The sequence below is a fragment of the Neisseria sp. P0004.S004 genome (assembly GCF_051963335.1).
GTDB lineage: Bacteria > Pseudomonadota > Gammaproteobacteria > Burkholderiales > Neisseriaceae > Neisseria.
Genome location: NZ_JBQCUK010000010.1, coordinates 1 through 57,381 on the forward strand (window position 1 = coordinate 1; position 57,381 = coordinate 57,381).

Consider the following 57,381-nt stretch of genomic DNA (forward strand, 5'->3'; position numbering starts at 1 on the left):
AACCAACTGTGTTATACTGTCTGCTTCGTTTTCTTCACCGCATCAGCAGCGAAGAACCGAACTATACGCCTTCCAACAAAACCAGTCAACACCCAATTTCAAAAAAATTGCAGAATTTCTGCAACTGTCTGTATTTAAATAATTTTAAATTTATCAAATTTTATATATTCACTAGGTGTACAGAATCTTCAAAGATAATAGCCCTACAACTTTGCTCTTATTTGCTACATTCAGATGCTATCTCTCTTTATATTGCTGGCGCTTTGGTCCTATCTACTCTTACAATCTACACTTTCTTCAATAAAACAATCATAAATTTAAAATTGTCCTATTATGAGCAACCAACAAATCCAACAAAAATTTGAACAGGCATATCACTCTTTTATCGAAGAGGAAAATTACGAGGAAGCGCTTAAACGTGCGGAGATTCTTTGCCTTCTCAATCCACAATCTGTCGAATTTCATCACAAAGTTGCTTATGTCTATCTAAAGCAATTGAATTGGGAAAAAGCCATTGAGGCCGAAATGAAAACATTGGAGCTGGATTGCGCCTATATCCCTGCTTTGGATTTACTTGCACATGCATACGGCGGTTTGGAAAATTGGGAAAGAACCGGATTTTATGGCCATCAGGCTTTGGTCTTGAAAGATAAAGCCATACCTGACCTTCAGCATGAAATTATTCCTGCATCGGCGCCAAAAGATGGAAAACGGATTATCTCGTTTTCTTTATTTGGTAATAGTTCCAAATATATTGAACCTGCCGTCTTAAATACCCAGCTTGCTCCTGTTCTTTTCCCTGGCTGGACATGCCGTTTCTATGTTGATGATTCTGTTCCGGCCGAAGCCCTCCAACGGTTTAAGGCCAATGGTGCGGAGGTTATCCATATTGATCCCCAACTGCGCAACTGGCCCGGAACGATGTGGCGTTTTCTTGCGATAAATGATCCTGAAGCTGAATATGTGATATTTCGCGATGCTGATTCTATTATTTGTTATCGAGATGCAGCTTCTGTTTCGGAATGGATAAAAAGTGGCGCCCTATTCCACACCATACGCGATTCGGGCTCGCATACTGCTTTAATTCTTGCAGGCATGTGGGGGGCTAAGGCCGGTGCCGTCCCTAATATGCGGGAAAGAATTCAAAACTTTATTGATAGCGGCTATTCTTCAAGGCATTTCGCGGATCAGGATTTCTTAGAAAAAGAATTGTGGGCCTATATACGCCAAAATCTCTTTGCACATGACCGACTGTTCAACTTCCGTAATCCGCATGACATCCCCGGAGAATTCAACCCAGATTATCAAATTGCTTTCTGCGAAGGTGCAACCAGCTTCAATGCGACAACCGATTATGAAGATAACAGCTTGGCGAGATGGACTTTATATTCGCGTGTATCCCCTTTAGTCAATCGGGATTACTCGCTTAATATTGTTCCTGAATTTAAGGTATGCAGTTACGTAACTGAAGTAAAAAACGGAATTGTCTCAGCTTCCTTACCCAGAAGATACGGTAATGCCATTAAAGCAGGATTGGCAAAAATCAATATCGAGAGAATTTGATTTCAAACAATAGCTTAACTAAACATCCAATATCATGAGCAAACACATTCTCCTCGGCATTACCGGCGGTATTGCGGCGTATAAATCGTGTGAACTGGTCAGACTGCTGAAAAAGCAAGGACATTCTGTTTCAGTGGTGATGACGAATTCTGCGACGGAATTTGTCTCTCCGCTGACTTTCCAAGCATTAAGCGGCAATCCCGTGTTATCGGATACCTATTCAGGCGCTTCCAATAATGGCATGGCGCACATCAATCTGACGCGCGAAGCCGACGCATTTCTTATTGCGCCTGCAACTACCAATACGATTGCCAAAATTGCCAACGGATTGGCCGACAACCTGCTGACTACTTTGGCCGCAGCCAGAAAATGTCCTTTGGCCGTTGCGCCTGCAATGAATGTCGAAATGTGGAACAACCCTGCCAACCTGCGCAATATTGCACAACTGGCTTCAGACGGCATTACCGTGTTTTACCCAAACAGTGGCGAACAGGCTTGCGGAGAAACAGGCACAGGCAGAATGGTTGAAGCAGTCGATCTGGCAGATTTGCTAGAAGATTTATGGACACCCAAGCTACTGAGCGGCAAAAAAGTTCTGATTACAGCCGGCGCAACGTTTGAAGCCATCGATCCTGTCCGCGGTATTACCAATATTTCCAGCGGACAAATGGGTATGGCTTTAGCGCGTGTGTGCCGTGCTGCCGGAGCGGAAGTCACACTGATTTACGGTCAAATTCAGACGGCCTTGCCAGCAGGCTTGGCTCATTCTGAACAGGCTGTCAGCGCAGAAGCCATGTATCAGGCAGTCCACCGCCACATCCATGCGCAAGATGTCTTTATTTCCGTTGCAGCCGTTGCAGACTATAAAGTCAAAAACAGCAGCAACGAGAAACTGAAGAAAAACGGCAATCAGCCTCCGGTTATCGAGCTGACAGAAAATCCGGATATTCTCGCATCCGTAGCCGCCCTGCCTTCCCCACCATTCTGCGTCGGCTTTGCAGCGGAAAGCCATCAGGTTTTGGAATTTGCACGGGCAAAACGTTTGCGCAAAAACGTACCGATGCTGGTGGCCAACCAAGTTTCCGTTTCCATGGGTAAGCCAACCAATCAAATCACCATTATTGATGACCTTGCTGAAACCTCCTTTCCGGAAATATCCAAACGCCAAGCCGCAGATGAAATCGTCAAACGCTTGGCTGAATTGTTGTCTTAATCAAACAGAAGGCCGTCTGAAAATTTTTCAGACGGCCTTTGTTCAAACACACATTACAGTCCCAATTCGCGCAGGAAACGAATATCGTCTGCCCAACCGGATTTCACTTTCACCCAAATCTTCAAGAAGACTTTGGTATCAAACAATTTCTCCATATCAAGGCGTGCTTCAGTAGAAATTTTCTTCAATTTCTCCCCACCCTTGCCAATCAAAATCGCCTTTTGGCTGTCTTTATCAACCAACACCGCGATATAAATGCGGAACAGTCCGCTTTCCTCTTCCTCAAACTGCTCCACTTCAACATTCATCGCATACGGCAGCTCTTCGCCCAAATAGCGGAACAATTTTTCGCGCACAATTTCCATCGCCAGGAATCGGCTTGATTTGTCCGTCACCATATCTTCCGGATACATCGGGATACTTTCCGGCAGATACGGCTTGAGCAGCTCCAGCAGATTGGCAATACGCAGACCATGTTTCGCGCTGACTGCCTCGCTGGCGGCAAACTCAAACTCTTGGCGCACTTCATTGATAAACGCCTCAAGTGCAAATTTGTCTTTGGCTTTATCTTTATCGATTTTATTGACCACCAATACCACGGGCGTATGCTTAGGCAACTGTTTCAACACCACGCGGTCGGCATCGGTAAAGCGCATGGCTTCCACCACAAAAACCACCACGTCCACGCCGCTCAATGCTTCGGTGACGTTTTGATTAAGACGGTCATTCAAAGCATTGCGGTGATTGGTTTGGAAACCCGGGGTATCGACAAACACAAATTGCGCCGTGTCGTCGGTGTAAATACCGGTTACACGGTTGCGCGTGGTTTGTGCTTTTTTACTGGTAATACTGATTTTCTGACCGATTAAATGGTTCATCAGCGTGGATTTGCCGACATTCGGACGCCCCACGATGGCCACAAAGCCGCAACGATAATCTGTCGGGTGTTGCGACTCGTTTTGCAAAAAGGTTTCGATATCCATTTATATATGACTTTCTTGATTGTTTCAGACGGCCTTTGCATTTTCTCAAAGGCCGTCTGAAATATTATTTTTTAGATTTTTTCAAAGGAAACTTCTGTTCCAACCATTCTAGGGCTTCACATGCCGCTTTTTGCTCGGCTACTTTCCGACTGCTGCCGCGTGCATTGCAGATGAAACCAAGTTCGCCCAAATCGCAGGAAATCACAAACATCGCATCGGCCGTCTGCTCCGCCTGCTCTTCAATTCGATATTTTGGCAGGGCAAAGCGGCGTGCCTGCAAGGCTTCCTGCAAAGCGGTTTTACTGTCTTTTTTGCCGATATTCAAATCCGCGCGTTTTACGCGTTCCGCAAACAAATGGCGAACTACTTTTTCCGCCGCAGAAAAATCAGCGTCAAAGCTGACCGCCGCAAACATCGCCTCCATCGCATCGGCCAAAATCGAAGGCCGTCTGAAACCGCCGCTCTTCAACTCGCCGGCACCCAAATACAAACCGTCGCCAACATTCATTTCCAACGCGATTTCAGCCAATACGCCTTCATTTACCAAAGCCGCGCGCATCCGCGACAACTCGCCTTCCGACAATTTCGGAAACGCGTCAAACAACATCCGCGCCACGGAATAGTTCAAAATCGAATCGCCGACAAATTCAAAACGCTCATTGTGTTTGGCATTGTAGCTGCGGTGGGTCAAAGCCTGCTGAAGCAGCTCCATATTGCGGAACTCATAGCCCAGACGCTTTTGAATCGCTCGATGCGCCTGCTGTTTGAACAAATCAGGTTTCATTCCATACTTTCAAAAAACAGCCCGAAAATACGCCTCATCCGCAGTGAAACAAAATAAAAAGGCTACACCGGCAACTTTTTTATTTTGGCTCATTGTTTCTTGCGTCCCTCAAGCCGATAAACAATCAAAAGCCGTCATGTTCAAACCTGACGGCACTTGCCGACATTGTACCATCAAACCGCCCCTGCACACATCCGTGCGGAAAAGCGGCGAATCGTGTAAAATCATGCCAAATCATCTCTTTGTCAACTCCATGAACAAATTTGCCCAAGCATTGGCCGCAGCGCTCGACCGCTGCATTGTTACCAACACCGTCGCCGAACAAGGCGAACCCGTCGGCTTCCTCTACCGCGAAGCCCCCGTATTTGAAAATGACAGCGGCTGGCGTATTTTCAGCGGCGACGAAACCGACGAATACACCGACAATCCCGACAACTTCAGTATTGTCAGCCTCTCCGCCATTACTGCAGACAATCCCGACATCGCGCCTCTGCTGACTCAGGCAGAAGGCAGCGCGTGGGAACTGAACGAAGACGGCGAGTTCCAAGCCGTTGCCGATTGGCAGCCGCAAGAATAATCCATCCCCATTTCGTTTCAGACGGCCTTCTTTATAACAAGGCCGTCTGAGACCGAGCCGAATCCCTATTTCACCAATATTGAAGGAATCATCATGAACATTATCGAACCTCGCCTCGACGGTACCAACTTGCGCATCGGCATCGTTCAGGCCCGCTTCACCAACGAAATCGGCAGCGAAATGGTCAAAGTTTGTTGCCGCACCTTAAAAGAATTGGGCGTAGCCGAAGACAACATCACGCTTGCCACCGTCCCCGGCGCGCTTGAAGTGCCTATCGCGCTGATGAACCTCGCTTCATCCGAACAATTCGATGCCCTGATCGCCATCGGCGTTGTGATTCGTGGCGAAACCTACCACTTTGAATTGGTATCTAATGAGTCCGGCGCAGGTGTCAGCCGCGTTGCCCTTGACTACAACATCCCGATTGCCAACGCCATCCTGACAACTGAAAACGACGAACAAGCCGTTGCCCGCATCGAAGAAAAAGCCTCCGATGCCGCCAAAGTTGCCGTAGAATGTGCCAACTTGGTCAATCATCTTTTGTCAGAACAATACGAAGACGACGAAGAATAAACTTCTCCCCGTATTGAATACAGCATATTTTCAGACGGCCTCCCAATCATGACATTGAGGCCGTCTGAATCATTCAATATTCAGCCGACAACCCTCGGCACCCTCTTCACAAGGAATACCCATGAAAAGCCCACGCCGCCGCGCACGCGAGCTTGCCGTACAAGCCATTTATCAAGCAGGCATCAACAAAACTGCCGCTCCCGAAATCGCCAAAAACATCCGCGAACTGTCTCAAGCATCCAATATGGATGAAGAGCTGTTCAACAAACTGTTTTTCGGCGCACAAACCCATGCCGAAGAATACATGGAAAAAATCAGCCCCCTGCTTGACCGCGACGAGAAAGACCTCAGTCCTATCGAACGCGCCGTTTTGCTGGTTGCCTGCCATGAGCTGAGCACCATGCCTGAAACCCCCTATCCTGTCATCATCAACGAAGCCATCGAAGTTACCAAAACTTTCGGCGGCACCGACGGCCATAAATTCGTCAACGGCATCCTCGACCAACTGGCTTCCCGCATCCGCCCTGACGAACCGCGCCGCAAAGGCTAAGATTGACTTCACATTGGGTCAGGATTACCAATCTTTGCCCTGTATAAGCTAATGTGCTTATACAGCCAAACCATCCAAAAGGCCGTCTGAAATTCAGACGGCCTTTTATATTTCGATTTATTCCGATTTTGGTATTTCATAACCGGGGCAGTTTTGTTTATCGCTGTTTGCCCAGATGATACCGCTGTCGTTGTAATAAACGGTACAAGTTTCATCGGCATTGGTTTCTTTATTGGGCACAGCCTTCAAAATATAACCTGAATCGGAAGGATTAGGCATAGAAGCCGTACCTTCGGAAAAACTAATATTGAAATATTGATTCTGCTGCAAATTTTCGGTAGGAAACCCTACAAAAGTACTTTTTTGAGTATAGTAGCGTTCGAGTTGTTGGGCGTTATGAAGCATCTGTGTGCGGACGGCGGCAAGGCGCGTTTGGCGGATGTAGTTTTGATAAGACGGATAGGCGATGGTAGCGAGAATGGCTGCAATCACAACGACTATCAGCAGCTCGATAAGCGTGAAGCCTTGTTGGTGTTTCATTTTATTTGTGTCGTTAATAATTGGAATAAGACATGAATATTATAGTCGTTTTCTTGCGGTTTAAATGTTCAGATTCGGAGGAAGTTTGGGAATTTATGTAAACGAGGTACAAGTTCTGAAAAATATTTTCATCCTTTTATTTTTTATTTCAATAAGTTAAACTTCAATTTAAACCGACCGTCTCTTGGTCGGCCTTAGTCTTTACAGTAAAATCCAGTTGTTTTTTTGTTTCTATCAATACATTTGTCGCTTGTCTGCGACGTTATTTTATTGAATTGGTTCCTTTTATATGTCTAAAGTTTTCAAGTGGGCGGCCGGTACGGCTGTTGTAGTAGCAGCGGCTTTCGGCGGCTGGTCTTTGATGAAGCCTGAGCCTCAGTCTTCTTTTATTACGGAAGTGGTCAAACGCGGCGATATCCGTCAAACCGTATCGGCAACCGGCGAAATCTCGCCTTCCAATTTGGTATCCGTAGGCGCAGAAGCTTCAGGCCAGATTAAAAAACTGTATGTGAAACTGGGCCAACAAGTGAAAAAAGGCGATTTGATTGCAGAAATCGACTCAACCAATCAGCTCAACACGTTGAATACCGAAAAATCCAAACTGGAAACTTATCAGGCAAAATTGGTTTCTGCCGAAATTGCGCTTTCCAGTGCGGAGAAAAAATATAAGCGCGAACTTGCCTTATGGAAAGAACAAGCCACTTCCAAAGAAGATTTGGAATCTGCACAAGACTCTTTAGCCGCAGCCAAAGCCAATGTCGCCGAACTGAAGGCCTCCATCAAACAATCCAAAATCTCCATCAATACGGCCGAATCCGAATTGGGACACACGCGGATTACCGCCACCATGGACGGAACCGTGGTCGCCATTCCTGTTGAAGAAGGCCAATCCGTCAATGCGGCGCAATCTACGCCGACCATTATCCAGCTGGCCAATCTGGAAACCATGTTAAACAAAATGCAGATTGCCGAAGGCGATATTACGAAAGTCAAAGCAGGTCAGGATATTTCGTTCACCATTTTGTCCGAGCCAGACACCCCGATTAAAGCGAAATTGGACAGCGTCGACCCCGGCCTGACCACCATGTCTTTGGGCAGCTACACCAGCAGCACGGATACGACTTCCAATGCGATTTACTACTATGCCCGCGCCTTGGTGCCAAATTCCGACGGCAAACTTTCCATCGGCATGACCACTCAAAACACGATTGAAATCAACGGCGTGAAAAATGTCTTACTGGTACCGACGCTGACTGTAAAAAAACATAACGGCAAATCCTATGTCAGCATTTTGGGCGCAGACAATAAAACGGTAGAACGCGAAGTAACCGTCGGTTTGAAAGACAGCATGAATACCGAAATCAAAAGTGGCTTGAAAGAAGGCGAAAAAGTAATCGTTTCTGAAATGAGCGCAGACGAAAAGAATAAGAGCAGCGAACGCGCGATGATGGGCGGCGGCCCTCCCCGCTGATTGATTAAGGCCGTCTGAAAGATTTGGCTGTGTTTCAGACGGCCTTGGTTTCTGTATGTCTATTTTTCGCCCGGAAAGATTATGAGTTTAATCGAATGTAAGAATATCAACCGTTTTTTCGGTAGCGGTGAAAACCGTGTGCATGTATTGAAAGATGTCAGCCTTTCTATTGAAAAAGGCGACTTTGTGGCGATTATCGGCCAATCCGGCTCGGGCAAATCGACGCTGATGAATATCTTGGGCTGTCTGGATACCGCCACTTCCGGCTCTTATCAAATCGACGGCATCGAAACATCGCAAATGCAGCCGGATGAGCTGGCGGCTTTACGCCGTGAGCGTTTCGGCTTTATTTTCCAGCGTTACAACCTGTTAAGCTCGCTGACCGCCCGGGACAACGTCGCCCTGCCTGCCGTGTATATGGGCATGGACAGCAAAGAGCGCGCGGAACGTGCGGAAAAATTATTGGGCGATTTGGGTTTGCAAAATAAAGAAGGCAACAAACCCAGCGAGCTTTCCGGCGGTCAGCAACAGCGCGTTTCGATTGCCCGCGCGTTGATGAACGGCGGCGAAATCATCTTTGCCGACGAACCGACCGGCGCATTGGATACTGCCAGCGGTAAAAATGTGATGGAAATCATCCATAAGTTGCACGAAGACGGGCATACCGTGATTATGGTCACCCACGATCCGGGCATTGCGGCAAATGCGAACCGCGTCATCGAAATCCGCGACGGTCAGATTATTTCGGACACTTCTAAAAATCCCGACATTCCGCCCAGCAAAGTGGAGCGGATTAAAGAAAAAACTTCCTGGTCGTTTTATTACGATCAATTTATGGAAGCATTCAAAATGTCGGTACAGGCGATTATGGCGCACAAAATGCGTTCGTTGCTGACCATGCTGGGGATTATTATCGGTATCGCTTCAGTGGTATCGGTGGTGGCCTTGGGTAATGGCTCGCAACAAAAAATCCTGGAAGACATCAACTCGATGGGCACAAACACCATCAGCATCTTCCCCGGCCGTGGTTTTGGCGACCGCCGTAGCGGACGAATCAAGACACTGACGATTAATGACGCAAAAGCCATCAGCCAACAAAGCTACGTCGCCTCTGCCACCCCTCAAACCAACTCCGGCGGCACCTTAACCTACCGCAACACCGACCTGACCGCCTCGCTTTACGGCGTAGGCGAACAATATTTCGACGTGCGCGGTTTGAAATTGGAAGAAGGCCGTCTGTTTGATGATGACGATGTAAAAAACGATGCCCAAGTCGTCGTCATCGACCAAAACACCAAAACCAAACTCTTTGGCGAAGGCGTCAATCCTTTAGGCAAAACCATCCTTTTCAAAAAACGCCCGCTAACCGTCATCGGCATTATGAAAAAGGATGACAACTCATTCGGCAATTCCGACTCACTGATGCTTTGGTCGCCTTATACAACGGTTATGCACCAAATTACCGGCGAAAGCCATACCAACTCCATCGTTGTCAAAATCAAAGACGATGCCAACACTCAAGTTGCCGAAAAAAGCCTGACCGAGCTACTGAAAGCACGCCACGGTACAGAAGACTTCTTTATGAACAACAGCGACAGCATCAAAGAAATGGTTGAAAGTACGACCGGCACCATGACACTGCTGATTTCTTCCATCGCGGTCATCTCTTTGGTGGTCGGCGGTATCGGCGTGATGAACATCATGCTGGTCTCCGTTACCGAGCGCACCAAAGAAATCGGCGTCCGCATGGCAATCGGCGCACGCCGCAACAATATTTTGCAGCAGTTTCTGATTGAAGCCGTCTTAATCTGTATCATCGGCGGCCTTTCGGGCGTATTGTTGTCCGCAAGCATCAGCCTGGTGTTCAACTATTTTGTTACCGATTTCCCGATGAGCATTTCCATGGCTTCCGTCATCGGCGCAGTTGTCTGCTCCACCGCCATCGGCGTCGCATTCGGCTTTATGCCTGCCAACAAGGCTTCCAAGCTCAACCCGATTGATGCATTGGCTCAGGATTGATTATGTTTCAGACGGCCTATTATCTTGGGGCCGTCTGAAATGCCGTTACCCGAAAGATTTTTATGAAGACGAAACCTTTTTCCCAAGTAGCCTTATCATTGGCTGTTGCCCTTGCCCTAAGTGCGTGCGCCGCGCCTAAAGCCAATCCGAACCTGACACTGGAAGCAACCGGCCAAGTTATGAGCGCGGCGGAAACTGCCGAACGCTACGATGTAAACGGCAACTGGTGGGAAATCTACCAAAGCCAGCAGCTCAGCGCGCTGATGGAGCAGGCGCTGACGAACAATATCGATTTGAAACAGGCGGCCATCAGCGTCAACAAGGCTTTGTACCAAGCCAATATTTTGGGTGCAGATTTGGTGCCTTCGTTCAGCGGTTCGTTGGGCGCGAATGCTTCTAAAAACCTGAAAACCGGCAGCCATGGCAATACCTTCAGCAGCCAGCTTGGTTTGAGCTACGAATTGGATTTGTGGCGTAAACTCAGTGCCACTGCCGATGCACAGGTATGGGAATACCAAGCCACGCATGAAGACATGGCTAACACACGCCTGACTTTGATCAATAATGTCGCCGATGCGTATTTCAATATCGCCTACCTGAACGAAGCCATCGAGTTGGCGCAAAAATCGTTGAAGCAATATCAGGAAATCAACCGCATTGCGAATGCCAAGTTCCGCTACGGCCGGGCTGACTCAAGCCAGCCGACCCAAGCCAAACAGTCATTGCTGAGTGCCGAAAACAGCCTGTTGTCTTTGCAAAACAATTTGGATACGCAAAAACAGGTTTTGCGTAATTTGTTGAATTTAAGGCCATCTGAAAACATGGCCGCCGATCCGGCACAATTTCACCTGCTGCCTGTCAAAGGCGTGAACTTGGACGTACCGATTACCGTTTTGGCCAACCGCCCCGATCTGCGCGCCGCCGAATACCGCCTGCAAGCGTCGCAACAATCGGTCAACGCGCAAAAACGCAGTTGGTATCCGTCGATTACTTTGGGCGCAAGTTTGAGTACGTCGTCCGACAAAGCAAAAAGTACGTTCAATATCCCCATGTTGGGCGGCTCGGCCACCATCAATCTGCCTTTCCTTAATTGGCAGACCATGAAATGGAAAGACAAAACCGTACAAGCGGAGATGGACAGCGCCAAGCTGAATTTTGAAAAAGCCCTGACCACAGCGCTCAACGAAGTCAACACCAACTACCTTGCCTACAAAAACGCGCAGGCCGGCCTTGCCAATCAGGAACAGCGTTACCAGTTGGACAAGAAAAACAGCCATTACTATCAAGTCCGCTACCAACACGGTAAAAACGAACTGAAAGACTGGCTGGAGGCTTTGAATACGGAATACAGCTCGGCGCAAAACCTGCTGAACCAACGCTATGAAGCTTTAAAATACGAAAATATGGTGTACAAAGCCATGGCGGGACGTTATACACCGAAATAGCATTTTCAGACGGCCTTTGGTTAATTTCCGTCAAAGGCCGTCTGAAACCATTCAAGCAACTGAATTTTCATATATAATCGCGCGTTTATTTGATTTTATCCGGACAACATTATGGCCTTCGCCTCTCTCTTTACGCTTTTGGACGACATTACCGCCGTTTTGGACGATGTAGCGATGATGACCAAAGTCGCCGCCAAAAAAACCGCCGGCGTGGTCGGCGACGATTTGGCGCTCAACGCCAATCAGGTAACCGGCGTATCTGCCGAGCGCGAATTGCCGATTATTTGGGCGGTGGCAAAAGGCTCTCTGGTCAACAAGCTGATTCTGGTGCCGCTTGCGCTGTTGCTTTCCGCTTTCGTACCTGCACTGATTACGCCCTTGCTGATGATCGGCGGTGTTTATTTGTGTTTTGAAGGCGTGGAAAAACTGTTGCACAAATTTCTGCACCGCAATGAACACGAAGACGGACACGATGCCGAACCTGAAGTCACAGACGAAAAAACAAAAGTGAAAGGCGCGGTCCGCACAGATTTCATCCTCTCCGCCGAAATTATCATTATCGCGCTGGGCGTTGTTGAAAAATATGACCTGATGACGCGTTCTTTGGTTATGGCCGCCATCGGTGTCGGCATGACTGCATTGGTCTATGGTTTGGTCGGCATTATCGTCAAACTTGACGACCTCGGCATGATGCTGATGCGCCAAAAAAGCGCCGCCGTACAAGGCATCGGACGCGGTTTGATTTCATTTATGCCTTGGTTTATGCGCGGCTTGAGCATTGTCGGCACGCTGGCGATGTTCTTGGTCGGCGGCGGACTGATCGCCCACAACCTTGGTTTTTTGCACGACTTCCTCCACGCGCAACATTGGGACAGCGGCATGATGGAACATATCGCCAATCTGGTGGTCGGAGTAGCCGCCGGTGCATTGGCTTGCGCAATCGTCCTGCCTGCAATGAAATTGTTTCAAAAAGACTGATTTTGTTTCCCTGCCGTCTGAAAACTTTTCAGACGGCCTCAATACCATTTAAAGCATGAATATTTTCCGTAAACTCGAACAATACTGGCAACACCCGCTGCTGTACTGGCCGCTGGTCATCTTGATTGCCGCCGCGACGCCGTTCACTTTCGCCCCGTATTATCATTTCTGGCTGATGCCGCTGTTGTTTGGCGCGCTGATACGCCTGATTGAATTGCGTCCGCGCTTTGCCGTCATGACTGCCTATCTGTTTGGATTAATCGGTTATACGGCGCAGTTTTATTGGATACACACTGCCCTGCATGATGTTTCGGGTCTGCCGGATTCATACGCCATCCCCCTCACCTTCCTGCTGCCGGCATTTCTTGCGCTTTATCCGGCTATCTGTTTTTGGGTGTGGAGAAAATGCAATCTGGCGCGCTGGGCCAAAACCGGCCTCCTGCTGCCGATTTTGTGGACGCTGGCAGAATTTGCCCGCGAACGCTTCCTGACCGGATTCGGCTGGGGCGCCATCGGCTATTCCCAAATCATCAAAGACAGCCCGTTGGCAGGCTTCGCGCCGTTGGGCGGCATTCATATGGTTACGCTGGCAACCGCTTTCCTCAGCGCATGGCTGGTGTTGCTGATTGACAACCACGGCCGTCTGAAACACCGCCTTCTGCCCTTATTCCTTATCGTTGCGCTCTGCTCCGTCGGCTACATTTCCCAACAAACCGAATACACCCGCCCTGACGGCAGCACCAGCACCGTCGCCCTGATTCAAGGCAATATCGAACAAAATCTGAAATGGAAAGAAGAGCAAATCATTCCGACCATTCAGAAATACTACGAACAAATCAGCAAAACCAGTGCCGACATCGTCATCCTGCCTGAAACCGCCCTGCCGCTGATGCGCCAAGACCTGCCCGAAGGCATCTTGGAACAATTCGCTGAACAGGCGCAAAGCAACGGCAGCGCATTGGCCATCGGCATCAGCCAATATACGCCCGACGGCAACGGCTACGAAAATGCCGTCATCAATTTGAGCGAATATCACAACAGCACTTCCGATGTCATTCCCTACTACGCCAAGAACCACCTCGTTCCATTTGGCGAATACAAGCCCTTGCCCGCCATTACCGAGCGCCTCTATAAAATGATGGATATGCCTTTGGCCGACTTTCAAAAAGGCGGTGACAACCAAGCGCCTTTGGTGATGAAGGATCAAAAAGTCGCCTTCAATATCTGCTATGAGGACGGCTTCGGCGACGAACTCATTGCAACGGCGAAACGCTCCACCCTGCTCGCAAACATCAGCAATATGGCGTGGTACGGCAAATCCAATGCCATGTATCAGCAGCTTCAACAATCCCAAGCGCGTGCAATGGAACTGGGCCGCTACATGGTTCGCGCCACCAATACCGGCGCAACCGCCATTATTTCCCCTAAAGGCACGATTGTTGCCGAAGCCCAGCCGGATACAGAAACCGTCCTCGAAGGCCACGTCAAAGGCTACATTGGTGAAACGCCTTACATGAAAGCAGGTGGCTCAACCTGGCTTATCAGTATTTTGGCCGCCATCAGCGTATTCCTTATCCTAATCGGCAGAAAAAAGTCTGAATAAAATTTTAAGACCTTGTTACACAAGGTCTTTTTTATTGGTAAAACTATTTACATACAGAAATGTTTGTAATATACTTACCCAAAACCTAGCAAATCACTCAAATTTTTTAAGACAATCAACCCTTGCGATTCAAGCAGTAAAAACTATTGAATCTATCGTTAATTTACAGAAAAAATCCAACCCATAACAAAACAAACCACAGGCAGTGTTATACTGCTTGTCACACAATAAACAAAAAGCCGTTTTCAGACGGCCCAATCAAGGAGAGCATCCTTTTATGAATAAAGCTTTTGCATTACCCGTTATCCACAGCGGCAACGGTAGCCTCGAGCAATACATTCATACTGTCAACAGCATTCCCATGCTGACTGCCGAAGAAGAAACACAACTGGCCGAACGTCAACAAAAAGGCGACCTCAACGCCGCCAAACAACTTATTCTGTCCCATCTTCGTGTCGTCGTATCCATTGCACGCGGTTACGACGGCTACGGCCTCAACCAAGCCGACCTGATTCAAGAAGGCAATATCGGCTTGATGAAAGCCGTCAAACGCTACGAACCAAGCCGCGGCGCACGCCTGTTTTCGTTTGCCGTGCATTGGATTAAAGCCGAAATCCACGAATTCATTTTGCGCAACTGGCGTTTGGTCCGCGTGGCCACAACCAAACCGCAACGCAAACTGTTCTTCAATCTGCGCAGCATGCGTAAAAACCTGAATGCCTTGTCTCCAAAAGAAGCGCAAGAAATCGCCGACGATTTGGGCGTCAAATTGTCCGAAGTCTTGGAAATGGAACAACGCATGACCGGCCACGACATCGGCATCATGGCAGAAAACAACGATGACGAGGACAACTTCGCCCCTATCGACTGGTTGGCAGACCACGATGCAGAGCCCAGCCGTCAATTGTCCAAACAAGCCCACTACGCCCTGCAAACCGAAGGTCTGCAAAACGCCTTGGCGCAACTGGACGACCGCAGCCGCCGTATCGTTGAAAGCCGCTGGTTGCAAGACGATGGCGGTTTAACCCTGCACGAATTGGCTGCCGAATACGGCGTATCTGCCGAACGCATCCGCCAAATCGAAGCCAAAGCCATGCAAAAACTGCGCGGTTTCTTGGCAGAAGAAGCAGAAGCCGTTTAAGCCTTTCTTGATAAAAAGGCCGTCTGAATCTTTTCAGACGGCCTTTTCGATGACAAACCTCATCGTATCTTATCCCCCCAACACATTCATTTTAAAGCCCACTTAAGCTATAATAGCCACCACACACACTACCCGGTCATACCATAACCATGCAACTTACCGTCGTCGGACTCAACCACCAAACCGCGCCCTTGAGCATACGCGAAAAACTGGCATTTGCTGCTGCAAATCTGCCGGATGCCGTGTCCAACCTCGCGCGCAGCGAGGCGGCGGAAGAAGCAGTCATTCTTTCTACCTGCAACCGCACCGAGCTTTACTGCGTCGGCGAATCCGAAAAAATCATCAACTGGTTGGCAAAATATCACAATCTGCCTGTCGAAGAAATCCGCCCCTACCTCTACACCCTGGACAACAACGAAACCGTCCGCCACGCCTTCCGCGTCGCCTGCGGCTTGGATTCCATGGTCCTGGGCGAACCGCAAATTCTCGGTCAAATCAAAGATGCCGTCCGCGTTGCGCAAGAACAAGAAAGCATCAATACCCACTTAAACGCCCTGTTTCAAAAAACCTTTGCCGTTGCCAAAGAAGTGCGCACCGATACCGCTGTCGGCGAAAACTCCGTCTCTATGGCTTCCGCATCGGTCAAAATGGCAGAGCAAATCTTCCCTTCCATTTCCGACCTTAACGTCCTCTTTATCGGCGCAGGCGAAATGATTGAGCTGGTGGCCACTTATTTTGCCGCCAAAAATCCCAAGCTCATCACCGTTGCCAACCGTACACACCAGCGTGCGCAGGAATTGTGCGACAAACTCAGCGTCAACGCCGAAGCCTGCCTGCTGAATGAATTGCCCTATATTCTTCACGATTACGACGTGGTTGTTTCTTCCACCGCCAGCCAACTCCCCCTCGTCGGCAAAGGCATGGTCGAACGTGCATTGAAAAAACGCCACAACATGCCCGTTTTCCTGCTGGATTTGGCCGTTCCGCGCGACATTGAAGCCGAAGTCAGCGAATTGGAAGATGCATATCTCTATACCGTGGACGACATGATGGATATTGTCCAAAGCGGTAAAGACGCGCGCAAAAAGGCAGCGGCGGCGGCTGAAAGCATGGTGGAAGAAAAGGTCAGCGAATTTATCCGCCAGCAGAAAAACCGTCAAAGCGTTCCGCTTATCCGCGCCTTGCGCGACGAAGGCGAACGCGCACGCCGCCAAGTGCTGGAAAATGCCATGAAACAACTGGCAAAAGGCGTATCGGCCGAGGATGTCCTCGAACGCCTCTCCATTCAGTTGACCAACAAACTGCTCCACTCTCCGACACGCACACTCAACAAAGCCGGCTCGGACAACAGCGAATTAATCGATGCCGTGGCGCAGATCTACCACTTGGACCAACACGACTGACCGTAATTTAAAGGCCGTCTGAAAGAAGCGAGACAACAGGTTCTATGCCAAAGTTTTCAGACGGCCTCAAAGCAACAAATTTCAATCATCATTTTTTTCATTTAAAATGAAATGCTTGAAAAAAAACCGTTAAAGTGTAAAAATCCTATCTTATACATTTAAACAGCATTCAAACAATAAAACTGCCTGCCGATTCAAACGCATGCCGACAATACGATAGGCACCGGCAAAAGGAACTTTCGTGCATATTAAAACAAACACATATCTGGCCCTCGCTGTCCTCTCAGCTTCTCTTCTTTCAGGTTGCGACAAAGTCAGCACCTTTTTTGGCAAAGACGAAAACAAAGAACTCGTCCAACGCATAGAAACCAATACCGATGACGGAAAAGTCGGTATGTTGCTGCCCGACTTCGCCCAACTGGTCCAAAACGAAGGACAAGCAGTCGTCAATATTCAAGCGACACCGGCAAAACGCACTGCGACACCGGATGACGACCACAGCATGGACTTGAGCCAATTTCCCGACAACGATCCGTTTTACGAGTTCTTCAAACGCCTTGTTCCCAATATGCCCGACATGCCGCAAGAAGATACCGAAAGCGACGATTTGAATTTCGGTTCCGGCTTCATCATCAGCAAAGACGGCTATATCCTGACCAATACCCACGTGGTTGCCGGCATGGGCAATATCAAAGTCCTGCTCAACGACAAACGCGAATACACGGCCAAACTGGTCGGCTCAGATGCCCAATCCGATGTTGCCCTCTTAAAAATCGAGCCGCAAGAAGACTTGCCGGTTGTCAAAATCGGCAATCCGAAAGATTTGAAACCGGGCGAATGGGTAGCCGCCATTGGTGCGCCTTTCGGCTTTGACAACAGCGTAACTTCAGGCATCGTCTCCGCCAAAGGCCGCAGCCTGCCGAATGAAAACTACACGCCGTTCATCCAAACCGACGTTGCCATCAACCCCGGCAATTCAGGCGGCCCGTTATTCAACCTCCGCGGCCAAGTAGTCGGCATCAACTCGCAAATCTACAGCCGCAGCGGCGGTTTCATGGGTATTTCGTTTGCCATTCCGATTGATGTTGCCATGAATGTGGCCGATCAATTGAAAGCCAACGGCAAAGTCCAACGCGGTCAATTGGGCGTGGTTATCCAAGAAGTTTCTTACGATTTGGCCAAATCTTTCGGTTTGGACAAAGCAAGCGGCGCGTTGATTGCCAAAATCATGCCGAACAGCGCAGCACAGCAAGCCGGTTTGCAAGTCGGCGATATTGTCCGCAGCGTAAACGGAGAAGAAGTCCGCGCTTCCAGCGATTTACCGGTCATGGTCGGCTCGATGATGCCGGGTAAAGAAGTTACTTTGAGCATTTGGCGCGGCGGCAAACAAACCGATGTCAAAGTCAAACTTGGCAGCGCAGCCGAACAAACGGAAACATCGGCCAAAGAAACCGAACAGCCGCAACACGAAGGCGGTCATGACGGCTTTGCCGTTGAAAACGCAGGCCTGACTTTGCAGGTTGAAAACGCAGACGGCAAACAACGCTTGATCGTTCTGCGCGTTAGCGGTGCGGCCGAACGTGCCGGCCTCAAACGCGGCGACGAAATCATTGCCGTCAGCCAAATCAGCGTCAATGACGAATCCACCTTCCGCAGCGCCTTGGAAAGCGCAGGCAAAAACGTACCGCTTCTGGTGCAACGCGACGGCAACACCTTGTTCCTTGCACTCAATCTGCAATAGCAAGATTTTCAGACGGCATGATGATGCGTTAAATGATAAAATACCCATCAGTCAGAGGCGGTGGGTATTTTGTTATCCGCTTTCCAAATCTAGGCCGTCTGAAAATATTTCACCGCTTATATACAATATAATTATGCAACTTATTAATTATTCGAATTCTATTTTATCCATTGTTCCGGCAGCCATCGCGCTCGCCCTGGCCATTGCTACGCGCCGTGTATTGCTGTCCCTGGGTGTCGGCATTATCGTCGGCTCATTCCTGCTGGTAGGCGGTAATCCGCTTGATGCCTTGGTTCACTTGAAAGACATGGCCGTCAGCCTGACTTGGGCGGACGGAGATTGGTCTTTGGGCAAACCCAAAATCCTGCTTTTCTTGGTGCTTTTGGGGATTTTCACTTCCCTGCTGACACATTCCGGCAGTAACCAAGCATTTGCCGATTGGGCGAAACAGCACATCAAAGGCCGTCGCGGCGCGAAGCTGCTGACTGCCTGCCTGGTATTCGTTACCTTTATTGATGACTATTTCCACAGTCTTGCCGTCGGCGCAATTGCCCGTCCTGTAACCGACAAATTCAAAGTTTCCCGTGCCAAACTGGCTTACATCCTGGACTCCACTGCCGCACCGATGTGCGTTTTGATGCCGGTATCCAGCTGGGGCGCATCGATTATTGCTACTTTGGCCGGCCTTTTGGTAACGTACAACATCACAGGCTACACACCGATGGGCGCATTCGTGGCCATGAGCCTGATGAATTACTATGCCGTCTTCGCATTGATTATGGTGTTTGTCGTGGCCTGGTTCTCTTTTGATATCGGCTCAATGGCTCGTTTGGAACGCGCCGCTTTAAACGAAATTCATGATGAAACCGTTGACACCGGCCATCCTAACGGCCGCGTATTCGCGCTGATTGTACCGGTTTTGGTACTGATCGCCGCCACGGTTTCCGCCATGATTTACACTGGCGCACAAGCTTCTGAAACCTTCTCTTTGCTCAGCGCATTTGAAAATACCGATGTGAACACTTCCCTCGTGTTCGGCGGCACTTGCGGCGTATTGGCCGTCATTCTCTGCACCATCGGCACCATCAAAACCAGTGATTACCCCAAAGCCGTTTGGCAGGGCATCATCTCTATGCGCGGTGCCATTATCATCTTGATTTTGGCATGGATTATCAGCACCGTTGTCAGCGAAATGCACACCGGCGAATACCTCTCCACCTTGGTAGCAGGCAATATCCATGCAGGCTTCCTGCCCGTGATTTTATTTCTGCTCGCAGGCGTGATGGCCTTCGCTACCGGTACAAGCTGGGGCACATTCGGCATCATGTTGCCGATTGCCGCCGCCATGGCCGTCAAAGTCGAACCAGCGCTGATTATCCCCTGCATGTCCGCCGTCATGGCCGGTGCCGTATTTGGCGACCACTGCTCGCCGATTTCCGACACCACCATCCTCTCTTCTACCGGCGCACACTGCAATCACATCGACCACGTTACCTCGCAATTCCCTTACGCACTGACCGTTGCTGCCTCTGCCGCTATCGGCTACCTGATTTTAGGCATGACCGGCTCTGCGCCTTTAGGTTTTGTGGTAACCGGTATCGTGATGGTTGTGTTGATTTTCATCTTAAAAGACAAGAACAAAGCAACTGCCTAATTCAAAACCAATATTCAGACGGCCTGAGATATTCCGACACGCTCAGGCCGTCTGAATATTGCAATTACCCATATATCCATTATTCAGGACAAAACAATGAATACGCCCCATCTTCCACGCGGCCCCGTCATGGCCGACGTCGCCGCCTACCATCTGACCGAAGAAGAAAAACAACGCCTGCTCGACCCCGCCGTCGGTGGCGTTATTTTGTTCCGCCGCAACTTTGAAAACGTCTCCCAGCTCAAAGCTTTGGTTCAAGAAATCAAAGCCGTCCGCACCCCTGAACTCATCATCGCCGTCGACCACGAAGGCGGACGGGTTCAACGTTTTATTGACGGCTTCACCCGCCTGCCGGCCATGAACGTATTGGGTGAAATTTGGGATAACGAAGGCCAAGAAGCCGCCTGCGCCCAAGCAGAACAAGTCGGCTGGGTTTTGGCGACTGAACTCTCCGCCTGCGGTATCGACCTATCCTTCACACCTGTATTGGATTTGGACTGGGGTCAATGTGCCGTTATCGGCAACCGCAGTTTCCACCGCGACGCCAACATCGTGACCCAGCTTGCCCTTGCCCTGCAAAAAGGCCTGAACAAAGGCGGCATGAAATCTTGCGGTAAACACTTCCCCGGCCACGGCTTTGTCGAAGGCGACAGCCATCATGTCCTGCCTTGCGACGAACGCAGCCGCGAAGCGCTCGAAGCTGCCGACCTTATCCCCTTCCGCGCACTGAGCCAGGCAGGCATGGCCGCAGTCATGCCTGCCCACGTCGTGTACCCGCAAATCGACAGCCAACCTGCCGGCTTCTCCGAAAAATGGCTGAAACAAATCCTGCGCCAGGAAATCGGATTTAACGGCGTTATCTTTTCAGACGACCTGACCATGGAAGGCGCATGCGGTGTCGGCGGTATTAAAGAACGCGCCCGACTTTCTTTTGAAGCAGGCTGCGATATTGTACTGGTGTGCAACCGTCCGGACTTGGTAGATGAATTGCGAGACGGTTTCCACGCACCGGCAAACGCCGATTTGGCCGCACGTTGGCAATACATGGCCAATACATTGACCATCCAGGAAGCTGCCGACATCATGGCAACTGAAGCATTCCAAGCCGCCCAACAAGCAACTGCCAAACTGGCAACGCCTAAAGACATCGCAGGCGGTGTCAAAGTCGGCGAAGCATTCTGATTCAAGGCCGTCTGAAACATTGACGGCAAATAAAAAAGGAAGACTTTTTCAAGTCTTCCTTTTTTGATTCAAACCGATTAGCGGTGTTGCGGATTGTAACGGCTTTCCAATCGCAGGAATACCCAACCCAAAAAGCTTGTCAGCACCAAATAAATCAGCGCAATCGTATAAAGCGGTTCCTCATAGACAGAATAGCGGCCGGTAATCGTGCTTTGTACATAAGCCAACTCAGCCACACCGATGACGGACAACAATGAGCTGTCTTTCAACAAAGTAATAAATTCACTGGCCAGTGGCGGCAACATACGGCGCAAAGCTTGTGGCAAAATCACATAACGCATCGCCTGAGTATAGGTCAGACCCAAAGAACGTGCAGCTTCCATTTGGCCTTTATCAATTGATTGAATACCGGCACGGAAAATTTCACAAATATACGCACCCGAGTTCGCAACCAAAGCCAAAGAGCCGGCAATCAGCGCACCATAAGAACGGCGCAGATCAACAGCTGCTTCGCCGCTAATCAGCACACCGTCTGCCGGGTGAACGAAAAATGGGAACCAAACATAAGCCCAAATCACAATTTGTACAAACAATGGCGTACCGCGAAACAGCGTCACATACCAAAAAGAAATCTTACGCAAAACCCAAGCCAAGGCACGCATCGGTGCACCGGCTTTTTCCGGATTGATCAAACGCGCCAATGCCAGCAGCAAACCCAAAACCGAGCCGCCTGCCGTTGCAACCACCGTCAGTCCCAGCGTCGTCAACACGCCGTAAAAAAACATCCAGCGGTATTCATAAATGATGTCAAAACGAAAATCCATAAATCTTCCGTCGGTCAAAATCGGTAACGAATCCGAATATTTTTTAAAATGAAGCTTGATATTTTACAAGAAAATACATTGCTTGAACGGTTTTTTGTTAAATTATTCCGCCCAACCCTGCTTTTTTTACATTTCCAATAAATTGATACCCCTTTTCGCCTTTGCCCATATAGGACATTTTCCGTATAAAAAACAAAGCGCAAACCCGCCACAAAATTGACCGAAACACAAAAACAGCGGATAATCCACCCATTCTTCAAACATCTTTCAGACGGCCTTCCCTCTTCCCTTAAAGGCCGTCTGAAAACATTTTAAAAAGCATAAAACATGAAAGCACCCGAACTCTTATTGCCTGCAGGCGGCCTCGAACGCATGCGTGCCGCCTACGATTACGGCGCAGATGCCGTTTACGCCGGCAGCCCGCGTTACTCCCTGCGCGCCCGCAACAACGAATTTGCCAAACTCGACGTTCTCGAGCAAGGCATTAAAGAAGCGCACGAGCGCAACAAAAAATTCTTCCTGACCGTCAACACGCTGCCGCACAACTCCAAACTCAAAACCTTTGTTTCCGATATGGAGCCCTTGATTGCTATGAAACCCGACGCGCTGATTATGGCGGATCCGGGTTTGATCATGACCGTGCGCGAAAAATGGCCGGAGATGCCGATCCACCTGTCCGTACAGGCCAACACCACCAACTACTGGGGCGTAAAATTCTGGCAGAACATCGGCGTTGAACGCATTATTCTGTCGCGCGAATTGAGCATGGAAGAAATCGCCGAAATCCGCCAAGAATGTCCCGACATCGAACTCGAAGTCTTCATCCACGGCGCATTGTGTATCGCCTACTCCGGCCGTTGCCTATTGTCGGGCTACTTCAACCACCGCGACCCTAACCAAGGTACTTGCACCAACTCCTGCCGTTGGGATTACAAAGTCCATAACGCCGTCGAAAGCGACGCGGGTGATGCCCAGCTTCTGCAAGGTTTCAACTTTGAAAAAGCCCAAGAAGAAGCCAACCAAAACTTCGAAGGCATCAACGGTCAAAAACGCCACCCTTACGCCGACAAAGTTTTCCTGATTGAAGAGTCCAACCGCCCGGGCGAAATGATGCCGATTATGGAAGACGAACACGGTACCTACATCATGAATTCCAAAGACCTGCGCGGCATTGAAGTCGTTGAGAAACTGGCCAAAATCGGCGTGGACAGCCTCAAAGTCGAAGGCCGTACCAAATCGCTTTATTATGTTGCACGCGTGGCCCAGTCCTACCGCAAAGCGATTGATGATGCCGTTGCAGGCCGTCCGTTTGATTACAGCCTGTTGAGCGAACTCGAAGGCCTTGCCAACCGTGGCTACACCAGCGGCTTCCTCGAGCGCCACCAAACTCAGGATTACCAAAACTACCTGACCGGCCACTCCATCGCCAAACAAAGCCAATATGTCGGCCACGTTACCGAAATCGATGAAAACGGCTGGGCAACCATCGAAGTCAAAAACCGCTTTGCCATCGGCGATTCACTCGAAATCATCCACCCGAGCGGCAACCAAACCATCAAATTGGAACAAATGACCCGCAAAGACCAGCCTGTCGATGTAGCACCCGGCAACGGCATTCAGGTCAAAATCCCCAATATGCAGGGCAAAGAAAAAGCTTTGGTTGCGCGGATTATGAATCCTTAAGCATCAACAAAACAAAGGCCGTCTGAAAGTTTCAGACGGCCTTTTTAAATGATCTATGCTGTTTTAAGCCTGTTCTTGCAATACGGCGGCAATCAATTCTTCCGCACCGTCATCTGCCAGTTTTTTGGCGACAGCGCGACCCAAAGCATCGGCGTATTCGGCAGGGGCTTGTGCGTCCGCCTGCAAAATGACCGAGCCGTCAGGATGGCCGACCAAGCCGCGCAAGGTCAGCAAGCCGTTTTCTTCAGTGCAATATGCGGCCAGCGGCACTTGGCAGCTTCCGCCCAAAGCACGCGCCAACGCGCGTTCGGCCGTAACGCAGGCGTGTGTGGTATCGTGGTTTAACGGCTTCAAGACTTCGTACAAATCTTCGCGATGCGCTGCAATTTCAATACCCAATGCACCTTGTCCGGCGGCAGGCAGGCTGTCGGATTCCGACAAAATCATGCGGATGCGTTCGTCCAATTCCAGACGCTGCAAACCGGCGGCAGCCAAGATAATCGCGTCGTATTCACCGTTATCGAGTTTGGACAAACGGGTTTGCACATTGCCGCGCAAAGGTTTGATAACCAAATGCGGATAGTGCGCGCGCAACTGGGCTTCGCGGCGCAGGCTGGATGTGCCGACGACGGCGCCTTTGGGCATTTCTTCCAGACGCGCGTATTGGTTGGACACAAATGCGTCAAACGGATTGGCGCGTTCGCCGATGGCTGCAAGCGCGAAACCTTCAGGCAAATCCATCGGCACATCTTTAATCGAATGCACGGCCAAATCAGCCCGGCCGTCATACAAAGCCTGTTCCAACTCTTTGACAAACAAGCCTTTACCGCCGACCTTTGACAAAGTTCTATCCAAAATCTGGTCGCCACGCGTGGTCATGCCCAAAATCTCGACTTCGCAATCGGGATACAGGGCTTTCAGACGGCCTTGGATGTGTTTTGCCTGCCACATGGCAAGCAGGCTTTCGCGACTGGCGATAACGAGTTTTTTCGGGTTCATAATGGTTGCCTGAAAGATGGAAAACGGCATGAAGTCTATCATATTTTGGGCTGTTTTTCAGACGGCATGGGGGTGAATATGTTATATTTACGCCTAAAAACCAAATTTTCCGGACAACATGAAACGCGCCAAAAAATATCCTTTTTTATCCTTACAGCGGCAACGTTTTCATCTGAACTTTGAAAATGCTTCTTCCGCCGCCAACCTTCCTTCAGAGAACGACTTCTACCGCTGGGCGTGGTCTGCCTTGAAAAACGAATACCGCCGTGCAGACATCAGCCTGATTCTTCTGGACGAAGAAGAAGCCCGCGCCTACAACCGCGACTACCGCGGCAAAGATTACGCCACCAATGTATTGAGTTTCGCGCTCAACGAAGGCGAAATCCTGCCCGACCAGTTTTCAGACGGCCTGTATGGCGATTTGGTAATTTGCCCACAAGTGGTTTTGAAAGAAGCCGCCGAACAAGGCAAAACACCCGAGCAGCATTTTGCCCACCTGACCATACACGGCACTTTACACCTGATGGGCTACGACCACATCGAAGACGATGAAGCCGAAATAATGGAAGCCGAAGAAATCCGCCTGATGCTGGCGGCAGGCTTCCCCAACCCCTACCAAGAGGACGAATATTAAAATGGACGGTACGCAGTCGAAACCCAAGTTTTTCGAACGCCTAATCTCCCGACTTGCCGGCGAGCCCGACTCCGCCGAAGACGTATTGACCCTGTTGCGCCAAGCGCACGAGCAGGAAGTTTTTGATGCCGACACACTGACCCGGCTGGAAAAAGTATTGGACTTTGCCGAGCTGGAAGTGCGCGATGCCATGATTACGCGCAGCCGCATGAACGTATTGAAAGAGAACGACAGCATCGAGCGCATCACGGCCTACATCATCGAAACCGCCCATTCGCGTTTCCCCGTCATCGGCGAAGACAAAGACGAAGTTTTGGGCATTTTGCACGCCAAAGACCTGCTCAAATATATGTTTAATCCCGAGCAGTTCCACCTGAAATCCGTCTTGCGCCCTGCCGTTTTCGTTCCTGAAGGCAAGTCACTGGCCTCCCTTTTAAAAGAATTCCGCGAACAACGCAACCACATGGCGATTGTCATCGACGAATACGGCGGCACATCCGGCCTGGTAACCTTTGAAGACATCATCGAGCAAATCGTCGGCGACATCGAAGACGAGTTTGACGAAGACGACAGCGCCGACAATATCCACGCCGTTTCTTCCGAACGCTGGCGCATCCACGCCACAACCGAAATCGAAGACATCAACGCCTTTTTCGGCACGGAATACAGCAGCGAAGAAGCCGACACCATCGGCGGCCTGGTCATTCAAGAATTGGGGCACCTGCCCGTACGCGGCGAAAAAGTCATCATCGGCAACCTGCAATTTACCGTCGCACGCGCCGACAACCGCCGTCTGCACACCCTGATGGCCACACGAATTAAAGAAAACACGGATAAACCATGATTATTCTGGATCACGTCTCCAAACACTATCAAACACGCGACAACAAAGACTTTGTCGCCGTCGAACCGACCAGCCTTGAAATCAAACAGGGAGAAATCTTTGGCCTGATGGGCTATTCCGGCGCAGGTAAATCCACCCTGCTGCGCCTGATTAATTTATTGGAACGTCCCGACACAGGCACCGTCAGCGTATGCGGCCAAGAACTGACTGCGCTCAACGCCACACAACTGCGCCACGCCCGACAAAACATCGGCATGGTGTTCCAACAGTTCAACCTATTGAGCAACCGTACCGTTGCCGAAAACGTCGCCTTTCCTTTAGAAATTGCCAAATGGCCGTCTAAAAAAATCCAAGCGCGTGTTGAAGAATGTTTGGAAATCGTTGATTTGCAAGACCGTGCCAATCATTACCCGTCCCAACTTTCCGGCGGTCAAAAACAACGTGTCGGCATTGCCCGCGCGCTGGCGCCGCAACCTCAAGTCATCCTCGCCGACGAACCCACTTCCGCCCTCGATCCCGCCACTACGCGCAGCGTTTTGAAGTGTTTGGAGGACATCAACCGACGTTTCAACGTAACCATCGTCATCGTTACCCACGAAATGAGCGTTATCCGCCGCCTGTGCGACCGCGCCGCCCTCTTGGACAAAGGCCGTCTGCTGGAAATCGTTGAAGTACACGGCAACCAAATCCATGCCCAATCCAAAATCGGGCAAGAGCTGATTCGAGAGGACTAATATGGCAAATTTGACATTTGAAAGTGCTGTTGACACCATCGTCAGCATGAAAGGCGAAATTATCCAAGCCTTGGGCGAAACCTTTATTATGGTCGGCCTATCGACTACTTTTGCCGTTATCTTCGGTACGATTTTAGGCGTATTGCTGTTTGTGACGTCAAGTCATCAGTTGCACTACAACAAACAGCTGAATTTGTTTTTGGATAACATTGTCAACCTGATACGCGCATACCCTTTCGTCACCCTGATGATTGCCATGATTCCTATTACACGCGCCATCATCGGCACGACCATCGGCCCGATTGCCGCCTCATTTGTATTGAGTGTATCCGGCCTGTTCTACTTCGCCCGTCTGGTCGAGCAAAACCTGCGCGAAGTACCCAGAGGCGTGATTGAAGCGGCCTCCGCAATGGGTGCCTCACCCATGAGCATCATCTGCAAAGTGCTTTTGAATGAAGCGCGCTCAGGTATGGTTTCCAGCATTACCGTACTGGCTATCGGCCTTTTGTCGTACAGCGCGGCGGCAGGTATGATTGGCGGTGGCGGCTTGGGCGACCTTGCCATCCGTTACGGCTACTACCGCTATCAAATGGAAGTCATCATCTTCATCGTTGCCATCCTGGTTTTACTCGTTATCCTGATTCAAAGTATCGGCAACAGATTGGCACGCAAACTGGACAAGCGTTAAGTAAACAGGCCGTCTGAAATGGACTTACTATTTTTCAGACGGCCTGTTATCTGTTTAGAACATATTAGGATATATATTCCAAATAAATTTACAAAAACATCCTCATATTTCCAAAATAGATTTACAATTCCTCTTTTCTTGACGGCGGCAGCTTGAGGCCGTCTGAAACCGTTTTATCATCCATCAGGAGCAAAATATGAAAACCAACACATTCTTCAAAACCCTTTCAGCCGCTGCGCTCGCCATCGTACTGGCTGCCTGCGGCGGTCAAAAAGACAGCGCGCCTGCTGCTTCTGCTGCTTCTTCTGCCGACAACGGTGCAGAGAAAAAAGAAATCGTCTTCGGTACAACTGCCGGCGACTTCGGCGATATGGTAAAAGACCAAATCCAACCGGCTTTGGAGAAAAAAGGCTATAAAGTCAAACTGATCGAGTTTACCGACTATGTGCGCCCCAACCTTGCTTTGGCTGAAGGCGAATTGGACATCAACATCTTCCAACACAAACCTTATCTGGACGACTTCAAAAAAGAACACAAACTGGACATCACCGAAGCCTTCCAAGTACCGACTGCTCCTTTGGGTCTCTATCCTGGCAAACTGAAATCTTTGGACGAATTGAAAGACGGCGTCAGCGTTTCTGCACCTAACGACCCATCCAACTTTGCCCGTGCATTGGTTATGTTGAACGAATTGGGCTGGATTAAACTGAAAGCCGACGTTGATCCGCTGACCGCATCTAAAGCAGATATTGCCGAAAACCCTAAAAACATCCAAATCGTAGAACTTGAAGCCGCCCAACTGCCACGCAGCCGTGCCGACGTTGACTTTGCCATTGTTAACGGCAACTACGCCATGAGCAGCGGCATGAAACTGACGGAAGCCCTGTTCCAAGAGCCAAGCTTCGCCTACGTTAACTGGTCTGCCGTCCGCACTGCCGACAAAGACAGCCAATGGTTGAAAGATGTAACCGAAGCCTACAACTCTGACGAGTTCAAAGCCTACTCACAAAAACGCTTTGCCGGTTACAAATACCCTGCGGCATGGGGTGAAAACGCAGCAGCAGGTGCTCAAGCCGAAGCCGCCTCTACTGCTTCTGCAACCAAATAAATCGCTCTTTGAAAAAAGGCCGTCTGAACGTTCAGACGGCCTTTTTCTATCATCACTCACAAAGTCAAAACTATTTTTTATTGATAACAATCACTTATATAATTTCTTATATCAAACCGAATCAACTGTTGTAAAAATATTCAATAAAAATCTATGTTTTTATTCAATATAATCAATCACTAAATGAATTATTCTACTTTTTTATAATATTCACTGGTAATGTTCCGTTTATCCTGATATTATACCGTTTATCTAAAGACATCCGGTTATCTGCTTTTTAGACCGCTCATCTTAATTGCTTTAAACCACTTTGTCGGATTTTCCCATAATGTTGTGTTTCTCCGTTTCGAAGGGGTTTGAGCGGTCGAAATACCGTATTGCTTAGATATTAAAGCTTCGTGCTTTGAAATGAGTGAATTTTTGTTTTAAGTGTCGTAATCTCTTGCTAATTACTCCCAGCTGCAAGAGTTTCAGGGTTGTCTATTTGGACAACCCTTCTTTTTTATACCCCATTATTTCAATAACTTAAGATTTTCTTATTCATATTCAAACCAACTGGCAAAACCATTCTTTTTCCCACCTCAAATTTTCTTCAATTCATTATTCGGCATTACCAGCCAAACCTGTGCATTTTTGACTTGGGCGGCTGCTCGGATGGCCGCTTCATCCATAATGGAAAATGCGGTAGAAAAGGCATCGGCAACTGCCGCACTTTCCGCCATAACGCTCATGCTTTTATAGCGCGGCTGGCTTCCGCCTGTGCGCGGGTCAAACAGATGGGTAAATTTGCCTGCCTCGTCCATTACCGTGCCATAGCCGCCCGATGTGGCAAACGCTTGATTTTTCATGGCAACGGTGGTCAGGATTTGGTCTTCTTGGTCAGGATTGCGGATGCTGACATTCCACTCGCGCTGGTTGGCATTATCAAAGCCGTAAATCTCCCCCATATCAATCAATGCCTGAGAAACGCCTTGCTGCTTCAACAATTCGGCTACTTTGTCGGTGATATAGCCTTGGGCAATGCCGTTAAGCGACAAGCTCATGCCTTTTTGGGCAAAACGGATTTCTTTTGTATCAAAGTTAACTTTATTGAAGTCCACCAATTTAAGCGTATCTTTGATGCTGCGTTCGGACGGCGGCGTTTCGGTTTTCGGATTTCGTCTGAAATGGTCGGCATACAGATTCCACAAAGGCTGAATGCTGGGATCAAATGCACCTTGCGTCAGCTGATGAATATCCCGGCTGATACTGAGCAGCTGCAAAAAATCGGATGGCGGATTTTTCAGACGGCCTTCTCGGTTTAAGCGGCTGATCAGGCTGTCGTCCCGATACAGGCTGAAGATTTTTTCCAATCGTGAAACTTCTGCCAATACTTTGTTGATCAGTATCTCCGCCTGCCTGCGCCCAACGCCGAACAAACGCAATTCCGCACCCGAGCCTAATGCAATCCCTTTCCAAATAACAGGCTGCCCTTCTTGATTCGGGCCGGCTGAATGAGTCGGCCGATTGGTTTTTCGGCTGATGGCAAAGGGAATGCCGGCACCGGCGGCAAGTGTGGCGGCGATGGCAATGAAGCGGCGGCGCGTTAAAGGGGTGGACATGGCGTATTCCTTGGATTTTTTATTTTTACATTGAAAGCCTGCATCATTAAATATCAATCGGCACGCCTTCAACACAAAGGCCGTCTGAAATGGTTTCAGACGGCCTTTATTAATTGTTTCATTTGAAAATATATTCGTCGGGCATTTCTGCAAAACCGACTACTCTGCCGCCTTTTTCTTTGGCGAATTTTTCAGCTTGTGCCTTGTCGGCAAAAGGAAGCGCATCTTCCGCACCCATGCCGCCGATAAAGCTGCTTTCAATAACGTAATAGGCCTTTTTCGCATCTATCCATTCGGTGTCGGCATTGGGTTTTTCCCAATCTTTGACTTTACCCATATCGGTAACATAGATGACATGAATGCCTTTCGGCTCTTCAGGCAGCTTGGTGTAGCCGAACATCTGCTTGATGGTGGAAAACCAAACTGGTTTTTCAGGTTTGCCGTTCAAGAAGATTTGCGCTTTAGGGCCGTTGTGTTCAGTCAAATTCATGCTGCAGTAATGACCCACTGCACTATCGCTGATTTGTTGGGGCGCAGGCGGAGGGCTGTTGTCCTGCTTGCTGCAGGCTGCCAATGCGATGAGTGTGAAGGTTGTCAATAATATTTTTCTCATATTTGTCGCTTTCCGAAAATCCAGGCGGCTAAAATCAAAGGAATGATAACCCATAATACCTGAGCCGTCAGCAAAACAGGCATACTCAGGCTGATTTGTTCGCTCAAACCCGCCATGCCGGCATACATGGCTGTATTTTCGTAACCCGTCAGGTTCAGCAGGCGATAAATGTCTGCGGGGTTGAACAGAAGAACGGTTTCCACTACAGGCGCGGTAATGACTTGTTCGGTATCGGCAACTAAAACACCTAAAAGCGCCATATCGAAAATAACGACAAAAAACAGCCATACGCCGATGGCGATACCGGCGGCGGTACCGCGTTCTTTAACTTTTGCGCTGATCAAATAGCCCATGGACAAAAAGGCTGCGCCAAGAATCACGCTGGCAACAATCAAAAGGGCGAAAGGCTGCCATGCGGCAATATCAAAACTGCCGTTGGCAAGCTGAAGGGTAATACCTGCCAATCCGTAGCCTGCCGTGGTGGCAAGGGCAAGAATGATGAGGTGGCCGATAAATTTACCGGCAAGGATTTGGTTGCGCGAGATGGGGTAACTTAGTAGCAACGCCATTGTACCGCGCTCGATTTCGCCAATCAGTGCATCATAAGAGAGCAACATCGCAATCAGCGGAATCAGGAAAATAGACAGGCTGGACAGGCTGACTACGGTTACCGTCAAGGGATCAACCTTGACCGAACCGGTAGGCGAGCTGCCGAGAAAGCCTAATGACAGTGCCAATGCGGCAAGCAAAAGTGCTGCGGCAAGAACCCAACGGTTGCGCAGGCTGTCGCGGACTTCTTTGCCGGTAATAATCCAAACGGGGTTCATACGTCTTCCCTCTTCAAGAATTGCGCGTACATATCGTCAAGTGTAGGCGTGTGGATATCGATGTAGGCAAGACTGCCCAAATCACCCAATTCGCTCAAAAGAGCCATGCGCTCTTCTGCTTTACATTGCGCTTGGTATGACAGGCCGTCTGAAAGCGGATGCCAACGCTCGCTCAACGGGCGCGCTTCTTTCAAGCGGACGTTGACGGTCAACGGCAGGCCGCTTTGAACATGCAACTCATCCATGCTGCCGTCGGCAACTTTCACGCCGTTTTTCATGACAATGATACGGTCGGCGTGGCCGTCAAGCTCGGCCAGTGCGTGGGTGCTGAGCAATACGGTTGCGCCGCGCCCATTGAGTTCGCGCACAACTTCGTAAAACATTTGACGCGAAGCCGGATCAAGGCCGGTAGTCGGCTCGTCAAACAGTAAGACTTTAGGCTCGCCCAACAAGGCTTGTGCCAAAGCGAGGCGTTGGCGCATCCCTTTGGAGTAAGTGCCGACACGGCGGCGTGCGGCCTGGGAAATGCCGACACGCTCGAGCAATTCGCGGTTTTTACTCAGGGGCTGTTTTTTTAGTTTGGCATAGAAATCCATGGTTTCGATACCGGTCAATGAAGGATGCAATGCAACCGTTTCAGGCAAGTAACCGATTTGGCTACGACGCTGCGCCCCTGCTTTACTGCCGGTCGGTTCTCCCAAAAGCATCACTTCGCCCTCGGTCGGCGTAATCAGGCCGAGTATCAGCTTCATAATGGTAGATTTGCCTGCACCGTTGTGTCCTGCCATGCCGACGCTCTCGCCAGCCTTGAGAACCAGATCGACTTGGTTGACAGCCTTTTGGCTGCCAAACTGCTTGGTCACGTTTCTCAATTCAACGTGGTTGGTACTGCTCATGGATATTCCTCTAGTGAATGTTTCAGACGGCCTTTGGAATTGGGCCGTCTGAAAGGTTACATATTGGCATTTCCGCCTGTCAGCGCACCGTTTTCGGCATTACCCCATTCGGATTGGTGCGTTTTTGCTTCATGCAGCAATTCGTCCTTCATGGCTTCGTATTTGGTTGTCGTTTTATTGCGGACGGGGTTCATCAAAGGCTTGCTGTCAATTACGCCGCCGGGCAGGATGGCGGGAAATTGCGATTGCGCCCATTTGACAATGCTGATGGCAGGGCTGTTCATCAATAACCGGGCGACGGGTGCGCGCCAGATGATTTGGTCGATAATCCCGTTGGGACGGTAGGCACTGTCGCCGAAGCCGTCGCCGTCAAGGTCAAAGGCGCTGTTATCGCTCCAATAGTTGCCGCGACCACCCTCGCCCCAATCGAGGAAGCGGGTGCTGACATATTTAACCTGGCTTTCGTTGTTAATAAATGAATTTTCGTACAGAGTTGTGCCTTCGATGGCTGCGGTGAAGTGGATACCGATTTGGCAGTTCTCGAAATGATTGGCAAAGATTTTATCGTAGTTGGCATTGTAGGCAAACACGCATTTGCCTGCCTTATTGATCACATTATCGTGAATTTCGGAATAATTGACGTAGTTGAGCATAATGCCTTGGTCGCGACTGCCAACGGCAATGTTGCCATACACTTTCAGGCGTTCGGAAAACATCAGCACATAACCCATATTGTTGCCGACGGAGATATTGTTGCTGACTTCGCTGTCATTGGTGTACATATAATGGACGGCAAAGCGTAAGTCGCTAAAACGGTTGCCTTTGTAGGTATTATGAGTGCTGGTATTTGAAAAAATACCGTCACGGCCTTTGGAAATATCGTTATCGACCACTTGCGCACCGGGCGCATTCCAGACGGTTACGCCGTTGCCGCGTTCGTTGACGCGCAGGGTTGCATCGCCGATGATTTTATTTTCCCGCACCATGGATTCTGCCGCACCGTGAATATACACGCCGACAGAATTGTCGATGATGTTGTTATGCTCCACCAGCGCGCGCGTTGCCGTCTCTTCTAAATAGATACCGGCATCCATTGCCGGCAAACTCATGCCGGAATGGGAAACGGTCAGATTGCGCAAAGTTACATCAGGCGCATGAACGGCAACCGTCCTCCCGCTCCGGTCGCCGACAATCTTGGCAGAACGGTCGGCAGGGCCTTCGATGGTAATGGGTTTGTCGATATAGAGTTTGGTTTTGTATGTACCGGAGGCAAGCTTGAGCGTATCGCCGGCTTGGGCGCGCGCCAAAGCATCATTGAGATTGTCTTGTGCGGATACGTTGATGACTGCGGAAAAGGCCGTCTGAGCCATGCTGCCAAGCAGCAATACGAGTGCGGCACGTTGCCATTTGGAACGATGGATTTGTGTGTGCGTCATAATCATATCTCTGTTTCAGACGGCCTGCTTGCCGCATGATAAACCGATGCGGAAACAGGTATTTTGGTGTTATAGCAAAGCTGTCTGATGATGGCTTTCATTTTGTGGCCATATCGGCCGACAAACAACTTTGCTATAAAGGCCGTCTGAAAGAATGTTTTTTCAGACGGCCTGAAGAATTAAATCATCAAACCGAAATTATTTTGGTTTAACAATCATTTGGCCAGACATTTCCATGTGCAATGCGTGGCAGAACCATTGGCAGTAGTACCAGTGTACACCTGGACGGACAGCTTTGAAGGTTACAGAAGATGTAGCTTGCGGGCCAATCTCCATAGCAATGCCATAACCTTCCAAAGTAAAGCCGTGAGTCAAGTCTTCAATGGTCTCAACGTTGGTTACATATACGGTAACTTCGTCGCCTTGGTTCACTTCAAATTGAGGAACGCTGTAAGCAGGCGCAACGGCAGTCATGTACACGCGTACTTTGTTGCCTTCGCGTACGACTTTGGCAGCTTTTTCCAGCTCAACACCGTCTTTTTGAGCTTGTTCCAAAGCTTCTTGCCAGAACCATGGGTCTTTGCGGTCCCAAGTTTTGCTTGGATTCACTTTAGACGCAGCAACCAAGCACAAGTCGTGTGGTTCGGCAAAAGTCGGATTGTCATGCACCAGACGCATTTCGTCGCCGGAGATGTCGATCAATTGGTCACACTCAGGTTTCAAAGGACCGGCATTCAAGAAGCGGTCTTTAGAGAACTTGTTCAAAGATACCAACCATTTACCGTCGGCTTCTTTGGTTTCGCCCATGGTAGTATGGTTGTGGCCAGGTTGATAGTGAACGTCGAGTTTTTGTTTGATCGGATCGATTTTCTCGCCTTTATAGGCTTTAATCGCATCGTCGATGTTCCATTTCACCATTTGGCTGTCGATAAACAATGTAGTATAGGCATTGCCGCGACCGTCAAATGCAGTGTGTAATGGGCCAAGACCCAGTTGAGGCTCGGCTACGACAACATCGCGCTCTTTGATTTTACCTGCAAACAAGTCATCCAGTTTGCTGACATCCAATACGGTAACGGTTGGAGACAGTTTACCGTTAAGCATGATGTATTTGCCGTCAGGGCTTGCATTACAGCCGTGAGGAGAGTTAGGAACCGGGATGTAACGAGTATATGGAGAGTTGGCTTCCGCACGACCGTCCAACATTTTCACACCGTTAACTTCTTTGAAGTCGCCTTTTTTGATGCCTTCTTCGATGGCGGCCAAGTTAAATACCACACACCAGTCTTGTTCGTTGGAAGATGCACCTTGTACAGTCAGAGCGCGCTCAGAGTTATAGCAGGTAGAGAAAGAGTATTTACCTTGGTAGTCGGCATCGCCATTATCCAAGTTACCGTCTACCAATACTTGCCATGCGATGTCCATGGTTTCGCCGTCAACGGCAGTATAAACGGCATTCCAAGTTTTAGGATCATCCCATTTGCCTACGCCGTCAACAGGAACGATATGCTCGCCGTTGGCAAATACGTAGCCGGTTTTCGGATAGCGTTGAGGACGCAGACCGTGAACACCTGAAACGTTTGGAATTTCAACGATTTTATCGGTTTTCATCACATCCAAGCGGATACGGCAAACACGGTTATTTGCTTTATCGTTGGCATATGCATAGCGGCCGTCATAAGTTTGATCGGTAAAAGACAAGTGCGGGTGGTGCAAGTCGCCGTTAGGGTAGCAGCGCAGACCGCTGTCTTGCAGGAATTTACGGGTTTCCGGCGTAATTTTTTCATTCAAAATACGCAGGCTCTCGTTGGTACGACCCCAACCGGTAGCGCTGTCCATATTGAATACAGGGATACGCATCAACTCACGCATAGAAGGTACGCCGATCAAGCGCATTTCGCCTGATTGACCGCCTGACAAGAAACCGTAGTATTGGTCAAGTTCGCCTGGACCGACTTCGGAAGTTTGTTTGCCCGGCTCGGCAGAATGAGCAGCGGCTTTTTCGGCAGGTGCAGCACCGGAAGCAGCAGCTTTATCACCCTCGCCGTTAGAGCAACCGGCCAGGCCCAACAAACCGGCACCGGCAATACCTGCACCGGAAGCAGCGGCAGTACCTAAGAATGAACGACGGCTTAAGCCGTTTTGTTCTAATTTTTCGTCTGACATACGACACTCCTTGGATAAAATCCGGCGGCCGATTTTTCAGACGGCCTGCCGATGAAAAACTTTCTAAGTCGGGCTGCCGATACAGCCCTCTTTTTTATTGATAAATTACTACTTGTCGACACTGATTGCCGATTCTTTTTTAACAAACTGGACGACTTGTTCTTGGGCATTTTGCGTTGCTGCCGCATCATGCTGTTCAGCTTTTGCCGCCGCTTGTTTTTGTTTTTTCTTATTCGTTGCCACTACTTGAGGACAACGCGTATCGTGATGATACATTACCTGACAATGCAGACATTGGATACATTCGTTCGGATGAATGTCGCCTTCAGGTGCGATTGCCTGTACGGGGCATTCGTGTGTACAAATCTGGCATGGATTACCGCACATTTTATAACGGCGCAGCCAATCAAACACACGGAAGCGGCCCGGCAATGCGATACCTGCACCCAAAGGACACAGATAACGGCAGAAGAAACGTTCGATAAACAAACCTGCAATCAGCAAAGCGGCGGCGAACAGAACAAACCACCATTCACGCATAAATTTCAAAATAATTGCAGTTTTGAAAGGCTCGATTTCAGCAAATTTTTCAGCCGTACCCAAATCGTACAGGGAAATTGCCAACAAGGCGAAGAAAATGACATATTTAATCGCACTCAGACGGGTATGCAACAAGTGTGGCACGGTAATTTGTTTCAGACCCAATTTTTTAGCGATACGGTTGGTTAACTCCTGCAATGCACCGAAAGGACACAGCCATCCACAGAATGTACCGCGGTTCCACAACAGCATGGTCGCCGCTGTAAAGAGCCACAGAATGAATACCAGCGGATCCATCAGGAAGAATTCCCAGTGGAATTCAGTCAAAATGGCTGAGAACAACGTCAAAGTATTCACTACCGATAATTGTGCCTGAGCATACCAGCCGATATAAAACAGCGTAAAGGTCAGGAAACAGAGACGGAATCGGTCATACCATTTTTCGTAACGGACAATCCAATCTTGGAACAGGAATACCAACAGAAGAATTGTCAAAGCAATACCGACAACCACGATTTGACCTTGTTTGGCTTTCCAAACCTGTTTCCAAAGTTGGTTGGATACACCTTCCTCAGCTGTTGCATCTTCTGCAATACCTGTACTTTCTTCCGGAGCAGAGGCTGCCGCAGCCACCGGCTCAACCGGTGCGCTGATTTCAACCGGCGGTGCTTTAGGATCATCAACGTAGTAGCCTTTTGGCAATTCATAATCCAAATCGGCAGTTACAAATGCCTTATCATTTACGCTCAATACGCGTTGAATCATTAATTGCAAACGCCATGGTTCGGCACCATCAAATTCCACACCTTCGGGGATGGTGAACCAAGAAACCTCTTTAAATGCGGGCGCACCTTCGGCGGATAAAGCAACTACACGTTCATGTTGCGCATCGGTAAAGCGGAAGCTGGTATCACCTTGAATCATTTCAATACGGTCAAAGATACCGCCGCGGACATAACCCGAGCCTTTCCAAGAATAGCGACCCTCGCCGGCCACCATCACGGCTTCTTGGCCAGGTTTCAAACGTTTTTGCAGGTTATTCCAACCGGCTTCACCTAAAAGGCTTTTACCGATGGAAGGTTGGCTGACCAAGGCAACATACAGATCAATAAATGTATCGTTACCATCGCCCTGCTCCGCATGATCTGCCACACCTGCTTTACCGTTTTTCTCAAACAGTTTATTGATTTCGTCGATAGAAATATGCAGATGACCGACGGCTTTTTGTTCCAAAAGCGCATTCCATGACAGGATATCTTGTTTGTCTTGATTGGCAACACGACGCGGACGGGTTTGACCGGCAGGTTCGGCAGACTGTTCGCCGGAAGCAGCTGCCGTACCAGCTTGAACTGCTTTATCTGTACCCAAATGATATTGATGGATTACTGCTTTAACAGAACGCTGAATACTGTCATTGATGACCATCAGGGTTACAGTCGCACCACTAATAATATCCCCTGGAGCAACACCTGGCTGAGGCGGGTTTTTAATAAAATTTAAGCCGATATATTTGTCAATGAATTTATCGACACGGGATTGCGGGATACCGATCAACATAATCGGCTCATGGTGCTCAACCAATTTTGCACCGGCAATAGTGCCATCATTGGCCAAGGCAACCATCGTATCGATCGGTTTGCTCGAATAACCGCGCGTATTGACCACGTCAGTCGTGATATAAACCAAGCCAAGCTGCTCTTCGCCCTTGTATACGCGAGCAACCAAAGGCTTACCTTCAGGCTTACCGTAGCGGTCAGCACCTGGGAAAATTTCAGACGGCTGAACTTTTGCCAAGAAATCAGGCAAGCGTTCCGCGTAAGCAGGCAGGCTTACCATCATCATGAAAAATACAGCGAACAGCATAAGGATTCGTTTCCAAATGCCACTTAAACACTTTACTTCAAGGCAGGACATGGCTATTCCCGATATATCGATACTCTAAACACTGATATTATATGAATCATCCATCGGCAATAATTTGATTAAAATCAAGTTTACAAATCTTAAAACCAAATTCCATATGCTAATAATACTTTAGAACTATATTGAACAATCCCATCTTCGGTAGACATGAAACATAGGAAAATCAACCCAATTCAACAAATCTTCTTATATTATTAATTTATTTATAATAATACTCAAAACAATTCCCAAAATTCTATTCGGCATATATTAAAGTAGAATACAAAGATTCGATTTTAATTTCAATAGGCCGTCTGAAAATAATCTAAAAAACTTTATCCCCCCATTCTTTCAACACAAAATATACTTTCCATACAAACAAAAAGAGCCTGTATAACACAGGCTCTTTTTTCAGACTAATCTTAAGTCAGATTAGAATTTGTGACGCAGGCCAACAGTACCAGCAGTTTTCTCGTATTTGTAGTCGCCTTTGCCTTCTTTCAACCAACCGGCTGACAACAGGGCAGAAGTGCGTTTAGAGAAGTCGTAGTCAGCACCAACGATAACTTGGTTGTACGCGCTGTTCTCTTGTTTCACGCCTTCTTCTTTAGCTTTGAAGCCGTGAGCGTAAGAAACACGAGGAGTTACGTTGCCGAAGCGGTAAGCAGCAGTTGCACCAACTTCAGTACGTTCGTTTTTCTTAGCACCAGCTACGTCAGCTTTAAAGCCTTCGTATTGGCCTACAACAGCAACCATCAGGTTGTTAGCATCGTAACCAGCAGTCAGACGGTGAGCTTGGTGATCTTTGTAAGTACCGGCAGCCAAAGTAGTATTGCCGTTGAATGCATCCAAGTAGCCAGCATCCAAGTCAGCACGTTTAGCGTAAGAACCAGCATAGCGACCGAAGAAGCCAGAGTTTTCGTAGTTCAGACCCAAATCGTAAGATTCACGGCTTTTCACAGTGTGAGTGTATTTGTCGCCAGGATTAGCATTGTCGCGAGGTTGGTATTGTACGCTTGTGCTGAAACCACCAAATACAGGAGAGTCGTAACGTACAGACACTTTACGAGTATCTACACGTTTGATTTTACCCAGTTGCAGAGCGTCTGCGTTAGCGGCACCAGATTCCCAAGGGTCGAAGCTGTCGCTGCTGTCTTTCAGAGCAGTGTTCAGGTTACCGGCACGAACTTTACCGAAGCCACCTTCCAAACCGATGAAAGATTCACGGTTAGCAAAACCAGAATCACCACCGGCGATAGAAGTGTTTTGTTCAACTTGCCAAATAGCATTCAAGTTGCTACCCAAGTGTTCGTGGCCTTTGAAGCCGATGCGAGAACCGTAGTCAGCAATCTCAGTAGCAGTTTTAGAAGTAGTCTTACCTTCTTTTACTTTAGAAATTTCAACGCCGGCTTTAACTTGACCGTACAGAGTCACATCAGCCATAGCTGCAACAGGCAGAGCTGCCAAAGTCAGAGCAATCAGAGATTTTTTCATTGCTGTATTCCTTTTCTATTGTGAAGAAATAACTTAAGCAGACCGGACAATCCGCTTAGGCTTACATTATCGCTGGAATCAGCGATTCCATGACTGTTACTATAATTGCTCCTCTCTAAAAAAACAAACTTTATTCAATCTACCCCCACCACCCTTGAAACCCAGCAAAGGCAAACACAGCCTAAAAAAAGGAAATTTATTATTTAAAATCAATGATAAATTTCTTTAAAACCAAGATTTGCATTTTTACAACACTTTATCAATTTACACATCAATCACGCTATTTTGTTGCTTTTATACCAACAATTTCGTCAATTAGGCCGTCTGAAAAACGTTACCCGAAACATCCATCCACTCAGGCAGAGGCAGTCTTACCACCCCAAACTCATCAGGATAATCAACGCCTGTCAAATACAGGCCGTCAGACATAAAGGTCGGAGGCGCTTTCAATCTGCTTCTTGCATGAAAGATTGACTGAAATTCATCCACACTTATTCTGCCACTTCCTACATATACCAATGCGCCCATAATATTGCGCACCATATGATGCAAGAATGCATTTCCATGCAAATCAAGGCACAAATAACGAGGAGTCCCACTAATACTTGACCTATACAGCGTTTTTATAGGCGATTTTGCCTGGCACTCTGCCGCACGAAAGCTGGAGAAGTCATGTTCACCCTCCAATAAAGCAGCAGCCTGCCTCATCAGATTTAAATCTAATTTCAAATGCGTCCACCCCACCCTGCCGACCAACAACGGAGAGCGAACTGGAGATGACTCCAGCAAGTAACGGTAATGCCGGCCATAAGCATCAAATCGGGCATTGAAATGCGGTGCAACTTTTTGCGCAAGTAATACAGCCACACCGTCAGGCAAATGCGCATTGACTCCACGCACCCACGCCTGCTCCGGACGGCTTACAGATGTATCAAAGTGTACAACCTGAGCTGTCGCATGCACGCCCGTATCCGTCCTTCCCGCAACAATCGTATTAATCCGCTCTCCTGCTATTGAAGTTAATGCCTGCTCTAAGGCCGTCTGAACAGTTGGCAGGTCCCCGGCCTGTTTTTGCCAGCCATAAAAACGGCTTCCGTCATAAGAGAGGGTTAAAGCCCAACGCTGAACGGAACCTCCTGTTGTATTCGTTTGTTCGGTCATTTTTGATACTTCTTATAAATTGATATTGTTGTCCACGCTCAAATAACAAATATTAAAAGGCGTGATCATCACACGCCTCTCATCATATATTTCAGACGGCCTTTATCTTCGCCCACCATATAGAACTGCCATGCAATACTGTCATATCTAAAAATGGATTCGGCCCAAATCTCATCTTTTAATTTACCATAAAAAAGATGCCGTCTAAAACGGCATCTTCATTTGACTGACACTTATGCGCCAAGTTCTTTCATCAGTTTTTGGGCTTTATATAGAATATCGCCTTCAGCTTCTTCAATCAGCCCTTGCAATGTTTCTCGGGCTGCCTCAGGATCACCAATCTCGATATACATCTTAGCCAAATCATATTTAGCCTCGAGCGGAGCAGTCATACCGACTGATTCTGAAACAAAGCCTCTTTCGTTATTGCTTTTATCGGCGGCCACTGAAACATCTTCAGCCTCCCATTCCAATGCACCTTCTTCAATCACAAACTCGGAAGCAGCTTCTTCTTTCTCTGCTTCTTCTTTGGTTTCTTGAATTTGCACGTCCTGATCTTGCTTGACATCAAATGGCAGCACATGGTCGTCTGAATTTTCAGGCGTTTCCACTGTAAACTCTAGTGGCTCTTCATTTCGCTCAGGCATAACAACAGATACCGGCTGATACGGATTTTCCGTCTCAGGCTCGTACACGCTTTCTGTCGACTCGATATTGTCCCAATCCGCATGACGACGTTGCTCTGTTTCTGCATCATGCGTTACTGCACTGGAAAGAATGCCTGCCTGACTATGGTCAATCTTGCCCAAGTCGAGTTTGACATCGTCAACATTGGAAGATTCTTCTACTTCATTGATAACGACATCATCTTCAAAATCATCTTCAACAAGCAAACCTTCTTGAGTTTTTTCAGACGGCGTTACTTTGCTTGCGGCAACCGCAGCAGCGGCTGAAGCAGCAGCACTTTTCTGTACAGGCTTTTCTTCATCCTTACGGCTTGCAGGCGCGGCTTTCGGCTCGTCTTTACGTTTACCCGCAGCTTTTAACAACAACCAAGCAGCAATAAGGGCTGCACCGCCTGCCAACAACCATTTCCATAAATTGCCATTTGATTCGCCCTCTGTTTGCTCCGCGATAGAATCAGTGGTTGCAACAGACTCAGAAGCCACTACATTCTCTTGAGCATCAGAAGAAGCCATAGCTTCTTGAATATCGGATGCAGGAACAGTCGATGCGGCATTTTCATTAACCGCTGCAGATGCTGCTTGTTCTGTTTGTTCAGCTGAAGCTTGTTTTACTTCTTCCTGTTGCTGTGTATTTACGCCAGCATCTTTAACCTGGGCTTCATGAGCCTCAGGCTGAACAACAGGTTTTTCTGTTTTAGCCTCTGTTGCATTAGCGGTTTCATTGGCTTTTTCTGTTGCCGTATTAGTTTTAGCAGGAGCAGAAGCAGCCAAACGTTGCAATTCGCTACGGTTTGGAATATTCAGCACCTTACCTGCCAACATACGGTTGGCATTGTTATCGATAAACACATCCGGATTGGCATTAACCAATGCTTGAATGGTTTGATCCAAGGTCATACCTTGCGGACGGATGCTGGACGCAATGGCAATCAGGGTTTCACCCGTACGCACCAAATGCTGTCTACCTGAACGTGCAGCTGTGTCGTTTTTAGCAGAGGCCGTCTGAACTTGTTTTTTCTCAGCCTTACGCTGCACATCCTTACGCGCTTGAGCTGCCTGATTACCTACTGCTTTATTGTTTTTAGTTGCAGGCTGTTGGGCATTGCGTGTCGGCTCGAAGGATTGGGATTCGGCAGTTTGACGGGGGCGGACGGATGCCGCATCTTTAGCGTCGTATCCGGCCGGATCGATGATGGCAGTGTATTCACGCGATTGCGCGCCGACACCTACTTGGAAAACCAAAACAGGATCTTTGATGGCTTTAGAGGAACGAATGGTAACGACTGCCTTATCGCCTGATTTGCGTACCGCCGCGCGCAAATTGCCATTTGAAATAGTGGCCTTACCGCCATTAAGCAGAGCCTGAGCTTCCTCGCCAGTCACAGTGATACTGCCTGTAAAAGGCTCACCCAAATGAGATTGAACGTTCAAACCGCCCAAACCTGCAGAAGCGCTGAGCGATGTCATTAAAGCGATAGAAGCTGTAATTAATTTAATATTGTGATGTTTTTTCAAAACTGATCCCCTGTTCGGAAATTATGGTACTAACCAATGTGCGCGCATTTAACCATATATTTACTAGATATTACGTCATGATATATTTTTAACCCATTTCTGCCAAGCAATACAGGCTATTCAGCCTGAAATTCCTTGGTAAATCTATTACTTTTGCATGCTTGTGTTTCTTTTTTACAAATTTCTCCGACCCAAAACAGATATTTTATATAAATATATGCGGCATTAAAGTCATGAGGGAAGGTGCAAAAAAACACATCTGCCTGTATGATTAGCATTTACTCAATTAGTTTCATCATTAACATATGAAAGTTTTGAGCGACTTATTCGCCGTATTCTTATTTTTCATTACATACATCATCACCAAAGACATGATTGCCGCAACGGCTGTCGCGGTTGTAGTCGGCATAGCCCAAGCTGCGCTGACCTTTTGGAAACACCGCAAGCTGGACACCATGCAATGGATCAGCCTGATTTTGATTGTCTTTTTTGGCGGTGCAACGATTTTACTGAAAGATAACCGCTTCATCATGTGGAAACCGACCGTTCTGTTTTGGATCGGCGCGATCGTCATGCTGTTTAGTCATCTTGCCGGTAAAAACGGGCTAAAAGCCGTGATGGGTAAAGAAATGCAGCTTCCTGATTTTGTATGGACGCGCCTGACTTATGCATGGATTGGCTTCCTGATTTTTATGGGGGCTGCCAATCTCTTTGTCTTTACGTATTTTCCAGACCAATGGGTCAATTACAAATTGTTTGGCACATTGGGTTTCACAATCATTTTTTCTATCGCACAGGGCATTTATCTGATGCGTTTCCAGCCTAAGGAGGATCAATAATGGAATATTTCATGCTTTTGGCCACTGATGCCGAAGATGTCCACGAAGCACGCATGGCGGCACGCCCCGCGCATTTGGCACGTTTGGAAGAATTGAAAGCGCAAGGCCGTCTGCTGACTGCCGGCCCCAATCCCCTGCCGGATAATCCGGAACGCGTCTCCGGCAGCCTGATTGTGGCTCAATTTGAGTCTTTAGACGCCGCACAAGAATGGGCCGAACAAGACCCTTACGTCGATGCCGGCGTATACGCAGAAGTATTGATTAAACCCTTTAAAGCCGTGTTCAAATGAGCAATATGCGTCAAATTATCGAGGAACGCCTGCAGGCACTTGAGCCTGAGTTCTTCGATTTTGAAGATGAGAGCCATCTGCACGCCGGCCATGCCGGCAATAAAGGCGGCGGGCATTATGCGATATTGGTGGTCAGCAACGCATTTGAAAATATCGGTCGCCTCCAGCGGCAACGTATGATTAAGCAGCTTTTGCAAGACTTGTTTTCAGACGGCCTGATTCATGCACTCAGTATCAAAGCGGCCACGCCGGACGAATACTTCCATTAAGATTACTACTTAAACTTTGATTTCTAATCATTAATTTATTTCCAATCATTATTTAAAAGAGAAATACGATGAAAAAAACCTACTTTGCTTCAGCCTTGATGCTTGCCCTGACTACCGGCACCCTGTTTGCCCAAACTTTGGTGACCGTCAACGGTCAAGCCATCGACAGCAGCGTTATCGATGACCAAGTTGCTTCCGTACGCGCCAGCAACCCGAACGTTCAAGACACTCCTGAATTGCGTCAAATGCTGACTGAACGCCAAGTTATCAGCACTGTTGTTACCCAAGAAGCTAAAAAATTAAAACTGGATCAAAGCGCTGAATTCAAAACTGCATTGGAGCAAGCGCGTGCCGATGCCGCCAAGCAAGGTGCAGATAAAAAAGCCACATTCAAAACCGAATGGGCAGTTTTCGAAAATGATTTGTTAGGCCAAGCTTTCGCGGCGCATATCGTCCGTCAATATCCTGTTCAAGAAAAAGATGTCAAAGCCGCTTACAACGACTTCAGCAACTTCTATAAAGGTACTCAGGAAGTCCAAATGGGCGAAATCGTGACTGACAGCAGCAGCAATGCCCAAAAAGCCATTGCCGATTTGGATGCGAAAAAAAGCTTTGTTTCGGTATTGAACCAATACTCAATTGACGAAGCGGCCAAAAAAGCCGGCGGTATCCCTAAAGCTTATGTTCCGCTTAAAGATTTGCAAGAATCAGCGCCTCCGCTTTATGCAGCCGTCAAAGACCTGAAAAAAGGCGCGCACACTAAAACGCCGCTGCAAAACGGTAATCTGTATGCCGTCTTCTACGTCAACGACCGCCGTAATGTTACTGTGCCTTCTTACGAAACCGCTAAAAACGAGATTGGCAGCGACTTACAGGCAGCCCGTGTTGATGCGGCCATTCAATCATTGCTGAAAAAAGCCAGCATCAAAGTCAACAAATAATATAACGTGCCCGCCGTGATGGCGGCGGGCAATAAGGAACTCACATGAACATCAAGCCCAAAACTGCCGTTTTGGCTATCCTCGCCCTGTCGACGATCGGTTTGGCAACCGCCAAAGCACCTGATATCGATCCCGCCCGCATCGACAGCATGGTCGCCGAAGTATTGAGACAGGCCGATCAACATCCCAACCAGACTGCCAAACCCGATGGTCAGGCAATCCGCAAAGATGTGGTTACACGTTTGCAGGCTTTGGAAATTTTGAAAAATGAAGCCATCAAAGCTGGTTTGGACAAAGATGCGGAAGTACAGAATCAATTCAAAAACGTTGAAGCTGAATTCTATGCTAACCAATACGCTGCTTATCTAGAACGTCAGACCGCAGTTGACGATGCCGAGTTGCGCCGTTTCTACGACCAGCAAACACGCATTATCAAGCTGCAACAAGTCAGCTTTGCTTCAGCCGACGAAGTACGCGCCGCGCAAGAACTGCTGCTCAAAGGCTTGTCATTCGAAGAGCTGATGAAACGCTATCCTAACCCAGAACAAGAATTTGACGGCTTCATTTCTCCGCAACAGCTTCCTCCCCAACTGGCCGTTGCTTTTGCCGACATGAACCGAGGCGATGTAACACATGAGCCGATTCAGATGGAAAACCGTTTTTATCTGTTTAAACTCAGCGCGGTAGAGCATGATCCGAATGCCGAACCTTTTGAACTGGTGCGCAATCAGATTGCCCAAACTGTCAAACGACAAAAAGTCGAGAATCAGATCGAACGTATCTTGAAAGAAAACGGCATTAATCCGTAAATTAATTCAATGGTTTCAGGCCGTCTGAAACTATATTTGAACTCAGAGGGCGTATCTTACGCCCTTTTTTACAACTCCTTTTATTCACACAAGATTATGCGCGCTGTTATCCAAAAAGTTACCCAAGCCAAAGTTGACGTTTTCTCCGAAAACTCCCGCGAAACTTGCGGCAAAATCAACAACGGATTTATGATATTGCTCGGCGTTACCCATACCGATACAGAAACAGACGCCAAATACATTGCGGACAAAACCGCCAACCTGCGCATCTTTGAAGACGAAAACGGCAAATTAAATTTATCGCTCAAAGATGTCGGCGGCTCGATATTATTGGTTTCCCAATTTACTCTTTACGCCGATGCGCGCAGCGGCCGCCGTCCGTCCTTCTCCAATGCCGCACCCGCAGAACAAGCGGATAAACTCTATCAATATACTGCGCAACTTTTACGCGAACATGGACTGACTGTCGAAACCGGCAGATTCCAAACCCATATGCAGGTATCCCTTTGCAATGACGGGCCGGTTACCTTATTGCTTGATTCGCAAAAAACATTCTAAATCTCATCAAAAAAGGCCGTCTGAAAGATTTCAGACGGCCTTTTCATTTCTGTTCATTATTAAATCAAGCCTTGCGCTTTTACCCAGTTCACAATATCTGCCTCAACGGCTTCAGGCGTACCCGGATTGTCGATTTTGACACCGTACTCATCCGCACCCAGCTCTTCCAAAATCTCCAGCTGCGAATCCAGCATTCCGGCTTTCATATAATGCCCCTGACGCGACAGCATACGCTCTAGATTGATTGCTTGAGGCGGAGTCAGATGGATAAAAGCCACCTTCCCTTCCGCACCACGCAGAATATCGCGATAGTGATGCTTGAGTGCGGAACAAGTAACGATGGAATATTTTTCCCCGTTTTTTGCCTGCTCTGCCATCCAGTCACGCAAATTGCCCAGCCAAGGATAGCGGTCTTCATCCGTCAGCGGAATACCGGCACCCATTTTGTCGCGGTTGGCTTGGGTATGAAAATCATCGCCTTCGGCATAGGGACATTGATCAAGATATTTTTGCAACGAGAGTGCGGCCGTGGTTTTACCGCAACCGCACACGCCCATCATGACAAAATGTGTCGTCATTTTTCTACTCCTTGTTTATCTGGATTTTAACGGTATTTGAAAACAGGCGGATTGTGTTATCTCAAAAACACTATCCGCCGGCCGTTTTCGATTAAACCAAGATAAACAACACTGACGATAAAGCAAAACCGATGAGTGCGATAAGTGTTTGGTTGACCGTCCATGTCTTCAAGGTCGTCGGCACATCCATATCCAACAGACGGCCGACAAGCCAGAAGCCTGAGTCGTTAAAGTGGCTGCAACCGACGGAACCCGCCGCCGTCGCCAATACCACGCAAGTAATCTGCCAATCGCTGAAACCTGCCGCCGCAACGGCCGGTGCCATCAACGCGGCAGCGGTAGTCAATGCAACGGTCGCAGAACCTTGCGCAATACGCAAAGCCAAAGCCACCAAGAAACAGCCCAGCAAAACGGGAATACCCAAGTCAGCCATGCTGTCGGCCAAAGCCTTACCGATACCGGAAGCACGCAATACGCCGCCGAACATACCGCCCGCACCGGTAATCAAAATAACCGAACAAACCGGACCCAATGCGCCATCAATGGTTTTCTCCAAAGCGCTGGCTTTTTCGCCACGTTTGCTACCCAATACATACAGGGCCACCAAAACAGAAATCAGCAAAGCAATCGGTGTCGAACCGAGCATTCGTGCAAACTGCACCCAGCCTTCATCCGCACTGACCATTTTCTCGCTGATCAAAGTAGATAAACCAGTATTCAAGAAAATCAACAACATAGGAATCAGCATAATGCCGATGACTGTAGATGCTTTTGCAGGGGCTTTCGGTTGGTCGTTATCTTGTGTACCGCCGCTGATCAGATCAGGAACGGGCACATGAATGCTGCGACCCAAAACTTTACCCAATAAATAGCCGCTGAAATACCAAGTAATCAAGGTAACAGGTAAACCCAAAATCAGTAGTTGACCAATATTTGCACCATAAAATTCAGAAGCGGCAATCGGGCCGGGATGAGGCGGCAGGAAGACGTGCATGACGGAAAATGCGCCAATAGATGCCAACGCATAGGGCAAAACAGTTTGCTTCATGCGGCGTGCCGTTGCAAACACAATCGGCAACATCACCACCAAGCCGGCATCAAAGAAAATCGGAAAACCGAAAATCAAAGAAGCCACGCCTAAGGCAAACGGCGCACGTTTTTCACCAAAAATCCGAATCAGCGCATCCGCCAAAGATTGGGCACCGCCGGAAGTTTCCACCAAACGGCCGAGCATTGCGCCCAAACCGACCAGCAACGCCACGCTGCCGAGCGTGCCGCCAAAGTTTTTGACCAACACATCATTGACGATACTGCCCATAGGCAGGCCTGTTACGATAGCAGTCAGCAGGCTGACCAATACCAACGTCAGCAAAGCATGAACACGCAGTTTCACAATTAAAATCAAAATCAGCAAAATTGCCGCCGCCGCAATACCGAGCAAAGTGCCGGCACTCAGCGTTTGAGTCCAACCATCCATTTTGAAGCCTTTCTCTGTAAGAAAAATACAAATTTATTAATGTTTTTTAACATATATGAATACGATAACACATTTACCCATGAAATCGTACGGCTGAATCCGGCCAAAATATAAACACCTATTTTTCCAAACTCTTTTTGTAAGATGCTTGAAAAATAAGGAGGACAAAGAAAAACAAGAACAATAAAAAGGCCGTCTGAAAAGTAGTTTATTTTCAGACGGCCTGACATTATGCCTCTCAATAAGATAGAAACAGATGGCTTTTTCAATGATCTGAAACCAAGCCCCTCGGTTATACCTGGGTAAAAATTACCTCGTTTTCCAAACGTGATTTCGGCAATTTAGCATTAAAATCATCTTCGGCGCGATAGCCCAATGCAACAACGGCAACAGCACGATAACCTCTTTCAGCCAAACCAAATTCTTGATCCAAAACAGCCATATCCACCCCTTCCAACGGAACGGCATCCACCCCCAAGGCCGCGGCGGCAAACAGGGTAAAGCCCAAATTAATATGAACTTGTCTCGACAACCATTGGGTTTCGTCTTGCATTTGATTGCGGTGGATACCCAAGAAAGTACGGCGCGCATTATCGCCCATTTGCTTATTTTCGGCCGTAGCAAAACGTCCGTCTTTATCTTCCTGTTCCAACACGCCTGCCAAATAGTCCTCATCGGCATGCACCCGCGCCGCAAATACGATTACATGAGAAGCGTTGATGATTTTGGGCAGGTTGTACGGAAAATTTTCTGCAGATTTGGCTACCCGTGCCTTTCCTGCTTCATTATCTGTAATCACAAAATGCCAAGGTTGGATATTGACGCTGGAAGGACTGTAGCGCAGTGCCGCTTCGATTTGGGCAAAATCTTCGGCTGAAATTTTTTTGGAGGCATCAAAAGATTTGGTGCTGTAACGTTTTTGTACGATATCCTGAACATTCATCATGTTGTTCCTTAACATTTAAAACTATCATAAACACAAAGGCCGTCTGAAAAATCCCTCAGACGGCCTTTATTCTCAAATTTCCGCCGGCGGTTGCGGTTTATCCTCATCTTCCTGTTGCGTTTTGGCCTTGGCAAAACGGCTGAACCAAATACCTGCTTCGTAGAGTAGAATCAGCGGAACGGCAAGCAGGGTTTGAGAAATTACGTCAGGCGGCGTGATGATTGCGGCAACGATAAACGCACCCACGATAACATACGGACGGGCGTTCTTAAGCTGAGCGGTCGAAACAATACCCATTTTGGCAAGCAATACCACAACAACGGGCACTTCAAACGTCGTACCGAATGCGACAAACATGCCCAAAATAAAGGACAGGTATTTGTCGATATCGGTCGCCATATTGACGCCGACAGGGGTTACACCGGCCAAGAATTTGAAAATAACGGGAAACACCAGAAAATAGGCAAACGCCATACCGACGAAGAAAAGCGTTACGCTGGACAACACCAGCGGCGTAATCAAACGCTTTTCGTTTTGGTATAAGGCCGGTGCGACAAACGCCCAGACTTGATACAGCGTGTGCGGCAACGACAGCAGAAACGCCGCCATTAAGGTAACCTTGACCGGCACAAAAAACGGCGCGATCACATCGGTCGCAATCATGCTGGTATCTTTAGGCAGATTGGCCATCAATGGTTCGGCAACAAAAGTATAGAGCTGCTGGGCAAACGGCATCATGCCCAAGAAGCAGACGACGATGCCGATGACGATCCACATCATGCGGCGGCGCAGCTCGAGAAGATGCTCGATAAGCGGTTGGACGGGTTGTTCGTGTTGAGGTTCGGACACCGGTTGACTCACTTTTTACTTACGGACGCGCAGTTTGGGTTTGGCGTGGAATTTCGGGCGCATATCGCGCTTGCGGCTCATCGCCTGCTTACGCAGAGATGTCGTATGTAGCGGAGGAACATCGGCGGCAGGAGCTTCGACATAGCTGACTTCAACCGCCGGAGCGGGGGAAACCGATGCGGTCAAATACTCACGCCAAGCGCGGTCTTGCTCGGACTCAGCATTTTCAGCCCCGGCAGGCTCTTGGGTTTGCGCTGCCCCACCCTCTTCAGGAACTTGGGCCGCACTTTCATTTTCAGTGCTGCTTGAAGCCAAATCAGGCAGAGGATTACCGAACTCGTCCACGCCAAAATCAGCTGGCGTTTTTTGTTCGGGCAGGCGCTCCCAAGGCTTGAGGCCGTCTGAAATATCATTCAGATTTTTTTGTGCATCATCGCCCAAGTCTTTGATACCGTCGCGAAACTCCGAAGCGGCGGCTTCAAATTCCTGCTTGACTTTGCGCAATTCGTCCAACTCAGCCTGAGTATTGAGCTCCTGCTTGACGTTGTTGACGAAGCCTTGCAATTTACCGACCAAACGCCCGGCCGTGCGCGCGGCTTGCGGCAGACGTTCGGGGCCTAACACTATCAGGGCGACAACGCCGACCAGCAGCAATTCGCCCAAACCGAAATCAAACATGGATTATGCTTTGTCTTCGTCTTTTTTGTGTTCGATGACTTCGTCTTTTTTGGCATCTTTGCCGTCTGTACCTTCGTTCAGGCCTTGTTTGAAGTCATGCACTGCGCCGCCGAGGTCTTTGCCGACGTTGCGCAATTTTTTGGTACCGAATACCAAAACGACGATAATCAGTACGATAATCCAGTGCCAAAGAGAGAAGCTACCCATGATAAATCCTTGAATTTGTTTAATTTAAAAAGAGATAATAATTATGCGGGCGTACCCATGATATGAATATGCAGGTGGAAGACTTCCTGTCCGCCGCCTTTGCCTGTGTTGATCAGGGTTTTGAAACCGTCGGTCAAACCTGCCTCTTGGGCAATTTGAGGGACTTTCAACATCATTTTACCCAACAGGGTTTGATGTTCGGCAGTGGCGTGTGCCAGTGAATCGAAGTGTACTTTCGGAATCAGCAGCAGATGTACCGGCGCGGCAGGGCGGATGTCTTTGAAACAAAGCATCTCATCGTCTTCGTAAACGGTTTGTGCCGGAATATCTTTGGCAGCGATTTTGCAGAAAATACAATTATCCATAATGGCTCCAATGGCCGTCTGAAAACGGGTGCAACGGGTTTCGCCAAACAAAGTGAAATCGTTTTTGCCCCAAGAGACGGATTCTGAAACAGGTCAAATACGGGATTGTAATATAAATTCAAGATTCTTTGCGAGAAGCTTTTTCCACTAATCCCGACAAACCTTGACGGCGCGCAAGCTCGTTGACCACATCTTCAGCACGCAATCCGTGATGCGCCAATAAAACCATGGTGTGAAACCACAAATCCGCCACTTCGTAAACCAAATGTTCGCCGCCGCCATCTTTAGAGGCCATCAAGGTTTCACCCGCTTCCTCGATAACTTTTTTCAGAATCTTGTCTTCGCCTTTATGCAACAGTTGGGCAACGTAAGAAGCATCGGGATCGCCGCCTTTGCGCGAATCGATGACGTTTTGGATTTGGGTAAGGATGGTATCGGTCATGGTCGGTTTCTCTTATTTTCTTTCAGACGGCCTTAAGGATGTTTATGTCCGTAAATTGCTTCTTCGTCTTTCAACACGGCATCCACTGTCTGCCATGCGCCGTCTTGCCAAACTTTATAAAAGCAGCTTTCGCGCCCGGTATGACAGGCAATGCCGCCGTTTTGTTCAATCAACATAACCACAGCGTCGCCATCGCAATCCAGGCGCAATTCGTGTACTTTTTGCGTATGCCCGGACTCTTCGCCCTTCATCCATTGTTTTTGGCGGGAACGGCTGTAATAGTGGGCAAAACCGGTTTCTACGGTTTTTTGCAGGGCTTCGGCGTTCATCCAGGCGACCATCAGCACACGGTGTGTCTGCCAATCTTGGGCAATCGCGCAAACCAAACCTTTTTCATCAAATTTTACGGCATTCAGCAGCGTTTCGTTTATATTCGACATTCGCGTTTTCTCCCATATTTTTCAGACGGCCTTTGGGTAGCAATCACAAACGCACTTCGATTCCTGCTTCGCGCATGGCCAGTTTTGCTTCGCGGATACTCGCTTCGCCAAAGTGGAAAATACTGGCGGCCAATACCGCATCGGCCTTCCCTTCTTTAATACCGTCCACCAAGTGTTGAACCGAACCGACGCCGCCGGAAGCAATGACCGGAATATCGACCGCTTCGCTGACCGCGCGTGTCAACGGCAGGTTGAAACCTTGTTTGGTACCGTCCCGGTCCATACTGGTCAGCAAAATCTCGCCTGCGCCGCGCCGCTGCATTTCGACAGCCCATTCCACCGCGTCCAAACCGGTCGGATTACGTCCGCCGTGGGTAAAGATTTCCCAACGGGTGTTTTCAGGGTTGACCGCTTTGGCATCGACAGCAACAACAATCGCCTGAGAACCAAAAAAACCGGCCGCTTCGTTGACCAAATCAGGATTGGTTACGGCAGCCGTATTGATGCTGGCCTTATCGGCACCGGCATTGAGCAGGCGGCGGATATCGGCAACCGTACGCACACCGCCGCCGACTGTCAATGGAATAAAAACTTGCGAAGCGACCGCCTCGATAACGTGCAAAATAGTATCGCGATTGTCGCTCGAAGCGGTAATGTCCAAAAAGGTCAACTCATCCGCACCTTCATCATTGTAGCGTTTGGCAACATCAACCGGATTGCCTGCATCGCGCAAACCCAAAAAGTTGACGCCTTTTACCACGCGGCCGTCTTTTACATCCAGACAAGGAATAATTCGTTTTGCCAATGCCATACCCAATACCTCTTATCCGTTATCAGGCCGTCTGAAACCGTCAGGCCAAAAATTTGCCCAACCAATCCGGCAAATGTTGCAACAGCTGAAAATAACCGATACCGGCCATCATTGCCAACACGCAGGAAATAATAAAATTGCTGTCGATACGGCCGACAATGGCGAAAATCAACCCGGCAAATGCCCATATTATCCCGTTGAAAATCATCCAATAGGTATCGATAATCGGCAAATCAAACGCCGTCAGCTGCCGCAATATCACTGCAATCAGTGTAAACCACAAACTTTCGCTTAGCGGATACACTTCTCGGTCGGATGACCAGATAATCCAAAAACCCAAAACAAACGCTTCAAGCATACTAATCCCTTAATAAAATATCGATTGGGTTGTTTTTATAATTATTTCAAACAGATATAAACCCATAACCTATACAGGCAATCCCTTTGAGTGCATTTTTGTGTGCTGCGTCAGCCGCTGCGTTTTAATGGCCTGCAAGGTCTTATCCGCATAATCCGACACATTTAAGCCAAAGAATCGGCCAGTTTTTGCGCCTGTGCAAAATCAATACTTCCCTCGTAAATTGCACGGCCGGTAATCGCACCGCTCACGCCTTCTTTTTCGACGGCACACAATGCGCGGATATCATCCAAATTCGTCAAACCGCCGGAAGCGATAATCGGGATATTCACGGATTGGGCCAATTTGACGGTAGCTTCGATATTCACCCCGCTCATCATGCCGTCGCGGCCGATATCGGTGTAAATAATGCTGTTGACGCCATCGTCTTCAAAACGTTGGGCCAAATCGACGACATGATGTTCCGTTACCGTCGCCCAACCGTCTATCGCCACCATGCCGTCTTTGGCATCCAGGCCGACAATAATCCGCCCCGGAAATTCATTGCATGCTTCGCGCACAAATTCAGGATTTTTTACCGCAGCCGTGCCGATAATCACATCAGTCAGCCCCAAATCCAAATACTTTTCAATGGTTTCCAAATCACGGATGCCACCGCCAAGCTGTACCGGAATATCTTTGGCCACGGCGGCCAAAATTTCTTTAATCGCCGGAAAATTTTGAGGAACGCCTGCGAATGCGCCGTTCAAATCAACCAAATGCAAACGGCGTGCGCCTTGGTTGCGCCAATGCAAAGCCATCTCTGCCGGCGAATCGGAAAACACCGTCGCCTGCTCCATCAAACCTTGTTTTAAGCGGACACAACGTCCTTCTTTCAAATCAATGGCAGGTATCAACAGCATTTTTTTCTCCTCTATTCAGTTTCAGTATATTTTACACAAATTAGCGATTTTTAGCAGATTTATGTTAAAAACCTCAAATCTGCCAATTTAAAAAATTCCGCAGCAGCAATAATCCTGCCTGATGGCTTTTTTCCGTGTGAAACTGTGTGGCAAACACATTGTCTTGACCGACAATGCAGGCAAATTTATTCGGATATTCGCTGACGCCTAAAACAATCTCTTCATTTTTCGGCGCAAAATAATAGCTGTGAACAAAATAGAAATACTCGTCCTGCCCAATGTCTTGAAATAAAGGATGAGTGCGGGTTTGACAAACCGTATTCCAGCCCATATGCGGCACTTTCAGACGGCCTCCTTGCGCATCAGTTTGATTGGGCAAAAACCGTTTTACTTGCCCTTCAAACCAGCCCAAACCATCTGTATCGCCTTCTTCGCTGTGTTCAAACAATAATTGCGCACCTACGCAAATTCCAAAAAACGGCTTGTTTTTCAGGCCGTCTGAAACCGCCTCACCCAAACCGCTTGCCTTCAGCGCAGACATACAGTCTGGCATGGCGCCCTGCCCCGGAAAGATAACCTTATCCGCCGCCATCACCTCTTCGGGCCGCGAAGTCAGATAAATTTCGGCATTTTGATTAGACAAAACCTGCGCCGCCTGAACAGATTTCAACACTGAATGCAGGTTTCCCATTCCATAATCGACAATCGCTACTTTCATTGCTTCTCCTCAGGCCGTCTGAAAACATTTAATGATTAATATAATAATAAGAATGATTGTAGCAAAAGATGGTTTAAAACAAAATATTGCCACCATACAAGACAAATAATAAAAGGCCGCCTGAAATCCCGATCGGTTTCAGACGGCCTTTATTCATTCACACAATGCCTTATTCTTCAGACGCGGCTTCCGCTTCTTCTTGAACAGATTCTTCGCTCAGCGTGCCTTTGGTAGAAGGCGTTTGACCAATCATACGCGGATCGTATTCGACTGCCATGCGCAGGGCGCGGCCGAAGGCTTTGAAAACGGTCTCGGCTTGATGGTGCGCATTACGGCCGCTCAAGTTATCGATGTGCAAGGTCATCATGCTGTGGTTCACAAGACCGTGGAAAAATTCTTCAAACAAATCGACGTCAAAACGGCCGATCAGGGCGCGGGTAAAGTCGATGTTGTACACCAAACCGGGGCGGCCGGAAAGGTCAATAACCACACGGCTCAACGCTTCATCCAGCGGAACATAGGCATGACCATAACGGGTAATGCCGGCTTTATTGCCAAGCGCTTGTTTCAAGGCTTGACCCAATACGATACCGATGTCTTCAACGGTGTGATGGTCGTCAATGTGCAAATCGCCTTTGCAGGTAATATCCAAATCAATCAAACCATGACGCGCCACTTGGGCAAGCATGTGTTCAAGGAAAGGAACGCCTGTATCCAAGCGGTATTTGCCGGTACCGTCAAGATTGAGGCTGACAGTGATTTGGGTTTCGCTGGTATTGCGGGTAACGGTAACAAAACGGCCCTCGGTTGAAACACCAGCTTCGGCTGCTTCGGCGGTTTGTTTTTCCAAACGCGCCGCTTCAACCGCTGCTGCTTTTTCTTGGTCTTTGCTGTGATCACGGTTCAGCCAGCCTTTGCGTTTGTGCATGCCGGATTCCAACTTCGCAGCCAGGCTCGGACGGATGCCGCGCGCAGACTCATCGCCTGCTTGTTGTTCCAAACGGCGTTTGAGCTGAGACAGGGAGGCGGAGTTTTCATAACCGCACGCGCGTGCGAGTTTGGTCAATGAGCCGGCTTCTTCAACCAGTAACAGAAAATTGGTCAAATGCAGTTGAGCTTTGTTCATGATAATA

General features: G+C 48.6%; 56 protein-coding genes. 27 read left to right on the plus strand and 29 right to left on the minus strand.

Annotated elements, in window-relative coordinates:
- Positions 1 to 333 precede the first annotated feature (333 nt).
- A complete protein-coding gene (locus ACTHRY_RS09255; protein WP_049322813.1) occupies positions 334 to 1,563 on the plus strand; it encodes a hypothetical protein in 1,230 nt (409 codons plus the stop codon).
- 34 nt (positions 1,564 to 1,597) lie between these two features.
- Positions 1,598 to 2,776: a bifunctional phosphopantothenoylcysteine decarboxylase/phosphopantothenate--cysteine ligase CoaBC gene (gene coaBC, locus ACTHRY_RS09260; protein WP_049322812.1), complete on the plus strand. Its 1,179-nt coding sequence runs from the start codon at positions 1,598 to 1,600 to the stop codon at positions 2,774 to 2,776.
- Positions 2,777 to 2,829: 53 nt separating this feature from the next.
- On the opposite strand, the gene era is transcribed toward coaBC, so the two are convergent.
- Together era and rnc are read right to left on the minus strand one after the other, a co-directional pair.
- The gene (gene era / locus ACTHRY_RS09265; RefSeq protein ID WP_036493257.1) at positions 2,830 to 3,759 is read right to left on the minus strand and encodes a GTPase Era; all 930 of its coding nucleotides are present in this window, start codon (positions 3,757 to 3,759) and stop codon (positions 2,830 to 2,832) included.
- 64 nt (positions 3,760 to 3,823) lie between these two features.
- Entirely contained in the window at positions 3,824 to 4,543 is a 720-nt protein-coding gene (rnc, locus tag ACTHRY_RS09270; RefSeq protein WP_049322811.1) for a ribonuclease III, read from the minus strand.
- A gap of 253 nt (positions 4,544 to 4,796) precedes the next feature.
- On the opposite strand from rnc, the gene ACTHRY_RS09275 reads away from it, so the two are divergent.
- From ACTHRY_RS09275 to nusB, 3 genes are all read left to right on the plus strand, one after another.
- Positions 4,797 to 5,120: a DUF2185 domain-containing protein gene (locus ACTHRY_RS09275; RefSeq protein WP_003748560.1), complete on the plus strand. Its 324-nt coding sequence runs from the start codon at positions 4,797 to 4,799 to the stop codon at positions 5,118 to 5,120.
- Positions 5,121 to 5,213: 93 nt separating this feature from the next.
- Positions 5,214 to 5,693, plus strand: coding sequence for a 6,7-dimethyl-8-ribityllumazine synthase (ribH, locus tag ACTHRY_RS09280; RefSeq protein WP_003748562.1), 480 nt, complete (start codon positions 5,214 to 5,216; stop codon positions 5,691 to 5,693).
- Positions 5,694 to 5,814: 121 nt separating this feature from the next.
- Positions 5,815 to 6,243 carry a transcription antitermination factor NusB gene (nusB, locus tag ACTHRY_RS09285; RefSeq protein WP_049322810.1) on the plus strand — a complete coding sequence of 143 codons (429 nt, stop codon included), beginning with the start codon at positions 5,815 to 5,817 and terminating at the stop codon, positions 6,241 to 6,243.
- Between the two features lie 117 nt (positions 6,244 to 6,360).
- On the opposite strand, the gene ACTHRY_RS09290 is transcribed toward nusB, so the two are convergent.
- On the minus strand, positions 6,361 to 6,783 hold the full coding sequence (locus ACTHRY_RS09290; RefSeq protein WP_049322809.1) for a type IV pilin protein: 423 nt from the start codon (positions 6,781 to 6,783) through the stop codon (positions 6,361 to 6,363).
- Positions 6,784 to 7,072: 289 nt separating this feature from the next.
- Between ACTHRY_RS09290 and ACTHRY_RS09295 the strand changes: the two genes are divergently transcribed.
- The 10 genes from ACTHRY_RS09295 (at position 7,073) to nagZ (ending at position 21,420) form a co-directional block, all read left to right on the plus strand.
- On the plus strand, positions 7,073 to 8,254 hold the full coding sequence (locus ACTHRY_RS09295; RefSeq protein ID WP_440374205.1) for an efflux RND transporter periplasmic adaptor subunit: 1,182 nt from the start codon (positions 7,073 to 7,075) through the stop codon (positions 8,252 to 8,254).
- A gap of 81 nt (positions 8,255 to 8,335) precedes the next feature.
- Complete coding sequence (locus tag ACTHRY_RS09300) at positions 8,336 to 10,273, plus strand: MacB family efflux pump subunit (RefSeq protein WP_049322807.1); 1,938 nt, start codon at positions 8,336 to 8,338, stop codon at positions 10,271 to 10,273.
- A 62-nt stretch (positions 10,274 to 10,335) separates the two neighbouring features.
- Complete coding sequence (locus ACTHRY_RS09305) at positions 10,336 to 11,718, plus strand: TolC family protein (RefSeq protein WP_049322806.1); 1,383 nt, start codon at positions 10,336 to 10,338, stop codon at positions 11,716 to 11,718.
- A 111-nt stretch (positions 11,719 to 11,829) separates the two neighbouring features.
- Positions 11,830 to 12,696: a DUF808 domain-containing protein gene (locus ACTHRY_RS09310; RefSeq protein WP_049322805.1), complete on the plus strand. Its 867-nt coding sequence runs from the start codon at positions 11,830 to 11,832 to the stop codon at positions 12,694 to 12,696.
- A 55-nt stretch (positions 12,697 to 12,751) separates the two neighbouring features.
- The gene (gene lnt / locus ACTHRY_RS09315) at positions 12,752 to 14,299 is read left to right on the plus strand and encodes an apolipoprotein N-acyltransferase (protein ID WP_049322804.1); all 1,548 of its coding nucleotides are present in this window, start codon (positions 12,752 to 12,754) and stop codon (positions 14,297 to 14,299) included.
- A 277-nt stretch (positions 14,300 to 14,576) separates the two neighbouring features.
- A complete protein-coding gene (gene rpoH / locus ACTHRY_RS09320; RefSeq protein ID WP_004519690.1) occupies positions 14,577 to 15,440 on the plus strand; it encodes an RNA polymerase sigma factor RpoH in 864 nt (287 codons plus the stop codon).
- 149 nt (positions 15,441 to 15,589) lie between these two features.
- Positions 15,590 to 16,843 carry a glutamyl-tRNA reductase gene (gene hemA, locus ACTHRY_RS09325; RefSeq protein ID WP_049322803.1) on the plus strand — a complete coding sequence of 418 codons (1,254 nt, stop codon included), beginning with the start codon at positions 15,590 to 15,592 and terminating at the stop codon, positions 16,841 to 16,843.
- Between the two features lie 241 nt (positions 16,844 to 17,084).
- On the plus strand, positions 17,085 to 18,584 hold the full coding sequence (locus ACTHRY_RS09330; protein ID WP_049359163.1) for a DegQ family serine endoprotease: 1,500 nt from the start codon (positions 17,085 to 17,087) through the stop codon (positions 18,582 to 18,584).
- A 133-nt stretch (positions 18,585 to 18,717) separates the two neighbouring features.
- Complete coding sequence (locus tag ACTHRY_RS09335; RefSeq protein WP_049359165.1) at positions 18,718 to 20,238, plus strand: Na+/H+ antiporter NhaC family protein; 1,521 nt, start codon at positions 18,718 to 18,720, stop codon at positions 20,236 to 20,238.
- A gap of 96 nt (positions 20,239 to 20,334) precedes the next feature.
- Positions 20,335 to 21,420 (plus strand): beta-N-acetylhexosaminidase, encoded by a 1,086-nt coding sequence (nagZ, locus tag ACTHRY_RS09340; protein ID WP_036493220.1) that lies wholly within the window; start codon positions 20,335 to 20,337, stop codon positions 21,418 to 21,420.
- A 77-nt stretch (positions 21,421 to 21,497) separates the two neighbouring features.
- Here the strand turns inward: nagZ and ACTHRY_RS09345 are convergent, their stop codons facing one another.
- Positions 21,498 to 22,244: an amino acid ABC transporter permease gene (locus ACTHRY_RS09345; protein WP_049322801.1), complete on the minus strand. Its 747-nt coding sequence runs from the start codon at positions 22,242 to 22,244 to the stop codon at positions 21,498 to 21,500.
- Positions 22,245 to 22,571: 327 nt separating this feature from the next.
- Between ACTHRY_RS09345 and trhP the strand changes: the two genes are divergently transcribed.
- Positions 22,572 to 23,927: a prephenate-dependent tRNA uridine(34) hydroxylase TrhP gene (gene trhP, locus ACTHRY_RS09350; RefSeq protein WP_049322800.1), complete on the plus strand. Its 1,356-nt coding sequence runs from the start codon at positions 22,572 to 22,574 to the stop codon at positions 23,925 to 23,927.
- A 63-nt stretch (positions 23,928 to 23,990) separates the two neighbouring features.
- Here the strand turns inward: trhP and hemC are convergent, their stop codons facing one another.
- Positions 23,991 to 24,926 carry a hydroxymethylbilane synthase gene (hemC, locus tag ACTHRY_RS09355; RefSeq protein ID WP_152691281.1) on the minus strand — a complete coding sequence of 312 codons (936 nt, stop codon included), beginning with the start codon at positions 24,924 to 24,926 and terminating at the stop codon, positions 23,991 to 23,993.
- A gap of 118 nt (positions 24,927 to 25,044) precedes the next feature.
- On the opposite strand from hemC, the gene ybeY reads away from it, so the two are divergent.
- From ybeY to ACTHRY_RS09380, 5 genes are all read left to right on the plus strand, one after another.
- Entirely contained in the window at positions 25,045 to 25,560 is a 516-nt protein-coding gene (gene ybeY / locus ACTHRY_RS09360) for an rRNA maturation RNase YbeY (RefSeq protein ID WP_049322798.1), read from the plus strand.
- 1 nt (position 25,561) lies between these two features.
- Positions 25,562 to 26,404, plus strand: a complete 843-nt coding sequence (locus tag ACTHRY_RS09365) for an HlyC/CorC family transporter (protein WP_049322797.1) — start codon at positions 25,562 to 25,564, stop codon at positions 26,402 to 26,404.
- Positions 26,401 to 27,138, plus strand: a complete 738-nt coding sequence (locus ACTHRY_RS09370) for a methionine ABC transporter ATP-binding protein (RefSeq protein WP_049322796.1) — start codon at positions 26,401 to 26,403, stop codon at positions 27,136 to 27,138. The genes ACTHRY_RS09365 and ACTHRY_RS09370 overlap by 4 nt, the downstream gene beginning before the upstream one ends.
- 1 nt (position 27,139) lies before the next feature.
- The gene (locus tag ACTHRY_RS09375; protein ID WP_049322795.1) at positions 27,140 to 27,826 is read left to right on the plus strand and encodes a methionine ABC transporter permease; all 687 of its coding nucleotides are present in this window, start codon (positions 27,140 to 27,142) and stop codon (positions 27,824 to 27,826) included.
- A gap of 196 nt (positions 27,827 to 28,022) precedes the next feature.
- Positions 28,023 to 28,934: a MetQ/NlpA family ABC transporter substrate-binding protein gene (locus ACTHRY_RS09380; protein ID WP_049322794.1), complete on the plus strand. Its 912-nt coding sequence runs from the start codon at positions 28,023 to 28,025 to the stop codon at positions 28,932 to 28,934.
- Between the two features lie 581 nt (positions 28,935 to 29,515).
- On the opposite strand, the gene ACTHRY_RS09385 is transcribed toward ACTHRY_RS09380, so the two are convergent.
- The 10 genes from ACTHRY_RS09385 to ACTHRY_RS09430 form a co-directional block, all read right to left on the minus strand.
- Positions 29,516 to 30,535, minus strand: coding sequence for an FAD:protein FMN transferase (locus ACTHRY_RS09385; protein ID WP_440374206.1), 1,020 nt, complete (start codon positions 30,533 to 30,535; stop codon positions 29,516 to 29,518).
- Between the two features lie 118 nt (positions 30,536 to 30,653).
- Positions 30,654 to 31,148 carry a nitrous oxide reductase accessory protein NosL gene (locus ACTHRY_RS09390; protein WP_003748604.1) on the minus strand — a complete coding sequence of 165 codons (495 nt, stop codon included), beginning with the start codon at positions 31,146 to 31,148 and terminating at the stop codon, positions 30,654 to 30,656.
- The gene (locus ACTHRY_RS09395; protein WP_070822856.1) at positions 31,145 to 31,975 is read right to left on the minus strand and encodes an ABC transporter permease; all 831 of its coding nucleotides are present in this window, start codon (positions 31,973 to 31,975) and stop codon (positions 31,145 to 31,147) included. Before ACTHRY_RS09395 ends, ACTHRY_RS09390 begins: the two co-directional genes overlap by 4 nt.
- A complete protein-coding gene (locus ACTHRY_RS09400; protein ID WP_003748608.1) occupies positions 31,972 to 32,871 on the minus strand; it encodes an ABC transporter ATP-binding protein in 900 nt (299 codons plus the stop codon). Before ACTHRY_RS09400 ends, ACTHRY_RS09395 begins: the two co-directional genes overlap by 4 nt.
- Before the next feature lie 56 nt (positions 32,872 to 32,927).
- Positions 32,928 to 34,307: a nitrous oxide reductase family maturation protein NosD gene (locus tag ACTHRY_RS09405; RefSeq protein ID WP_440374207.1), complete on the minus strand. Its 1,380-nt coding sequence runs from the start codon at positions 34,305 to 34,307 to the stop codon at positions 32,928 to 32,930.
- 198 nt (positions 34,308 to 34,505) lie between these two features.
- On the minus strand, positions 34,506 to 36,473 hold the full coding sequence (gene nosZ / locus ACTHRY_RS09410) for a TAT-dependent nitrous-oxide reductase (protein WP_036493194.1): 1,968 nt from the start codon (positions 36,471 to 36,473) through the stop codon (positions 34,506 to 34,508).
- Positions 36,474 to 36,581: 108 nt separating this feature from the next.
- Positions 36,582 to 38,876: a 4Fe-4S binding protein gene (locus ACTHRY_RS09415; RefSeq protein WP_440374208.1), complete on the minus strand. Its 2,295-nt coding sequence runs from the start codon at positions 38,874 to 38,876 to the stop codon at positions 36,582 to 36,584.
- A gap of 471 nt (positions 38,877 to 39,347) precedes the next feature.
- On the minus strand, positions 39,348 to 40,409 hold the full coding sequence (gene porB / locus ACTHRY_RS09420; protein ID WP_440374209.1) for a trimeric porin PorB: 1,062 nt from the start codon (positions 40,407 to 40,409) through the stop codon (positions 39,348 to 39,350).
- A 315-nt stretch (positions 40,410 to 40,724) separates the two neighbouring features.
- Positions 40,725 to 41,570 (minus strand): tRNA pseudouridine(38-40) synthase TruA, encoded by an 846-nt coding sequence (truA, locus tag ACTHRY_RS09425; protein WP_440374210.1) that lies wholly within the window; start codon positions 41,568 to 41,570, stop codon positions 40,725 to 40,727.
- Between the two features lie 233 nt (positions 41,571 to 41,803).
- Positions 41,804 to 43,723 (minus strand): FimV/HubP family polar landmark protein, encoded by a 1,920-nt coding sequence (locus ACTHRY_RS09430; RefSeq protein ID WP_049322787.1) that lies wholly within the window; start codon positions 43,721 to 43,723, stop codon positions 41,804 to 41,806.
- A gap of 353 nt (positions 43,724 to 44,076) precedes the next feature.
- Between ACTHRY_RS09430 and ACTHRY_RS09435 the strand changes: the two genes are divergently transcribed.
- From ACTHRY_RS09435 to dtd, 6 genes are all read left to right on the plus strand, one after another.
- The gene (locus ACTHRY_RS09435) at positions 44,077 to 44,610 is read left to right on the plus strand and encodes a septation protein A (protein WP_049322786.1); all 534 of its coding nucleotides are present in this window, start codon (positions 44,077 to 44,079) and stop codon (positions 44,608 to 44,610) included.
- Positions 44,610 to 44,900, plus strand: coding sequence for a YciI family protein (locus tag ACTHRY_RS09440; protein ID WP_004519663.1), 291 nt, complete (start codon positions 44,610 to 44,612; stop codon positions 44,898 to 44,900). Before ACTHRY_RS09435 ends, ACTHRY_RS09440 begins: the two co-directional genes overlap by 1 nt.
- Entirely contained in the window at positions 44,897 to 45,169 is a 273-nt protein-coding gene (locus tag ACTHRY_RS09445; protein WP_049322785.1) for a BolA family protein, read from the plus strand. Before ACTHRY_RS09440 ends, ACTHRY_RS09445 begins: the two co-directional genes overlap by 4 nt.
- Before the next feature lie 68 nt (positions 45,170 to 45,237).
- The gene (locus ACTHRY_RS09450) at positions 45,238 to 46,110 is read left to right on the plus strand and encodes a peptidyl-prolyl cis-trans isomerase (protein WP_049322784.1); all 873 of its coding nucleotides are present in this window, start codon (positions 45,238 to 45,240) and stop codon (positions 46,108 to 46,110) included.
- A 44-nt stretch (positions 46,111 to 46,154) separates the two neighbouring features.
- Positions 46,155 to 46,919, plus strand: a complete 765-nt coding sequence (locus ACTHRY_RS09455; RefSeq protein WP_049322783.1) for a peptidyl-prolyl cis-trans isomerase — start codon at positions 46,155 to 46,157, stop codon at positions 46,917 to 46,919.
- A 96-nt stretch (positions 46,920 to 47,015) separates the two neighbouring features.
- Entirely contained in the window at positions 47,016 to 47,477 is a 462-nt protein-coding gene (gene dtd, locus ACTHRY_RS09460) for a D-aminoacyl-tRNA deacylase (protein ID WP_049322814.1), read from the plus strand.
- 59 nt (positions 47,478 to 47,536) lie between these two features.
- On the opposite strand, the gene ACTHRY_RS09465 is transcribed toward dtd, so the two are convergent.
- From ACTHRY_RS09465 to hisB, 14 genes are all read right to left on the minus strand, one after another.
- Positions 47,537 to 48,055: a gluconokinase, GntK/IdnK-type gene (locus tag ACTHRY_RS09465; RefSeq protein WP_049322782.1), complete on the minus strand. Its 519-nt coding sequence runs from the start codon at positions 48,053 to 48,055 to the stop codon at positions 47,537 to 47,539.
- Between the two features lie 91 nt (positions 48,056 to 48,146).
- Positions 48,147 to 49,532: a GntP family permease gene (locus ACTHRY_RS09470; protein ID WP_049322781.1), complete on the minus strand. Its 1,386-nt coding sequence runs from the start codon at positions 49,530 to 49,532 to the stop codon at positions 48,147 to 48,149.
- A 292-nt stretch (positions 49,533 to 49,824) separates the two neighbouring features.
- Positions 49,825 to 50,478 (minus strand): oxygen-insensitive NAD(P)H nitroreductase, encoded by a 654-nt coding sequence (gene nfsB, locus ACTHRY_RS09475; protein ID WP_239662100.1) that lies wholly within the window; start codon positions 50,476 to 50,478, stop codon positions 49,825 to 49,827.
- A 72-nt stretch (positions 50,479 to 50,550) separates the two neighbouring features.
- Entirely contained in the window at positions 50,551 to 51,327 is a 777-nt protein-coding gene (tatC, locus tag ACTHRY_RS09480) for a twin-arginine translocase subunit TatC (RefSeq protein WP_036493177.1), read from the minus strand.
- Between the two features lie 15 nt (positions 51,328 to 51,342).
- Positions 51,343 to 52,005, minus strand: a complete 663-nt coding sequence (tatB, locus tag ACTHRY_RS09485) for a Sec-independent protein translocase protein TatB (RefSeq protein WP_049322779.1) — start codon at positions 52,003 to 52,005, stop codon at positions 51,343 to 51,345.
- Positions 52,006 to 52,008: 3 nt separating this feature from the next.
- On the minus strand, positions 52,009 to 52,212 hold the full coding sequence (gene tatA / locus ACTHRY_RS09490; RefSeq protein ID WP_003679438.1) for a Sec-independent protein translocase subunit TatA: 204 nt from the start codon (positions 52,210 to 52,212) through the stop codon (positions 52,009 to 52,011).
- 41 nt (positions 52,213 to 52,253) lie between these two features.
- Positions 52,254 to 52,577 (minus strand): histidine triad nucleotide-binding protein, encoded by a 324-nt coding sequence (locus ACTHRY_RS09495; RefSeq protein ID WP_003748648.1) that lies wholly within the window; start codon positions 52,575 to 52,577, stop codon positions 52,254 to 52,256.
- 118 nt (positions 52,578 to 52,695) lie between these two features.
- The gene (locus ACTHRY_RS09500) at positions 52,696 to 53,019 is read right to left on the minus strand and encodes a phosphoribosyl-ATP diphosphatase (protein ID WP_003679440.1); all 324 of its coding nucleotides are present in this window, start codon (positions 53,017 to 53,019) and stop codon (positions 52,696 to 52,698) included.
- A 32-nt stretch (positions 53,020 to 53,051) separates the two neighbouring features.
- On the minus strand, positions 53,052 to 53,459 hold the full coding sequence (gene hisI, locus ACTHRY_RS09505) for a phosphoribosyl-AMP cyclohydrolase (protein ID WP_004519653.1): 408 nt from the start codon (positions 53,457 to 53,459) through the stop codon (positions 53,052 to 53,054).
- A gap of 43 nt (positions 53,460 to 53,502) precedes the next feature.
- A complete protein-coding gene (gene hisF / locus ACTHRY_RS09510) occupies positions 53,503 to 54,270 on the minus strand; it encodes an imidazole glycerol phosphate synthase subunit HisF (protein ID WP_003748652.1) in 768 nt (255 codons plus the stop codon).
- Between the two features lie 40 nt (positions 54,271 to 54,310).
- Entirely contained in the window at positions 54,311 to 54,628 is a 318-nt protein-coding gene (locus ACTHRY_RS09515; RefSeq protein WP_036493171.1) for a hypothetical protein, read from the minus strand.
- A gap of 164 nt (positions 54,629 to 54,792) precedes the next feature.
- The gene (gene hisA / locus ACTHRY_RS09520) at positions 54,793 to 55,530 is read right to left on the minus strand and encodes a 1-(5-phosphoribosyl)-5-[(5-phosphoribosylamino)methylideneamino]imidazole-4-carboxamide isomerase (RefSeq protein WP_049322778.1); all 738 of its coding nucleotides are present in this window, start codon (positions 55,528 to 55,530) and stop codon (positions 54,793 to 54,795) included.
- 73 nt (positions 55,531 to 55,603) lie between these two features.
- A complete protein-coding gene (gene hisH / locus ACTHRY_RS09525) occupies positions 55,604 to 56,248 on the minus strand; it encodes an imidazole glycerol phosphate synthase subunit HisH (RefSeq protein ID WP_049322777.1) in 645 nt (214 codons plus the stop codon).
- Positions 56,249 to 56,417: 169 nt separating this feature from the next.
- The gene (gene hisB / locus ACTHRY_RS09530; RefSeq protein WP_049359894.1) at positions 56,418 to 57,374 is read right to left on the minus strand and encodes an imidazoleglycerol-phosphate dehydratase HisB; all 957 of its coding nucleotides are present in this window, start codon (positions 57,372 to 57,374) and stop codon (positions 56,418 to 56,420) included.
- Positions 57,375 to 57,381 lie beyond the last annotated feature (7 nt).

What these genes read in the sequence shown, in the direction of transcription:
- coaBC (WP_049322812.1), top strand. Translation starts at nt 1,598, where the DNA reads ATGAGCAAACACATTCTCCTCGGCATTACCGGCGGTATTGCGGCGTAT.
- ACTHRY_RS09435 (WP_049322786.1), top strand. Translation starts at nt 44,077, where the DNA reads ATGAAAGTTTTGAGCGACTTATTCGCCGTATTCTTATTTTTCATTACA.
- ACTHRY_RS09380 (WP_049322794.1), top strand. Translation starts at nt 28,023, where the DNA reads ATGAAAACCAACACATTCTTCAAAACCCTTTCAGCCGCTGCGCTCGCC.
- ACTHRY_RS09400 (WP_003748608.1), bottom strand. Translation starts at nt 32,871, where the DNA reads ATGAGCAGTACCAACCACGTTGAATTGAGAAACGTGACCAAGCAGTTT.
- tatB (WP_049322779.1), bottom strand. Translation starts at nt 52,005, where the DNA reads ATGTTTGATTTCGGTTTGGGCGAATTGCTGCTGGTCGGCGTTGTCGCC.
- ACTHRY_RS09375 (WP_049322795.1), top strand. Translation starts at nt 27,140, where the DNA reads ATGGCAAATTTGACATTTGAAAGTGCTGTTGACACCATCGTCAGCATG.
- nagZ (WP_036493220.1), top strand. Translation starts at nt 20,335, where the DNA reads ATGAATACGCCCCATCTTCCACGCGGCCCCGTCATGGCCGACGTCGCC.
- hisH (WP_049322777.1), bottom strand. Translation starts at nt 56,248, where the DNA reads ATGAAAGTAGCGATTGTCGATTATGGAATGGGAAACCTGCATTCAGTG.
- ACTHRY_RS09495 (WP_003748648.1), bottom strand. Translation starts at nt 52,577, where the DNA reads ATGGATAATTGTATTTTCTGCAAAATCGCTGCCAAAGATATTCCGGCA.
- nusB (WP_049322810.1), top strand. Translation starts at nt 5,815, where the DNA reads ATGAAAAGCCCACGCCGCCGCGCACGCGAGCTTGCCGTACAAGCCATT.
- lnt (WP_049322804.1), top strand. Translation starts at nt 12,752, where the DNA reads ATGAATATTTTCCGTAAACTCGAACAATACTGGCAACACCCGCTGCTG.
- dtd (WP_049322814.1), top strand. Translation starts at nt 47,016, where the DNA reads ATGCGCGCTGTTATCCAAAAAGTTACCCAAGCCAAAGTTGACGTTTTC.
- rpoH (WP_004519690.1), top strand. Translation starts at nt 14,577, where the DNA reads ATGAATAAAGCTTTTGCATTACCCGTTATCCACAGCGGCAACGGTAGC.
- tatA (WP_003679438.1), bottom strand. Translation starts at nt 52,212, where the DNA reads ATGGGTAGCTTCTCTCTTTGGCACTGGATTATCGTACTGATTATCGTC.
- ACTHRY_RS09390 (WP_003748604.1), bottom strand. Translation starts at nt 31,148, where the DNA reads ATGAGAAAAATATTATTGACAACCTTCACACTCATCGCATTGGCAGCC.
- ACTHRY_RS09440 (WP_004519663.1), top strand. Translation starts at nt 44,610, where the DNA reads ATGGAATATTTCATGCTTTTGGCCACTGATGCCGAAGATGTCCACGAA.
- hisB (WP_049359894.1), bottom strand. Translation starts at nt 57,374, where the DNA reads ATGAACAAAGCTCAACTGCATTTGACCAATTTTCTGTTACTGGTTGAA.
- rnc (WP_049322811.1), bottom strand. Translation starts at nt 4,543, where the DNA reads ATGAAACCTGATTTGTTCAAACAGCAGGCGCATCGAGCGATTCAAAAG.
- ACTHRY_RS09370 (WP_049322796.1), top strand. Translation starts at nt 26,401, where the DNA reads ATGATTATTCTGGATCACGTCTCCAAACACTATCAAACACGCGACAAC.
- hemA (WP_049322803.1), top strand. Translation starts at nt 15,590, where the DNA reads ATGCAACTTACCGTCGTCGGACTCAACCACCAAACCGCGCCCTTGAGC.
- ACTHRY_RS09290 (WP_049322809.1), bottom strand. Translation starts at nt 6,783, where the DNA reads ATGAAACACCAACAAGGCTTCACGCTTATCGAGCTGCTGATAGTCGTT.
- ACTHRY_RS09450 (WP_049322784.1), top strand. Translation starts at nt 45,238, where the DNA reads ATGAAAAAAACCTACTTTGCTTCAGCCTTGATGCTTGCCCTGACTACC.
- hisI (WP_004519653.1), bottom strand. Translation starts at nt 53,459, where the DNA reads ATGTCGAATATAAACGAAACGCTGCTGAATGCCGTAAAATTTGATGAA.
- hisF (WP_003748652.1), bottom strand. Translation starts at nt 54,270, where the DNA reads ATGGCATTGGCAAAACGAATTATTCCTTGTCTGGATGTAAAAGACGGC.
- ACTHRY_RS09455 (WP_049322783.1), top strand. Translation starts at nt 46,155, where the DNA reads ATGAACATCAAGCCCAAAACTGCCGTTTTGGCTATCCTCGCCCTGTCG.
- nfsB (WP_239662100.1), bottom strand. Translation starts at nt 50,478, where the DNA reads ATGATGAATGTTCAGGATATCGTACAAAAACGTTACAGCACCAAATCT.
- ACTHRY_RS09465 (WP_049322782.1), bottom strand. Translation starts at nt 48,055, where the DNA reads ATGACGACACATTTTGTCATGATGGGCGTGTGCGGTTGCGGTAAAACC.
- ACTHRY_RS09300 (WP_049322807.1), top strand. Translation starts at nt 8,336, where the DNA reads ATGAGTTTAATCGAATGTAAGAATATCAACCGTTTTTTCGGTAGCGGT.
- ACTHRY_RS09335 (WP_049359165.1), top strand. Translation starts at nt 18,718, where the DNA reads ATGCAACTTATTAATTATTCGAATTCTATTTTATCCATTGTTCCGGCA.
- ACTHRY_RS09310 (WP_049322805.1), top strand. Translation starts at nt 11,830, where the DNA reads ATGGCCTTCGCCTCTCTCTTTACGCTTTTGGACGACATTACCGCCGTT.
- trhP (WP_049322800.1), top strand. Translation starts at nt 22,572, where the DNA reads ATGAAAGCACCCGAACTCTTATTGCCTGCAGGCGGCCTCGAACGCATG.
- hisA (WP_049322778.1), bottom strand. Translation starts at nt 55,530, where the DNA reads ATGCTGTTGATACCTGCCATTGATTTGAAAGAAGGACGTTGTGTCCGC.
- ACTHRY_RS09255 (WP_049322813.1), top strand. Translation starts at nt 334, where the DNA reads ATGAGCAACCAACAAATCCAACAAAAATTTGAACAGGCATATCACTCT.
- ACTHRY_RS09365 (WP_049322797.1), top strand. Translation starts at nt 25,562, where the DNA reads ATGGACGGTACGCAGTCGAAACCCAAGTTTTTCGAACGCCTAATCTCC.
- ACTHRY_RS09405 (WP_440374207.1), bottom strand. Translation starts at nt 34,307, where the DNA reads ATGACGCACACACAAATCCATCGTTCCAAATGGCAACGTGCCGCACTC.
- ACTHRY_RS09305 (WP_049322806.1), top strand. Translation starts at nt 10,336, where the DNA reads ATGAAGACGAAACCTTTTTCCCAAGTAGCCTTATCATTGGCTGTTGCC.
- nosZ (WP_036493194.1), bottom strand. Translation starts at nt 36,473, where the DNA reads ATGTCAGACGAAAAATTAGAACAAAACGGCTTAAGCCGTCGTTCATTC.
- ACTHRY_RS09470 (WP_049322781.1), bottom strand. Translation starts at nt 49,532, where the DNA reads ATGGATGGTTGGACTCAAACGCTGAGTGCCGGCACTTTGCTCGGTATT.
- ACTHRY_RS09345 (WP_049322801.1), bottom strand. Translation starts at nt 22,244, where the DNA reads ATGGATTTTCGTTTTGACATCATTTATGAATACCGCTGGATGTTTTTT.
- truA (WP_440374210.1), bottom strand. Translation starts at nt 41,570, where the DNA reads ATGACCGAACAAACGAATACAACAGGAGGTTCCGTTCAGCGTTGGGCT.
- ACTHRY_RS09430 (WP_049322787.1), bottom strand. Translation starts at nt 43,723, where the DNA reads ATGACATCGCTCAGCGCTTCTGCAGGTTTGGGCGGTTTGAACGTTCAA.
- porB (WP_440374209.1), bottom strand. Translation starts at nt 40,409, where the DNA reads ATGAAAAAATCTCTGATTGCTCTGACTTTGGCAGCTCTGCCTGTTGCA.
- ybeY (WP_049322798.1), top strand. Translation starts at nt 25,045, where the DNA reads ATGAAACGCGCCAAAAAATATCCTTTTTTATCCTTACAGCGGCAACGT.
- ribH (WP_003748562.1), top strand. Translation starts at nt 5,214, where the DNA reads ATGAACATTATCGAACCTCGCCTCGACGGTACCAACTTGCGCATCGGC.
- ACTHRY_RS09445 (WP_049322785.1), top strand. Translation starts at nt 44,897, where the DNA reads ATGAGCAATATGCGTCAAATTATCGAGGAACGCCTGCAGGCACTTGAG.
- ACTHRY_RS09500 (WP_003679440.1), bottom strand. Translation starts at nt 53,019, where the DNA reads ATGACCGATACCATCCTTACCCAAATCCAAAACGTCATCGATTCGCGC.
- ACTHRY_RS09415 (WP_440374208.1), bottom strand. Translation starts at nt 38,876, where the DNA reads ATGCTGTTCGCTGTATTTTTCATGATGATGGTAAGCCTGCCTGCTTAC.
- hemC (WP_152691281.1), bottom strand. Translation starts at nt 24,926, where the DNA reads ATGAACCCGAAAAAACTCGTTATCGCCAGTCGCGAAAGCCTGCTTGCC.
- ACTHRY_RS09395 (WP_070822856.1), bottom strand. Translation starts at nt 31,975, where the DNA reads ATGAACCCCGTTTGGATTATTACCGGCAAAGAAGTCCGCGACAGCCTG.
- ACTHRY_RS09275 (WP_003748560.1), top strand. Translation starts at nt 4,797, where the DNA reads ATGAACAAATTTGCCCAAGCATTGGCCGCAGCGCTCGACCGCTGCATT.
- ACTHRY_RS09515 (WP_036493171.1), bottom strand. Translation starts at nt 54,628, where the DNA reads ATGCTTGAAGCGTTTGTTTTGGGTTTTTGGATTATCTGGTCATCCGAC.
- era (WP_036493257.1), bottom strand. Translation starts at nt 3,759, where the DNA reads ATGGATATCGAAACCTTTTTGCAAAACGAGTCGCAACACCCGACAGAT.
- ACTHRY_RS09295 (WP_440374205.1), top strand. Translation starts at nt 7,073, where the DNA reads ATGTCTAAAGTTTTCAAGTGGGCGGCCGGTACGGCTGTTGTAGTAGCA.
- ACTHRY_RS09385 (WP_440374206.1), bottom strand. Translation starts at nt 30,535, where the DNA reads ATGTCCACCCCTTTAACGCGCCGCCGCTTCATTGCCATCGCCGCCACA.